The sequence below is a fragment of the Acinetobacter sp. AOR14_HL genome (genome assembly GCF_027855175.1).
In the GTDB taxonomy this organism is placed as follows: Bacteria; Pseudomonadota; Gammaproteobacteria; order Pseudomonadales; family Moraxellaceae; genus Acinetobacter; species Acinetobacter calcoaceticus.
This window is the reverse complement of the sequence record NZ_JAKTII010000003.1, coordinates 1-57,671: the sequence shown is the minus strand read 5'-3', so window position 1 is coordinate 57,671 and position 57,671 is coordinate 1. Positions and strand designations below refer to the sequence as shown.

Sequence of the window (57,671 nt, the reverse complement as noted above, 5' to 3'; positions counted from 1 at the left end):
GGTGAAATTTTTTGAATAATTCGCTGTGCTTGTTCAGTTTTACCAGTTTTAACCAAAAAGGTTAAAGACTCAGGTAAAAACTTCCATATAACAGGCAACAAAAATAAAGGAATGCCTGCAATCAGGAACATAATTTGCCATCCCTGACTTTCAACCAAATAACTGCCAATTAATGCTGAAAGAATCCCCCCAATCGCATAGCCACTAAACATGGTACCTACTAAGGTGCTGCGTATACGTTTAGGTGCATATTCTGATGTAAGTGCAACTAAATTTGGCATTACCCCACCAATACCTAGTCCCGCTAAGAATCGAAGCACCCCAAACTCAAGTGGACTTGATGCAAAAGCACCTAAAAAAGTAAAACCACTAAAAAGAGCGACACAAATTAAAATCACATTTTTACGGCCTATTTTGTCTGCCAAAGTTCCAAAGAACATTGCCCCAAACATCATTCCGCATAGTGCTGTACTTGCTAACATCCCCGCCTGTACAGCCGTCAACGACCACTCTTGCATCAGCAAAGGTAGCACTACACCATAAATAACCAGATCATACCCATCAAAGATAATAATTAATAAACACCAAAGTAAAATACTCCAGTGATAAGGTCTAAATTTGGCCTGATCAATAATTTCATTTACATTTAATTTAGATGTTGTCATTTACCCACCTCCTCTGTGAGATAAATTCATATTCAATTTTTTAAAACGATATACTGCACCCTAAAGAAAAAACAGATTATTCAAGGTTTTATTGAATTAATTAAAAATCGTAACTCGCCATCATGTTGAAGCGGTTATCGGTCCCGTTACGCCCATCAAAAGTTTCTCGTTCGCCATAAACATATTCGACGCCCAAAGTAATTGGTTTATATGGGTTATAAAGTGCATTCACCCAGCCCTGCCAAAGCTCTTTATTTTGAGTTGTGCTATTACGTTGTAATTCAGCAAAACGATTGTCATCTTTGGCTTTCATATAGCCATAAGCTAAGGTTGAACGAATTTGTGGTGTAAATTGATGGGTTATGCCCAATGAAACAGTGTCAAATTCATTGCTATGCATATTGTTTTGATCATCTATTGCATAGCCGCTGTTACTCCATAGTAGGAAACGTCCATCTCCCTTAACATGGTAATAATCAGCTTTGAGTAATGTATCTGGCGTAATCTGATATTTCCCCCCTAGGCCTACACCCCAAGCCACTTCTTCATCATTGTTGGTTCTCTTTTCAGCCACAAAACTACGACCTGATAGCAGCGAGCCATTTGTAAATTTATGATTTAGGCGCCCTACCAAAGCTGGTAAACGCATTTTGTTATCAGGGTCTGAGGTCGCTGTATATTTCGGATCTTCAACCGATATTGCAAAGCTTGTATTTGCAGTTAAGTTATCGCTATAGCGAACTAACGGCGATCTTAATAATGCTCCACCTACAAATGTGCCTGCATCAATCGTTTCCGGATAATATTCTGGTGCAATAAATGTTGACCACGTTTGACCTACAAGCCATTTATCAAAAGTTAAATAGGCATGGCGTATACGGAACTGATCACGAGTGGCTGCCCCAAAGAAGTCCATTTCTAACTTCCCCCCCACATCACCCACGGCTGTTGGGGTTTTAAAATTCAACCCAAAGCGTGTCACATTAACGGTACTGTGCAACTGATCTTTTTGTGCGCCCTCTTCAGGAGTATTTTCGAGTGGAACCCCACTAATGTTGTTATACATGGTAGATGCGCCCTTCATTTGATAAGAAGCATCTGCCCGTATATATCCATAAAGGTTAAATTCTGCACCAGACTTAGTTAACCCTTGCTGTATTGGCTGTGCAGCTTGAGGAGTTGCAGAAGTTACTAGTTCCACTCTTCCCTGCGATAAAGATTTTTGAGCTTGTATATTTGCTTGTAGCATAGCTCGTAGTTCTTTTACTTCTTGGCGAAGTTGTTCTATTTCAGGATCTGTTTTGCCTGCAAAAGCAGAAGACACAAACAGGGCCACAGAAACCGCCAATAGGCTTTTTTGAACCGTTGTATTTAAAGCATTTATCATAAAACTTTCCTTTTTTGATCTTTAAATAGACTTAAAGATCTCGACATCCTTTTTGTTATGTACCTATTTAGATAGGTCCTTGAAAATTTGACTTTCTTTCTTAAGAAAGACCTTCCATCATATTTTTTAGACAAAACCTCCCTAAAGCGGCATTAGGGCCACTTTTTAATTTGTTTTAAGTAAAGCTAAATCTTTTAATTTTTTTCAGTTTTCATATTCTCTTCCTCATTGAGAATATTTAAGTGTTAAGACAACATTCCTATGTCTCTACCGGCATTATTTTTTTGCAATAAAACCCTGATAAGTCAGAACCTGTGCATAGGACTGCACGCTTTCAAAGCCAGTCTTTTGCAAAAGTTTTATATAACCTTCTGTGGTTAGGCTAAAAAAGTCTTGAGCCATACGCTCTAACATTTTCTGGCATTGCTCCTCAGTTAAGCCTTGTGCCAAGCATAAGTAACGTAAAGCTTGAAGCTGCTGAGGGTTTATACACGTCATTAAATCGTAGGTGAGCAAGACAGCATTTTCTTTTAAGCGATTATAAATATCTTTAAAGAACGCAGGTTTCATATCATCAGCAATAAAATGCGCCACAAGAATAGACAGTGCAGCATCAAAGCAATTTTCAAGAGGCAAAGCTGAAGTTTCACCGTGAATAAAGGTTACTTGTGAGGATTTCCCTAAAAGTTCAACCTGTTCTTGGGCTTTTTGAAGCATCGTTAAAGATGGATCAACGGCTGTAAATTTCCAGTTCGGATGTCTTTTAAGTAAATATTCGAGTTCATAACCCGTGCCACATCCCACAATTAAGATATGAGCATTAGGTTTCAACACTGATTGCAAAATGGCATCCACCTGTTGATGGATCACTTCATAACCCGGAATTAATTTACGGATATGTTCATCATAACCATCGACTACTTTTGGGCTATTAAAGTCTTTTGCCATTTTGTTTTATCCTCTATTTGAACTGCCTTTCAATTTATAGTTTGCTGCACTTTGACCACGCTTTTGGCTTTATTTAATCAAAGACATTTCCTGTTAAATTAAGCTCAGCACGCATAATTTCTTGTAACTTAAACTTTTGTGCTTTGCCTGAAGCAGTCATTGGAAATTCGTTAAAGAATCGAACATAGCGCGGCACTTTATTATGGGAAATATGCTCTTTACAGAATTGGCGAATACTATTTTCATCAATTTGGTGGTGTTCATGCAAAATAATACAAGCACAAAGTTCTTCGCCATATCTCGCATCTGGCAGGCCTATCACCTGTACATCGCTCACATCGGGATGGGTATATAAAAAGTCTTCAATTTCTTTAGGAAAGAGATTTTCCCCACCACGAATCACGACATCTTTAATACGGCCTTTAATTTTAATAAAACCGTCTTGATCCATTTCTGCAATATCACCCGTATGCATCCAGCCAGCCGCATCAATCACTTCACGGGTCTTTTCTTCTTCGCCCCAATAACCAGCCATGACTGAATAACCACGAACACATAGCTCGCCTAAAGTCCCTTGCGGAACAATCTGACCTTCTAAATCGACAATTTTAATTTCAACATGCGGATGAACATGCCCAACTGTGCTTACTCGCTTATCAATCGAATCATTTACCGAACTTTGTACACTTACTGGTGAGGTTTCAGTCATGCCATAACAAATCGTGATTTCAGACATATGCATGCGGTCTATAACACGCTGCATAATTTCACGTGGACAAGGACTGCCTGCCATGATGCCCGTTCTTAAGCTCGATAGATCAAACTCATTAAATTGTTCATGTTCTAAAGTTGCAATAAACATGGTTGGTACGCCATATGCTGCCGTACAACGTTCTTGATGAATCGCTTTTAACGTTTCTAAAGGATTAAATACAGCCGATGGATAGACCATCGTTGCCCCATGTGTAACACACGCTAAATTCCCCATCACCATGCCAAAACAATGAAACAACGGCACAGAAATACAGACTTTATCTTGAGGCGTTAAACGAATGCCTTCGCCAACAAAATAGCCATTATTTAAAATATTATGGTGGGTCAACATGGTCCCTTTTGGGTTACCTGTTGTACCTGAAGTAAATTGGATATTAATGGTTTCATCAAATTGATGTTGCTTAGTTAACTGTTTTAATTGTTCAAGCTGCTCAGAGTTTGGTGTTGTAACTAAATCACTAAAACGATGAATACCGATATGTTGCTGGTCATCAATTTTAATCACGAATTTTAAATGTGGCAGTCGTTCTGAACTGAGTACTTTATCAGGACTGTTTGTTAACTCAGGGGCAATTTTTGTGAGTAATTCTTGGTAATCGGTGGTTTTGAATTGAGAAGCAATAATCAATCCTTTGCATGAGACTTTATTCAACACATATTCAAGTTCATGGCTTTTATAAGCTGTATTTAGATTGACTAAAATAATGCCTGCTTTAAAAGCTGCAAATTGGGTAACTGTCCATTCCACACAGTTTGGTGACCAAATCGCTAACCGGTCGCCTTTTTTTAAACCCAATTTCAACAAGCTACAAGCAAAAGCATTTACTTCATCCTGTAAAGCTTTATAGGTTAACCGTCTGTTTTGATGAAAACTGACAATTGCTTCCTTTTCTGCATATTGCCGACAGGCCTGATCAAATTGTTCACCAATGGTCATACCCAATAAGGGCTGTGTGCTTGGTCCCGAGGCGTAGCTTAACCGTTCTTGTTGCATTGAATCATTCTCCTTGATTCTTTGTAATTCTCTTCATACCTGATCTAATTGTTGTTACTGCAACTACTTTTCCAAATCGCCTACTTTGTAATGTTTATCCTTTATATGCCCTATTTCTTCTGCACAGCATCTACACAAAAGTCAGCAATCTGTTTTGAAAAATAGTCTCTGTGTGCTTGATCAAACTTTGTATTTTGAGCTGGATCTAGGGGTTCAACGACCACATAGGTCATGGCACCAACAACACAAAGTGCTGCTGTATTTAAATCATCCAAGACAAACTCACCACTTGCATTTCCATCCGCAAGTATTTTTTTCATACTTTGTTTAATCAATTGCTTCACACGAAAACGCTCATGTTCAACCGTTGAATCGACGGGTTCAAACATGAGTGAATATGCAAGCTGAGGACTATTCAGTGCCCGTTTTACAAAAGTTGCCACAGCCTTATGTAATTTCTGTTTTGCCGATAAATCACTTTCGGTAATCGAATCAATCACCAATAGTTCTGTGTTAATGGCCTCAGACAAAACTTCAATGAGCACTTGGCTTTTATTATCGAAGTAGCGATAAACCAGACCACTTGATACACCCGCTTGCTCTGCAATTGTTTGTATTTGTGCGTCTTTAAACCCTCCCTCTGAAATTAACTTTCTGGCTGAACTCAAAATCGACTTACGATTTTGCTCCATCCGCTCTTGCATTAAAGATGATCGTTTATAGCTCATAATTTATTCTCTAACAAATAAAATGAATTGTAAATCATTTTATGAATCTGTATTCACTTTTTTAAAAAATCATTGTATGGTACATCTCAAATACCCACAAAATATTTTATGGACAACAAATATAACCAATAGGATGAAAATATCATGAACCTACGCAGCTTGAATTTCGGTCTAGATGAAACTTTAATTGCGCTTCAAGATTCGGTAGCCGCTTTTTGTGCAAAGGAAATTGCACCAATTGCTCAACAAGTTGATCAAGACAACAAATTCCCTGCACATCTCTGGAAAAAATTCGGAGATATGGGTCTTTTAGGCATGACCGTTTCTGAAGAATATGGCGGTGCCAATATGGGTTATTTAGCTCATATTATTGCCATGCAAGAAATTTCTCGCGCTTCGGCAGCCATTGGCCTCTCTTACGGTGCTCATTCTAATTTATGTGTAAACCAAATTAACCGAAACGGTAACGAGCAGCAAAAGCAGAAATATTTACCCAAACTGATTTCTGGCGAATATGTAGGTGCCCTTGCGATGTCTGAACCAAATGCTGGTTCTGATGTGGTTAGCATGAAATTACGTGCTGAGCAAAAAGGTGATCATTTCGTTTTAAATGGTTCAAAAATGTGGATCACCAACGGCGGTGATGCAGATGTACTTGTGGTTTATGCAAAAACTGACCCTAAAGCTGGTGCGAAAGGCATGACTGCTTTTTTAGTTGAAAAAGGCATGAAAGGCTTCAGTCACGGCAACCATTTAGACAAACTTGGTATGCGTGGCTCTAACACTTACCCACTGTTTTTTGACAATGTGGAAGTGCCTGCTGAAAACGTACTTGGTGGCGTGGGTAATGGTACAAAAGTACTCATGAGCGGCCTAGACTATGAACGTGCAGTTTTAAGTGCTGGACCTTTAGGAATTATGGATGCCTGTTTAGATGTGGTAATTCCTTATTTACATCAACGCGAACAGTTTGGTCAGGCTTTAGGTGAATTCCAGCTCATGCAGGGCAAACTTGCTGATATGTATTCAACGTGGTTGGCATGTAAAGCACTCGTTTATGCGGTTGGTGCTGCTTGTGACAAAGCCGACCATGACCGCAGCCTACGTAAAGATGCTGCAAGTGCCATTTTATATTCTGCTGAAAAAGCCACATGGATGGCAGGCGAAGCAATCCAAACTCTGGGCGGTAATGGTTACATCAATGAATTCCCTGCTGGTCGTTTATGGCGCGATGCAAAACTTTATGAAATTGGTGCCGGAACTTCTGAAATTCGCCGCATGCTGATTGGCCGCGAACTCTTCAATGAAACCAAATAATAATTATAAATAAGGACGCATCTTATGAACCAATTACAAAGCAAGATTAATGTTCGAAGTGAAGACTTCAAAACAAACCAGCAAGCCATGCAAACATTGGTCACAGATCTAAAACAAGTTGCCCAACTTATCGCTTTAGGTGGTGGTGAAAATGCCCGTCAAAAACATTTGGCTAGAGGGAAACTTTTACCTCGCGAACGTATTGATCAACTGATTGATGTCGGAACCGCATTTTTAGAAATTGGTCAATTGGCAGCGTACAACGTTTATGAAGATGATGTTCCTGCTGCGGGTGTGATTGCAGGTATTGGTCAAATAAACGGCATAACTTGCATGATCGTTGCCAACGATGCAACGGTTAAAGGTGGAACGTATTATCCCCTTACGGTTAAAAAACATTTACGTGCCCAAGAAATTGCCGAACAAAATCACTTGCCTTGTATTTATTTGGTAGACTCAGGCGGTGCTTATTTACCAATGCAAGATGAGGTTTTCCCTGACCGCGATCACTTCGGGCGCATTTTCTATAATCAGGCACGCATGTCGAGTCTGGGTATTGCCCAAATTGCTGTCGTAATGGGTAGCTGTACAGCAGGTGGCGCTTATGTACCTGCCATGTCTGATGAAACGATTATTGTACGTAACCAAGGTACGATTTTCTTAGGCGGTCCTCCTTTGGTAAAAGCTGCAACTGGCGAAGTGGTGAGCAGTGAAGATTTAGGTGGTGGTGATGTACACACACGTCTTTCGGGTGTGGCTGACCATTTAGCTGAAAATGATGAACATGCAATTGCCATTGCACGGAACATTGTTGCTAACTTAAATAAAAAGCCAAACGACTTAAATAAACAAGTTGATGAACCATTGTTTGATGCATCTGAACTCTACGGCGTGGTGCCAAGTGATGCACGTAAGCCTTTTGATATTCGTGAAGTGATTGCACGCATTGTAGATGGTTCTCGTTTTGATGAGTTTAAAGCACGTTTTGGCTCAACCCTCATTACTGGTTTTGCTTCGCTTTATGGTATGCCAGTCGGAATTATTGCCAATAACGGGATTTTATTTTCAGAGTCTGCACAAAAAGGTGCACACTTTATTGAACTGTGTACTCAGCGCAATATTCCTTTGTTATTCCTACAAAACATTACGGGCTTTATGGTCGGTCGCCAGTATGAAAACGAAGGGATTGCAAAAAATGGCGCTAAACTGGTCATGGCAGTTGCAACCGCCAATGTGCCCAAACTCACCCTGATTATTGGTGGTTCGTTTGGTGCGGGGAACTACGGTATGTGCGGACGCGCTTATTCACCACGCTTTTTATGGACATGGCCAAACTCTCGTATTTCAGTGATGGGCGGCGAACAAGCAGCCAGCGTACTTTCAACCTTAAAACGCGATCAAATTGAGCAAAAAGGTGCCGAGTGGTCAGCTCAACAAGAAGATGAGTTTAAACAACCCATTCGTGAACAATACGAACGCCAAGGCCATCCATATTATGCTTCTGCCCGCCTTTGGGATGACGGTGTAATTGACCCAGCTCAAACCCGTCAAGTACTTGGTTTAAGCCTTGCTACTGCAATGAATGCCCCTATCCAGCCAACCAAATTTGGCGTGTTCCGCATGTAAGAGGTGTATATGAGCTATCAATTTTTACAACTCGAACAACAAGGTCAAGTTGCCTATGTTTGGCTGAATCGCCCTGAACTACACAATGCCTTCAATACAACAGTGATTGAAGAATTGCATGCTTGCTTTAAGCAAATTAATACACGTGATGATATTCGTGTTGTGGTTTTAGCTGGTCGTGGCAAAAGCTTTTCGGCAGGCGCTGACCTGAATTGGATGAAACAGGCAGGTCAGGCATCTTCAGCAGAAAATGAAGCAGATGCTCTAAAACTCGCGCAAATGTTAGATGCACTTGCAACGCTGAGACAACCGACTATTGCCCGCGTTCATGGCATTGCCTTTGGTGGAGGTATGGGCTTGGCATCGGCATGTGACATTTGTATTGCCAGTACAGATGCCAAGTTTGCAACCTCTGAAGTACGTTTAGGACTTGCCCCATCTACGATTAGTCCCTATGTGATTCGTGCGATTGGTGCAAGACAAGCCTCTCGTTACTTCTTAACTGCTGAGCGTATTTCGGCACGTGACGCCAAACAAATTGGCTTGGCACATGAAGTCGCAGATGCGGAAGACTTAGACAGAAAAGTTCAAGAAATTATTGATGCTCTATTACTCGGTGGCCCGCACGCTCAAGCTGCATCAAAACAACTCATTCAAATGGTGAGTAATCAAACCATGAGCAATGACTTGCTACAACAGACGGCGCATCATATTGCTCAAGTTCGCCAAGGTAGTGAGGCAAAAGAAGGTCTGAGTGCCTTTTTAAATAAACAACAGCCTGCTTGGGTTTCTAACTCGAATAACAACAATTAAGGACGATCATCATGTTTGAAAAGATTTTAATTGCGAACCGTGGTGAAATTGCCTGCCGTGTGATTCGTACAGCTAAAAAATTAGGTATTGCAACGGTTGCTGTTTACTCTGATGCAGACGCAAATGCACAACATGTCAAACTTGCAGATGAAGCCATCTATATTGGCCAGTCGCCTGCGACTCAAAGTTATTTACAAGCTGACCGCATTATTCAAGCTGCCATTGATACAGGTAGCCAAGCGATCCATCCGGGCTATGGTTTTTTATCCGAAAATGACCAGTTTGCACTTGCTTGCCAACAACACAATATTTGCTTTATTGGCCCGCCAGTCGATGCCATTTTAGCTATGGGTTTAAAAGCCACGTCTAAAGCTTTAATGGAAAAAGCAGGCGTCCCTTTAACACCGGGTTATCACGGAACCAACCAAGACGCTGAATTTTTAAAACAACAGGCAGACAAAATTGGCTATCCAGTTTTAATCAAAGCTAGTGCTGGCGGTGGCGGTAAAGGCATGAGCTTGGTTGAGCGCAGTGAAGATTTTCTGCATGCATTAGCTTCTTGTAAGCGCGAAGCTAAATCGAGCTTTGGTAATGATGATGTCTTGATTGAACGCTATGTGATTCAACCACGTCACATCGAAGTACAAGTGTTTGGCGACACACATGGTAATTATGTTCATTTATTTGAACGCGACTGTTCCGTACAACGTCGCCACCAAAAAGTATTAGAAGAAGCTCCAGCTCCACAAATGCCAAGCGAAAAGCTTGATGCGATGCGTCAGGCTGCTATTGATGCTGCACGTGCAGTAGACTATGTCGGTGCCGGTACGGTCGAGTTTATTGTGGAACAAGACGGCACGGCGTATTTCATGGAAATGAATACCCGCTTACAAGTCGAACACCCAGTGACTGAAATGATTACCGGTGAAGACTTGGTTGAATGGCAACTTCGTGTAGCTTATGGTGAATCTTTACCTAAACTACAAAACGAATTGCAAATTCACGGGCATGCGCTCGAAGCACGTATTTACGCCGAAGAACCTGAAAAAGGCTTTTTACCTGCGATTGGTAAAATTGACTATTTGCACTACCCAACTCAAAACCAATATGTGCGTGTAGACAGCGGTATTGTTGAAGGCGATGAAATCACGACGTATTACGACCCAATGATTGCCAAACTGATCGTATGGGGTAAAAACCGTGAAGCTGCACTCATTCAAATGCAACATGCCTTAAGTCAATTCCATGTAGATGGCTTAGGCAATAACATTGCCTTTCTTGAAAAGATTGTTCGCAGCGACTCGTTCAAACAAGCCAAACTTGATACCAACCTGATTCAACGCGAACAAAACTTCTTGTTTAGCCCTGAAGACATCAAGCCAGAACTTGTAGTCGCAGCAGCATTTATTGAGTTTTTAAGTAAACTCGAAAACAATCGCTCAAGCCAAAAACAGCTTTGGCAGGCTCAGCCACTTTGGCGCCTAAATATTGCCTATCAGCACAGCATTAAACTGAATTATTTAAACCAAAATATTCAGATCAAATTTGCTTCAAATGAACAAGGCTTCACCGCAGAATATAACGGACAAAGCTATCCTATTTCTGGTCAATTAATTGATGCGCATACTGCCTCTGTTCAAATTGGTGGATCTAAGCAAAAGCTATCTTTTAACCAAAGTCAGCAAGGCATTACGCTATTCCAAAATGGGCAAAGCTATAAATTTGCTTATATTCGTCAAGACTTTAATCAAGCAGATAGCCAAGCCGATGAAGGTCACCTGAAAGCCCCAATGCCGGGTGTCGTCACGCAAGTGCTGGTGAGTGCAAATCATAGCGTTAAGAAAGACGATATTTTAATGACGCTTGAAGCAATGAAAATGGAATACACCATCCGTGCCCCTAAAGACGGCTTGATTGTAGACTCCTATTTCCAAGTCGGTGATCAAGTCAAAGCTGGCGATGAACTTGTGGAATTTCAGCCTGCTCAGGAGGAAGTTGCATGAGTGAGTTTGTCAAAATTGTGGAGGTCGGTCCGAGAGATGGCCTCCAAAATGAAAAGCAGGCTTTAACGGTTGAACAACGCTTAAACTTTATTAATGACCTGATAAATGCAGGCCTAAAATCTATTGAAGTGGGTTCATGCGTTTCGGCAAAATGGGTACCTCAAATGGCTCAAAGTGACGAGCTATTTAAACTGTTACCGCAGACCACAGATATGCAATTTAGCCTGCTCACTCCAAATATCAAAGGTTTTGAGACGGCTCAAGCGGTAGGATGCAAAGAGGTTGCGGTGTTTACCGCAGCTTCTGAAAGCTTTACCCGTAAAAATATTAACTGCTCTATCGATGAAAGCTTTGAAAAATTTAGCGATGTCATGAGCGCAGCGAAAGCACATAACATACGTGTACGTGGCTATGTCTCTTGTATTGTCGATTGCCCTTATGAAGGCGCGATTGCACCTGAGCAAGTAGTGAAAGTCGTTAAACGGCTCTATGACATGGGATGCTATGAAGTGTCTTTAGGTGAAACCATTGGCACCGCAACACCAGATCGAGTTCAAAAGGTTTGGCAAGCATGCCTTTCTGAACTAGACAGCAAGGTTTTAGCTGGGCATTTCCACAATACCTATGGCATGGCGATTGCCAATATTTATCAGTCCCTACAACAAGGCATTCGTGTTTTTGATTCGTCTCTTGCAGGACTTGGTGGTTGCCCTTATGCCAAAGGAGCTTCGGGTAATGTATCAACTGAAGATTTGTTCTATTTGCTTTCCCACATGGGATTTGAGACTGGCATTGACTTAGAAAAACTGATGCAAGCCAGCCAAAATATTAGCAATGTATTAAACCGAAAAAGCTTGTCGAATTATGCAAATGCTTATTGGCAAACCAAGTGTGCCTAATAATAAATTAAAATAACTCAACTTCTGGTATAAGGCTTAATCTATTAGGCTAAGTACCAGATCATGGCGTTTAATCTTTATCTCATTCTGATCAGGAATTGGGACTAAATCCCTCATGCAATTTATTTAAAATCTATCATTCATCTCTGTATTAAATGCCCCTCTCAACAGAAGCATTCTCTACCCTATTTTTATTCTAATCCGTATTATTGTTCATCCTTTTCTATCTTAGTCCTTAAAAAATTTATCTCATTATTTATAAAAATAAGATGCATCCATTTCAATTCTTGGCGAAATATATTCTTCCACCCAATCCAACCATGCACGCGTTTTGGCGTCAATAAAATGACGTGAAGGCAATAACGTATAAACCCCAATATCGGGCGAACGCCACTCAGGCAAGATATGGCATAATCTTCCATTCTGAACCGCGTCTAAAGCCGAAAACATCGGCAATAACGCCACGCCCATATCTTGTTGCACCACATCTAATAATAATTCTGGGTTATCTGCAATGAGTTGCCCACCAATATCAATTTGGTAAGACTCACCATTTGCATTTAACAAATGCCAATCTGCTGTAATCGATGGATTAACTAATCTTAAACAAGCATGATTTTTTAAGTCTTCTGGTGACTTAGGAACACCATGTTTTTCTAGGTACGCAGGTGAAGCACATAAAACAGAAAAAATAGTGCCAATTCTGCGAGCGACAAAGCGGGAGTCTGTTAAAGACTCAGTGAGATAGAGACTCACATCTACCCCTTTTGCCAACAGGTCCGGAACGTACTGCGATGTCGTATATTCCACCGTTAACTCGGGGTAATTTTTGCAAAACTCGGCCATGACTGGAAAAACATAGTGATGCCCAAAGCTTCCCATGCTTAATACACGTAAACGTCCTTTCGGTTTAGATGCCGTTCCTGTTACTTCTGATTCTGCTTCATCCACTATTGAAATGACTTGGCGACAGCGCTCTGCATAAGTTGCACCAATATCGGTCAGTGCCTGCTGGCGCGTTGAGCGTTGTATTAATTTTGTACCTAAGCGTGTTTCTAGCTCGCTGATAAGACGTGAAACCTGTGCTGTGGTCAGATCCATCTGCTCAGCTGCTGCTGTGAAACTCCCGCTATCAATCACTTTCAGGAATGCATGCATCGCATGCAATAGTCCACCATCGAGATTTTTGCGCATAACGTAAATATGTTTTCCTAAATTACGGATTGTTGCACCAGTTTAGATCAACCACAATGACTAAATGTACATACATTGGCACTAATTCTTTTTAAGAAGAGGAACCGATCTTTTTTTATTTCGTATGTCACTTGCTCCAAATATTCAACTGGATGTTGAAAAAAGAAAGTAGTCCGAGCTACTAAAAATTCTAAGGAGATATAAATGAACATAGCTACAAAAGTCACTCCAAATATTATTGCAACAAAGGATGTGTCACTTGAAGATAAATATATAAGTGATAACGGTACAGCATATATGACCGGCATTCAGGCACTTGTTCGATTGCCTCTTGCCCAAACTCGCCGTGACGCGATTAATGGTTATCATACTGCTGGTTTTATTTCTGGTTATCGCGGTTCTCCTGTTGGTAACTATGATAGTTTCCTTTGGCAAGTTCAAGGATTACTTAAATCCCATAATGTTGTATTTCAACCTGGTGTAAATGAAGACTTGGCTGCTACCGCAATTTGGGGTACGCAACAAGTTAATCTTTCAGGCCAAGGCAAATATGATGGAGTGTCTTCTTGGTGGTATGGTAAAGGCCCTGGTGTTGACCGTTCAGGCGATGTACTCCGCCATGCTAACTTAGCTGGTACCTCTGAACGTGGTGGTGTGGTTGCTTTATTTGGTGATGACCACTCTTGTAAATCTTCTACAATCCCTCACCAGTCTGAACATGTCATGATTGGTTGTGGTATTCCAATTTTCTACCCAACATCCGTTCAACAAATTTTAGACTTTGGTGTACACGCTATTGCCGTTTCACGTTTTTCTGGCCTATGGTCTTCAATGAAGCTGGTCAGTGAAATTGTAGAAACTTCTGCTTCAGTTCATGTTGATCTAGACCGTGTTACTCCAGTTATACCAGAAGATGTCAATTTCCCAGAGGGCGGCGTTAATATTCGTTGGCCAGATCACGGCATTCAGCAAGAAGAACGTCTTTATAAATATCGCTTACCTGCTGTTTTGGCTTATGCCCGCGCGAATAAAATCAATACCGTAACATGGCCTTGTGAAAATGCTCGTATTGGTATTGCCGCAAGTGGTAAAGGTTATTTAGATACGATTGAAGCCTTACGCATTTTAGGTATTGAAGATGAAACTGCCCAACAGCTTGGGCTACGTGTTTATCAAGTTGGTCTAATTTGGCCTTTAGAACCTCAAGGCGTTCGTGAATTTGCTGAAGGTTTACAAGAACTGATCGTTATTGAAGAAAAACGTCCAATTATTGAAACACAAATTAAAGATGAGCTGTATTCACTTCCTGATGGCAAACGCCCACATGTGATTGGTAAAGCCACCGATGGTAAAGGTGAATGGAGTACCTCTATTGAGGAAGCACCGCTCATTGGTCATTATGAGTATCAGCCTGAACCTATTGCAAAAATGCTGGCTGCTCGCTTCTTAAAACTAGATATTCCAGAAAGCCTAAAAGTACTAATCCAAAGCAGAATCGACTTACTGCTAAAAGCAGAGCAAGAATCAAAACGTGTTATTGATCTTGCTGAGCGTAAACCATATTTCTGTAGTGGTTGCCCACATAACTCTTCAACAGTAGTTCCTGAAGGTAGCCGTGCGCTAGGTGGTATTGGTTGCCACTATATTGCTGTTTCACTTGACCGTGGTACCGAAACGTTCTCTCAAATGGGTGGTGAAGGTGTAAGCTGGGTCGGTGCATCGCCATTTACCAATGAAAAACACATTTTTGCTAACCTTGGTGACGGAACTTACTTCCACTCAGGTTACTTAGCAATTCGTCAGTCCATCGCTGCAAAAACTAATATTACCTACAAAATCCTCTACAACGATGCGGTCGCTATGACAGGTGGTCAGCATGTAGATGGACATTTGAGCGTTGCGCAGTTAACTCGTCAGCTTGCTGCTGAAGGTATTAAAAAACAAGTCATTGTGACTGATGAAGTTAAACTATTAAACGAAGAAGACGGCATTGCACCAGGTGTCGAAATTCGCCACCGCAATGAACTCGACACAGTTCAACGTGAATTGCGTGAAGTTTCAGGTGTGACCGCTTTAATTTATGTACAAACCTGTGCAAGTGAAAAACGCCGTCGCCGTAAACGTGATGCCTACCCTGACCCAGCTGAGCGTTTATACATTAACAGTGATATTTGCGAAGGCTGTGGCGACTGTTCGAAAAAATCAAACTGCTTATCTATTGAGCCAGTAGAGACTGCTTTAGGGACTAAACGTCAAATTAACCAAAGTAGCTGTAATAAAGACTTCACTTGTGCCGAAGGGTTCTGCCCTAGCTTTGTGACTGTACATACACGTGATATGAAACGTCCAGCTAAATTTGAAGGTATTGGCGCAGGCTGGCCAACATCACCAATTATTCCTCAGTTATATGATGTTCCAAGTCGTATTATGGTCGGTGGTATTGGCGGTACAGGTGTTGTGACTATTGGTGCACTCCTTGGTATGGCTGCGCACCTAGAAGGTAAAGCAACACGTGTTATGGACATGGCAGGTCTTGCGCAAAAAGGTGGTACGGTTTACTCATACGTACAACTTGCAGCAAGTGATGAACAAATTTCTTCTACCAAAATTCCAGCAGGACAATGTGAGTTATTGATTGGTGCAGATGCCGTAGTCGCTGGCGGTAGTGCCGCACTTTCTCGCTTAAGAGATGATGCTTTAGTCATTGTTAATGAAGACAGCACGCCGACTTCTGACTTTATTAAATCTCGTGACTGGTATGCCCCTATTACCGATTTAGTTGATCGTCTTCGTGGTCGTGTTCGTCAAGGTCAATTGGTTTCATTACCAGCAGCTCGCATTGCAACACAACTATTGGGCGATGCAATCTATACCAATCAGTTATTACTCGGTATGGCATGGCAATCTGGCCGCATTCCGCTCTTACGTGAAAGCATTGAAAAAGCAATTCGCTTAAATGGTACTGCTGTTGAAAAGAACATCGAAGCTTTCCGTGTGGGTTGTCACCTTGCAAGTGACCCAACTTTAGCTGCGCGTTTACTTGCAGCAATGCCAAAAACCAAAACGCCGCAAACGTTGGCTGAACTTGTTGAAGACCGCTCTGCTCGTCTTACAGACTATTGGAATGACGCTTATGCAACTAAATACCGTACACTGGTAGAACTGGCTGCTAAAAAGTTACCAGAAGAATTAACTGGTACGATTGCAACCCAGCTTTATAGAGTCATGGCGTACAAAGATGAATATGAAGTTGCACGTCTGTTAACAGGCAAAAGCTTCAAAGAATCGATTGAAACACAGTTCGGTCAAGGCTTACGTTTAACTTACCATCTTGCTCCGCCAGCGTTACTTGGTGGTCTTCAAAATGTTCGTAAACGTGCATTTGGTTACTGGATGCGCTTCCCAATGATGATGCTTGCTCGCCTACAATGGCTACGTGAGACTTTCCTCGACCCATTTGCTCGCCAAGAAGAACGTCAACACGAACAAGCATGGCGTGACCGTTACATCGCATTTGTTGAAGCACTTGTTGAAGCTCCAGAAAATCATAACTTGGCTGTTGCTGAACAAATTGCAAAATTACCAGCAGAAGTTCGTGGTTATGGACATATCAAAATGAAAGCAATGGATGCTGCAAAACAGCGTTGGGATGAACTTACACCAACACTGCTAAAAGTCCGTAACTAAAAATTAAATCTCAAAATAAAAAAGTCATCCTCAGGGATGACTTTTTTATGGGTTCAAATATTTATTTGACCATCTTACGTAAAGTTAAAATCTGCTCGCTTCTTCCAAATGGGCCATAGAGGTCATGTAAAACCGCACTGGTTAAGCCAATGCCATCCGATCCATATTGCTGAACAGTTTCCAAACCTAACCATTTACCTTGCGGATAACGATGCATGTGAATTTGCAAATCAAGATTTGGAAAGCCCCACGTAAACTCACCCTCTTGTCTTGGCACAATTCCGTTTGCGGTATCCACCATGCCAATCAAATGTGCAAAATCTGTGGTCGGTTGCCCTTCAACAATTTCTTTATGATTATTTAGCCAAACAATGCCTTTACCTGCGCGATGCTGATCATCAATTTTTGTCACTAGTGTTTGAATAAAACCACCCGGCCATCTTTTCATACCCTTCCATTCTGTAAACGTATCAGGATGATGAACTGGCTGATCTTCAAGCCCAGCAATATCGGAACTGTCTTGAGTACACATTCGCCATGCTCTGGCAACAATACAGGTTTTACCTTGTGCTTGCATTTCAGCTTCTATTAGCTCAATTGTTTTTCCGGCACGAATCACATGCGTCTTAATCGTAAATTCACCAAAAGCAATAAGACCAAAAATATCAAAACTAATTCGACCAATTCGCATATCTTGTCGTGGCGAAAATTGCTCTAACTCAGCTGCTATTAAGCCACTTGCTGGTGCCATATGCTGTTCATGAGGGTTCCATGCCCCTTGTGCATGAACAGTTGAGCAATAATGAGCAATAACTTCGCCTTTAGGACCAATTGATCTATTCAGTAATTGATAATAAGCATTCATGATTTTCTTTCCGTAGTCCTTATCGAACATCAATATTTAATGAAAGTTCAAGTTTTAATGCTTATATTAGTGATCTATTCCTTTGGCTAAATTGGTTTTTCCTACCAAAAACTCATGAGTCTAAAGTTATAAAGTTATAAAGTTATAAAGTTAATCAATGGGTAAAATTCCACATGAAAGTTTCACCCATTGATTCTAAAAATTACGATTAACTAAAATGCAAAAGCCTCTTGATCAAGCTCCATGACAGATTCAGCTCCTGACTCAATTGCGGCTGCATGGCTTTGTGTACGATGCAAAAGTTTTTGATAGAAAAACTTAGCTGTTGTTAACTTCGCTTTATAAAAAGCTTCCTCTTGTGTACCTACTGCCAATTTTTCATGGGCAACTTGAGCCATTCGAGCCCAAAGATAGGCAAACACGACGTAACTAGAAAAATAAAGATAATCTACAGAGGCCGCGCCAATTTCTTCTGGATTGTGCTTCGCTTTTTCGGCAATTGTTGTGGTGAGCGATAACCATTGTTGCTTGAGTTCACCTAATTTTTCTAAATAAGGTTTCAGTGCTACATTTGCTTGATGTTGAAGAATGAATTGATCAATTAAATCCGTCATATTCTTTAAGAGCTTGCCTTCTGAATTTAAGACTTTACGTGCAAGCAAATCTAAGGACTGGATTTCGGTTGTTCCTTCATACAATGTTGAAATGCGTGCATCGCGTACAATTTGCTCCATTCCATGCTCAACAATAAACCCATGCCCACCAAACACCTGAACACCATGTTTTGCAGACTCATTACCAGACTCAGTTAAAAAGGCTTTAGCAATAGGCGTTAAAAAAGCCAGTAAATTATCGGACTGTTTTTGCTGTTCTTGATCGGCTGAACTTTCAACAATGTCTACATGTTGAGCTAGAAAATAAGCCAGCGCACGTCCACCTTCAGCAAATGCTTTTTGTGTCATTAACATTGAACGCACGGCAGGATGCACAATAATCGGATCGGCATTCTTTTCTGGATATTTTGGACCAGATAATGAACGCATGGCGAGGCGTTCTTTGGCATAACTCAATGCGCCTTGAAATGAAATTTCTGAGGCAGCAAGCCCTTGTACTGCCGTGCCAATACGTGCCGTATTCATAAAGGTAAACATACAATTAAGCCCACGATTTTCCGGACCAATCAAATAACCTTGAGCACCATCAAAATTAAGAACACAGGTGGCATTTCCATGAATACCCATTTTATGTTCAATCGCACTACAGACAACCTGATTGCGATCTTGCAAATTACCTTCATCATCTACATTAAATTTAGGCACGATAAACAAAGAAATACCTTTTGTACCTGCGGGCGCCTGAGGTAATCGAGCTAAAACAATATGAATAATATTTTCAGAAAGATCGTGTTCACCTGCCGATATAAAAATCTTTTCCCCAGTAATTGAGTAACTACCATCCAGATTTGGTTCAGCCTTGGTTCTAATTAACCCAAGGTCCGAGCCCGCATGTGATTCGGTTAAACACATGGTTCCAGTCCAGATTCCACTAATTAACTTGGCTAAAAACTGCTGCTTTTGCTGTTCTGTTCCGTGGTGTTCAATTGTTCTCATCGCACCATGAGATAACCCTTGATACATTGCCCAAGCCCAGTTAGAACCACACAACATTTCAGAAATCGCGATGCGTAATAGTGTTGGTAAGCCCTGCCCACCATATTCAGGGTCTGCGGTTAGTGAGGTAAACCCAAGTTCGGCATATTTTTGGTAGGCTTCTTTAAAACCTTTCGGTGTAGTCACTACGCCTTGATTTAAATGACACCCTTCTTGATCGCCATTTTGATTAATAGGTGCCAATTCATTTTCACAGAAATCTGCTGCTGCCTCTAAATATTGATCAATTAATTCTCGATTTACGCTTTCTTGATATTTGCTTAAACGTTGGTAGTTCTCTTCTGTTTGAAGCATTTCATGCAGAACAAATTGCATATCACGTAATGGAGCTTTGTATAAAGGCATAATTTTTTCCCTTTCACTTCACTGCCTGGGTCATACAGGCAGATATGTTTTTTCCTTGAATAGACTTTTATTTTTCAACTCAACCAAAATATCAAAAAATTTCTTATAGCAAAACTAATTTTCACTATTTTTATAAAATCCAACCAGTAAAACATTCATCAAATATTTAAGATATTGTAGTTAAATAAAATTATTAAATATATAGATATAAAAATAAAAAATTAATTACTATTTTAATTTTGTACTGCAAAATATTATTCCGTAAAAAATCATTTTATAGTATTGTGATTACATTGCTTAATCATCCAAGGACGATTTATGGATAGCCCGAAATACACAGGTCTTGAATTTTTAACAGCTTTAAAAAATGGTGAAGTTTCTCCATCACCTATGGCTCACACCATCCCCATGCAATTAGTAGAAGTTTCCGAAGGTAAAGCCACTTATAAAGTTACACCTAAGCAAGAACATCGAAATATACAAGGCGGTGTACACGGCGGCTTTTGTGCCACAGCTTTAGATACAGCTACCGGAAGTGCTGCGCATACCTTACTCGAACATGGAGTTGGTTATGGGACTATTGATTTAAATGTAAAAATGATTCGTCCCATGCAAGTTGATACGTCTTACTATGCGACAGCCGAGTTGATTAACGCAGGCCGTAACATTATTAGTACTGAAGGTAAAATCGTGGATGAAAACGGAAAAGTATATGCTTTTGCCACAGCCACATTAATGATTATTCGAAAATAAAAGCCCTGTTAAGCTCCTCCTTATGGAGCTTTTTCTTGTTTTGCGATTTTGTCCATCTCATAGAAATCTAAGCGATCAATCATAAAACTCACAATAGCCAGACTTATACCTAAGGCTACACAGGCTTCCCATCCCCAGTGTTTCCATGCATAAACTGCAATAAAAGAACCCAACGCCGCCCCCCCAAAATAGAGCGTCATATAAATTGAGTTAATACGGGAACGCGCCTGCGCGGAAATTCGATAAACCAGATTTTGATTGAGTACATGAAATGCAGACAGCCCGAAGTAAGCCATAATCACACCAACTGCATAGGCTACTAAAGATTGCTGTGCAAAAAATAGTGGTATCCATGCTGTAATTAATAAAACCATGCTAACCAGTGCAACTTTATTCTCAAGTCCCGCTGCAATTTTCTTACCCGCCCACGGTGTGGCAAATACCCCAGCTAACCCGACAATTCCAAATAGACCAATTTGGAAATCGTTAAAATGATAAGGAGCATTGGCTAAAAGGAATGTCATGGTTGTAAAAATAAGAGCCAAAATACCAAAGCCAATTCCTCCAGCAAAACCACGGCGAAGCAGATGAGGTTGATTTACCGCTAATGAAAATAATGAACTGTAAATTTGTAGAATATTGAGTTGATGGGATTTATGCGCAATCGGCAATTTTGACCACATGATCCAAGCAAAAAACAGAATGACGATGCCACTAATTAAATAAACGGCATGCCAAGACCAAACCGTAGAAAGTAAACCCGCAATAGAGCGCGCCAATAAAATTCCCAAGAACAAACCACTCATGAGAGTCCCAACAACTTGCGGGCTTTTTTTCGGACCTGCCAAACCTGCGGCGAAAGGAACCAAAACTTGAGTTGCAATAGAAAAGAATGTCGCTAAAAAGGTAAAGCCATACAAGACTGGCAAGGTTTGGCTAAAAGAAAGCCCCACTTGTGCAAGCCCCGTACAACACATGAGCAAACAAATATAACTACGCTTTTCAAAGAAATCACCGAGTGGTACCAATAGAAACAGACCTACCGCATAAGATAGTTGTCCAATCACAATGGTTAAAGCCACTTGCTCGGCATTAGCCTGCAAGGCTTTGGCAATTGAATAAATTAAAGGCTGGTTATAATAGTTCGAGCCCGCACAAATCCCGCATGTCATCGCCATGATAAAAATAAAGCTTTTTGACAAAATATTGTCTGCATCGGGTCGAACTATTTTTTCCATTTTTTAATTACGCCCTATTTTAAAATTTATACATCGACACAAAGTTTACACGTGACACATCGGCTGTTCTGCCATCAAAGACTTCTCGCTTACCTTGATGGTATTCCATACCGATATCCATTTGTTCAATAGGCGAATAAAAGACGTTAGCAGCATAGTCGGTTAAACGCTTATTGGCATCAGGGTTGAGTTTTGCATAAGCCGTATCGTCATCATAATCAAACATTGAAGCCGATAAGTTTGCACGCCATTGCTCATTGAATTTATATGAATAACCAATATTTACGCTATTGAGTTTATTCATAACTAAATCTGTTTTTTCTTCATTTAAAGAAAAATCACCCGCTGCATTTAAACTTGTTGAATTAGTCAAGCCGCTTTGCGTGGTGTACGGCATAAATTTTTGATCACCAACAATATATTGATAATTAGCCTGCACCGATTGCTGTGGCGTTAATTGGTATTTTAACCCGCCCCCTGCGCCCCAACTTACCTTCTTAACTGTTGCGGTGGCTACATCTGCTGACTTCTCGTTAATAAAACCTTGAGCAAGTGCAGTTAAAGGACCTTGTTTAAAGGTATAGCGTCCCGTTAATGATGGAAAAGCTGAGACTCGGGAACCTGTATATTCTAGAGCCACTTTTAAATCATTATTGGCATCAATTTTCCAGTCATAGCGAATTTGAGGAGTCCGTGTATAGGAAGTTCCTACAAATTGCGTGTAGTCCACAGATTCTGTACGTGTTTCCATGTTGGACATGAGTGACCATGTTTGACCGAATGTCCAATCCTTATAAGTGAAAAATGCATGGCGAATACGGAATTTACCATCACCCGTTCCCATGTTAGAGCTATCAAAAAAATCGGCTTCAATATTTCCCGTAACCGCTTTATTGGGACTATTAAAATAGACCCCTAAGCGGCTTGCATTTACGCTTACATCTGAGCGCGCATGATTAGAACGTTTATCGCTCTCAAAAGGTGTGCGGTTTAAGCTACTTGTCGTTCTCCCCCCCGAATCAGGTGAGGATTTAAAATCGACCGCCGCATCTATACGGGCAATACCGTAAACCTTAACATTATCGGTCCAAGTCACCCATGACGGAGCAATCGGCTTAGCTGCTTCAATGCTCTTATTCTTTTCGACATTTTCTTCAATTTGGGCCTGTTTGACCTGTAAATTACTTTGACTTTGTTTTTGAGCTACAAGTTCTGCTTTTAACTTTTGTAGCTCACTTTCTAGCAAATTAATTCGCTGTTCTGTTGTATCTGAAGAATTTGCAAAAACAGTCCCTGAAGCCGCAGCGCAAGCTGCAGCTAAAATTAATTTTTTCATCTTTTAATCCTTAAAGAAGCTTTTTTTCCATGTGTATAAATTAGGCTACACGTGCATCTATGAGCGGACAGTCGGTCACTGCCTGTAATTCATCAAAACTTAGACCTTCCACCATTTCCTTGACATAGGCTTTCTGATCTTTCAGTTCAATAATGCATAAATCGGTATAGATACGATTTACGCATTGCTCACCTGTGAGTGGATATGTGAGCTCTTTTACAATTTTGGACTCACCCTTTTTAGTGACATGTTCCATATAGACATAAATGGTCTTTGCTCCCACAGCCAAATCCATCGCACCGCCTACAGCAGGTACATCATCTGGTTTGCCTGTGTGCCAGTTTGCCAAATCACCATTTACCGCAACTTGGAATGCACCAATAACGCAAATGTCTAAATGTCCTCCACGCATAATGTCAAACGAGTCACCATGGTGCATAAAGCATCCACCTTCTAATAAAGTGACAAGTTCTTTTCCGGCATTGACTAAGTCTTCATCTTCTTCACCTGGTTGTGGTGGCGGGCCAAAAGCCAAAACACCATTTTCCGAATGTAAAAAGATTTCTTTGTCTTTTGGCAAAAATTTGGCAACGTTAGTAGGAAGTCCAATTCCCAAATTGACATAAGAACCTTCAGGAATGTCATTGGCAATCAGTCTAGCAATATCTTCACGAGAACGTTTTTGAACTGACATTAGATATCTCCTACTTTTACAACGTGCTGAACAAAAATTCCCGGTGTGATAATGCACTCAGGGTCAAGCGTTCCTAGCTCTACCGTGTCATTAACTTGAACAATGGTATTTTTTGCGGCTTTTGCCATAATCGGGCCAAAATTACGGGCCGCTTTGCGATAAGTTAAATTACCCCAACGATCCGCCTTATCTGCATAAATCAATGCAAAATCAGCTTCAAGTGGATATTCAAGTACATAATTTTTGCCATTAATAGTTCGGGTTTCTTTACCCTCGGCAACTTTGGTGCCATAGCCAGTTGGAGTAAAAACAGCTCCTAATCCTGCACCTGCAGCCTGAATACGACATGCCAAATTCCCTTGTGGAACCAGCTCTAGCTCGATCTTTCCAGCTCGATATAAATCTTGAAAAACTGTTGACCCAGCCGATTTAGGGAATGAACAAATCATTTTCTTAACACAACCGGCAATAATCAGATTCGTTAAACCCCGATCACCAGAAGCCGCATTGTTATTAATAATGGTAAGTTCTTTCTTGCCTAAATCAATTAAGGCCTCAATTAATTCAGCTGGTTGTCCAGTAACACCGAACCCACCTGTCATGATGGTTGCCCCATCAGGAATAGCTTTTAAAATCGGTTCAATATCACTGGTCACTTTATTAATCATTTCTTCACTCTCCTTAGTTATTCAGCTTTTTGAGGATCGTATAAACGATCTTTAATAAATAAGGTTGGGATAAGCCCACAGACAAAATATGCAATACCCATCAGTAATAAACCTGCACCAATGGAACCATGCATTGCCAAATAACCAATGGTCAGTGGTGCAAAGATCGCTCCGATACGTCCAATATTAAATGCACCACCCACTGCTGTACCTCGAATAGAGGTTGGGAAGCTTTCGGTTAAATAAGTTGCGTTAATAGCGTACGGAATACCATAAAGGAAACCAAAAACCAGCATCAGCCAACCAATGTTTTCAGGCGTATGCATATACACCACCACTGGTATAAACAGTGCAGTTCCAATCGTACCGAAGGCAAAAACAACTCGGCGTCCAATACGGTCTGCTACAAAACCAGCAAGCACTTTGGCAAACATCATGGTCAAAAATGTTCCAATCATATAGATTGCCATTTCTTTAAATTTAATCCCTAACTCGGACTCTAGATAAGCAGGCAACCAGTTACTCACGCCCAAATAACCAAACATCAGGAACCCAGAACTAAATGACCAAAGCATGAGCATCTTGCCGTGTTTTTTATCTTTAAATAGGGCGATATACGGATTCTCAGCTTTTTTGGCAGTGCCAACAGCAGGGTTAGCAAGTTTTAAATCACGGGCTTTTCTCCATGACTCAGGTTCAGGCACAAAGAAGAACATGAGAACAGCCAAAACAATCGGGATAATCGTAATGAAATACAGCATCCGCCAGCCAAATTCAGGAATAATCCAACCTGATAGACCTGTAATCGTTAAAGAACCGAGGGTATAACCAGTCATCAGTGTTGCTAACACCGTTGTACGATATTTGGTCGGCACCATTTCAGACATTAAAGTATTGCAGCCGATGTAGAGACAACCCAACCCCATACAGGTAATAATTCTTAAGATCGCGAGTTGCCCATAGGATTGTGCGAACCCCGTCATACAAGAAAGTATGGCAAATGCTGCTGTTGAAATGACAATAATACGGACTCGTCCAAAACGGTCACTTGCCCAGCCACCAATCAGTCCACCAATCGCCATACCAAAAATTGACCAACTGCCTAATGCACCTGCCTGAATCGTGGTCAAACCAAATTCGGCCTTAATACTGGTCAGAGTAAAAGCTAGAATGCCAACATCAGCACCATCACAAAGTAAAGTGAGAAATGAAAATATAAAGGCTAGAACCCAGACTTTTTTAGGTGTCTGAGTGACCTCATTATCTTGGAATGTACTTACAGCTTCCATTTTCATATTTTTACCTATCCATTACATAAAAGTGAGTATTCCTAAGCTTATTTATTTGAAAGAGAATATTTTTATAAAAATCATCCATCTTTCTATTTATCATTTTTTTCATGCAATAAATTAACTGGTAACCGTGCATGATTTAGGTTCAGACCTGATCATGATCAAGTCTGAAACGCTGCTGAATTAATCAGCTTTTTGTGGGTTAAATAATCGGTCTTTAATAAATAACAGTGGAATCACACCGCAGATAAAATAAGCAGCTGCCATCACCAATAGCCCTAAACCAATAGAACCACTTTGCGATAAATAACCAATTGTAAGTGGAGAGAAAATCGACAGAACCTTACCAATATTATAGGCACCACCAACCGCAGAACCACGAATCGAAGTCGGGAAGCTTTCAGTCATATAGGTGGCATTAATGGCGTATGGAATGCCATATAAGAAACCGAAGAACAGCATCATCCATAAAATATTGGTTGGTGTATTTAGATAAACAATGACAGGAATAAACAGTGCTGTACCAATGGTTCCAAAAGCAAACACAGCACGGCGACCCAATTTATCAGCAACAATGCCGGCAATTACTTTGGCAAACATCATAATCAGGAAGGTACCGACCATATACATCGCCATTTCTTTAAATTTGATCCCCAGATCAGATTCAAGATAAGCAGGTAACCAGTTACTTACCCCGTAATAACCGAACTGTAATGCACCTGTACTGATAATCCACAATACAAACATGGTGCCGTGTTTTTTATCTTTTAAAATTTCAAGATAAGGATTCTGACGTTTCACTTTTTGGGTTGGATCGACTGTCGTTGCCGCCAACGCTTTCAATTCACGTGATTTTTTCCAAGATGCAGGTTCAGGCACACAAAAGTGCATCAAAATCGACAACACCACAGGAGTAATTGCAATCCAGTACAGAAAACGCCAACCATGCTCAGGAATAATATGACCTGCTAACAAGGTTGCAAGTAATGAACCCAAGGTATAACCCGTCATTAAGGTTGCCAATACGGTGGTACGATGTTTAGTCGGCACCATTTCTGACATTAAAATATTACAGGCAATATATAATGCACCCAGCCCCATCGAGCCAAAGACTCGTACAATGGCAAACTGCATATAAGAATCAGTAAAACCAAGCGCACAGGTTAAAACTGAAGAATAAGCAATAAAAAACACAATAATGCGCACGCGTCCAAAACGGTCACATGCCCAACCACCAATCAGACCGCCAATTGCTGAACCTAAAAGTGTTAAACTTCCTAAAGTACCTGCCTGTACACCCGTTAAATGAAATTCCGTTTTTAAACTGGTTAAGCTGAGCGCGAGAAAACCCAAATCTGCGCCATCACATAACAAGGTAAGAAAGGCAAAGATAAATGCAGTAATCCAAATCTTTTTGGGGGTTTGAATCCCTTCAGGGCTTGCTTCCTGCTTCAGTGTTTCTGTGGTCATATCCATATCCTTAGAGGAACATGAGGCATCCGATGCCTCATGGCATTTAATTTTTTATTAGGCTGTAGCTTCCCTAATCATGTTTTTAGCAATAATAATTTGTTGAACTTGCGTGGTTCCTTCATATAAACGGAACAAACGCACATCACGATAAAAACGTTCAATGGCATATTCACTGATATAACCTGCCCCACCGTGAATTTGTACGCAGCGATCTGCCACTCGACCACACATTTCGGTCGCAAACATTTTTGCGCAAGATGCTTCTGTACTAATGTTTTCGCCATTGTCACGACGACGAGCTGCATCTAAAACCATACATTTAGCAGCGTAAATCTCGGCTTTTGAGTCAGCGAGCATGGCCTGAATAAGCTGAAAGTTAGCAATAGGTTGACCAAATTGTTTGCGTTCAATGGCATAGTGAAGAGCATCATTTAACATACGCTCAGAAACACCCACACTATATGCCCCAATGTGCAAACGGCCTTTATCAAGCACTTTCATGGCCGTTTTAAAACCAACACCTTCTACACCACCAATCAGCGCAGATGCGGGTACTCGGCAATTTTCAAAAATGACATCACAGGTATGAGAACCCTTTTGTCCCATTTTTTGATCAATTTTCCCTAAAGTAATGCCTGGTGTGTTGGCTTCTACTAAAAAGGCTGAAATACCCCCCGATCCTTTAATTTCAGGATTGGTTCGTGCCATTACTGTAAAAGTTGCAGCATGTGGCGCATTGGTAATAAAACGTTTAGTGCCGTTTAATACATAGAAATCACCATCTTTTACTGCACTGGTTTTTAAAGAAGCTGCATCCGACCCTGACTCAGGTTCAGTTAAACAAAATGAACCAATAATTTCGCCACTTGCATAACGTGGTAAATATTTTTGCTTTTGCTCTTCTGTGCCATCAATCAAAATTGCACTTGAACCAATTCCGTTATTGGTACCAATTAAAGAACGGAAAGCTGGTGAGGTTTGCCCAAGTTCAAATGCGACTCTTACTTCTTCTTCCATGGTGATGCCTAAGCCACCATATTCTTCTGGAATTGTGAGTCCGAACAAACCGAGTTCACGCATTTGCTGCACAATGTCATCCGGAATTTTATCTTTCTCCACCACTTCGTTTTCACGAGGGATCAATTCATTTTTTACAAAATCTCGAATTGTTGAAAGTAATTGTTCCAACATCCCTTCATCACGGATCATCTGTGATCTCCCTTCTTATGTATTTTCATCGTACCCATCAGCCAATTCCAGCTTGTCTGGATAACATGTTTTAAATCTTGTTTACTGCGGATTTGTTTCATAGTACGAGAACGAAAACACAAATTTCAAGCTTTTTTGAAAATTAATTTCGTTAAACGAAATTTAAAAACAGACCAATACACAATATCAATCACTTACACTATTTAAGAGATCACAATTGCTCTATTTAAATAAATAAGACTTGAAATAAATTCCAAAATAAGCATCATAAAAGGAATATAGTTTTGATATGCGAAACAAGGAATGCAAAAATGAACAAAGAAATAGGGAATAATTTCGTAGATGTTGATTACACCATTCAAAAAATAGCGATTGTAAAAATTAACCGCCCAGAAGCTAAAAATGCCTTAAACGGTGAAGTTCGTAAGCAATTAGCACAAATTTTTTCCGAATTAAGTTTTAACGATGAAATCAATGCGGTTGTACTCACTGGTGGTGATGAAGTCTTTGCCGCGGGTGCAGATTTAAAAGAAATGGCAACAGCAACTTCAACGGAAATGCTATTACGTCACACTGAACGTTATTGGAACGCAATTTCCCAGTGCCCTAAACCAGTGATTGCGGCTGTAAATGGCTATGCATTAGGTGGTGGCTGTGAATTGGCAATGCATGCCGACATTATTATTGCCGGTAAAAGTGCAGTTTTTGGACAACCAGAAATTAAAGTTGGTTTAATGCCAGGTGCTGGTGGCACACAGCGTTTGTTTCGTGCAGTCGGTAAATTTCATGCTATGCGCATGATTATGACAGGTGCAATGGTGAAGGCTGAAGAAGCTTATATCATTGGGCTTGTTTCACAAGTGACAGAAGACGACCAAACTATTCCCACCGCTATTCAAATGGCGCAAAGCCTAGCAAAAATGCCACCTATCGCCTTGCAGCAAATTAAAGAAGTTGCACTCATGAGTGAAGATGTTCCATTAAATGCTGGCTTAACCCTAGAGCGTAAAGCATTCCAACTGCTGTTCTCTACCGAAGATAAAAATGAAGGTGTTCAAGCTTTTATTGAAAAACGCAAACCCTCGTATCAAGGTAAATAATTTAAATAGATAACAACAAAGGAATGAAAATGGCTAAAAAAGTATTTATTAGTGCAGGTGGTTCAGGGATTGGACGCTGCATTGCTGAGGCATTTTTAAACAACGATGATGAGGTTTTCGTTTGTGATATCAATGGTAAAAGCCTAGAACAGTTTCAGAAAGATTATCCAAAATTGCACATATATGCATGTGATTTAGCAGAGCCTGAGCAAATTAAGCTTATGTTTACCGAAGCGATCAAAAAACTTGGCCATCTTGATGTTTTAGTTAACAACACAGGCATTTCAGGCCCAACCATTGCCGCAGATGAACTGAGTTTTGATGACTGGAATACGGTTATTAATTTGAATCTAAATAGCACTTTTTTAATTACTCAATTAGCGATTCCCTTGTTAAAGCAATCAGGCGCCGGTGTCATTATTAATATGTCATCAATTGCAGGTCGCTTAGGCTATCCATATCGTTTGGCGTATTCCACTTCAAAATGGGGGCTCATTGGTTTTACTAAAACGCTTTCTATGGAACTCGGTGCAGATAATATTCGAGTTAACGCGATTCTTCCGGGTGCTGTTGATGGTGACCGTGTCCAACGCGTTCTACAGGCCCGCGCAGATGTAGCCCAAAGTTCTCTTGAGAAGGTCACACAAAATGCACTTAAAAATCAGTCGCTCAAATATTTTGTAAATCCAAAACATATCGCAGATTTATGCCTATTTTTAGCCTCAGATAGTGGTCGTTCTATTTCAGGCCAGATCTTACCAATTGATGGTGATAAACAATGCTTAAGTTAAATCACCAACCCTTATTTATCCGCTTAATTTCAAATACAGATCAATAATCAGGATGATCGACATGACTTATGATATTAAAAGCATGGCTGTGATTGGTGTAGGTATTATGGGCAGTGGTATTGCTCAAATTGCTGCACAATCAGGACATACCACTTATTTATATGATGCTAAGGCAGGTGCAGCAGAACAAGCAAAAGAACAACTTGCTGCTACATTTCAAAAGTTAGTCGACAAAAATAAAATTACGGCTGAACAAGCTGCAGCGGCAAATAGTCATTTAATTGTTGCTCACCAAATTGAAGATTTAAAAGATTGCGACTTGATTATTGAAGCTATTGTTGAACGTCTGGATATCAAACAAAGTTTGATGCAACAACTTGAAGAGGTTGTTTCCGAAAATACCATCCTAGCTTCCAACACATCTTCTCTTTCTATTACAGCCATTGCGGCAAACTGCAAAAAACCGGAACGTGTGGTGGGCTACCATTTCTTTAACCCTGTTCCACTCATGAAAGTTGTTGAGGTCATTCGAGGTTTAAAAACAGATCCACTTATTATCGACGCTTTAAATAGCTTGTCTCGTGCATTCGGCCACCGCCCTGTGGTTGCGAAGGACACACCAGGATTTATTATTAATCATGCTGGACGAGCTTACGGAACCGAAGCTTTAAAAATTTTAAATGAAAATGTCTGCGACATTAGTGAAATTGACCGAATTTTACGTGACGGTGTTGGTTTTAGAATGGGACCTTTCGAGCTAATGGATTTAACTGGGCTTGACGTTTCTCATCCTGTCATGGAGTCGATTTACCATCAATATTATGAAGAAGCACGCTACAAACCTAACCCGTTAACCAAACAAATGTTGGAGGCTAAACAACTCGGACGCAAGGTTAATCAAGGTTTTTATAATTATGAAACCGGTTCAAAAACAGGTGAACAACCCGCCAAGTTTGTAGACCGTTTAGCGCAATATCCAAAAGTTTGGGTAGCAGCAGATTTCTCTGAAGATAAAACACAGCTTGAAGATTATTTAACTCAGCAAAATATTGCCTTAGATACTGGCTCTGCACCGCAATCAGACAGTTTATGTTTACTCGCTTGTTACGGCGAAGACACAACTCAAGCAGCTACACGCCTAGGCGTTAATCCTGAGCAAGCTGTTGCTATAGACATGTTATATGGCATTGCAAAACATCGCACATTAATGCCTTCACTTGTCACAAAAGCTGACTACCGTGAGGCAGCTCACTCTATTTTCAATTTAGATGGAAATACGGTCAGCATGATTAATGAAAGTATTGGTTTTGTTGCTCAGCGTGTTTTAGCCATGGTCATTAATTTAGGCTGTGATATTGCCCAGCAAAATATTGCAACAGTAGATGATATTAATGCGGCAGTGCGTCTTGGTTTAGGCTACCCATTTGGCCCAATTGAGTGGGGCGACCAAGTAGGTCGTCAAAAAATCTTACTCATTCTAAATCGTATAACATCACTTACCCATGACCCACGTTACCGCCCTAGCCCGTGGTTACAGCGCCGCGTCGCACTTCATTTACCTCTCACTTTTACTCATGAGTCTTGAAAAGGAACTTCTCAATGTTAAATGCTTATATTTATGATGGTTTACGTAGCCCAATTGGTCGCCATGCAGGTGAACTTGCCTCAATTCGTCCAGATGATTTAGCAGCGACAGTCATTCAAAAGTTACTTGAAAAAACTGGTGTTCCGGGTGCTGATATTGAAGATGTAATTTTGGGTGATACCAACCAAGCAGGTGAAGATAGCCGTAATGTTGCGAGAAACGCGCTTTTGCTTGCAGGTTTACCAGTCACTGTACCTGGTCAAACCGTAAACCGTTTATGTGCCAGTGGTTTAGGTGCAGTAATTGACTCTGCGCGTGCCATTACTTGTGGTGAAGGTGAGTTATATATTGCAGGTGGCGTAGAAAGTATGTCACGTGCACCCTTTGTGATGGGTAAAGCCGAAAGTGCTTATAGCCGTGATGCTAAAATTTATGACACCACGATTGGCTCTCGTTTTCCGAATAAAAAAATTATTGCCCAGTACGGCGGTCATTCAATGCCTGAAACGGGCGATAATGTTGCTGCCGACTTTGGTATTACACGAGAGCAAGCCGATTTATTTGCAGCTCAGTCACAAGCCAAATATCAAAAAGCCAAAGAAGAAGGTTTCTTTGCGGGTGAAATCACCCCAATTGAGGTTTTCCAAGGCAAAAAGCTACCACCAAAACTGGTTTCTGAAGATGAACACCCTCGCCCAAGCTCGACTGTTGAAGCACTTACGAAATTAAAACCATTGTTTGAAGGTGGTGTAGTGACTGCTGGGAACGCTTCAGGCATTAATGACGGCGCTGCGGCACTCCTGATTGGTTCAGAAGCTGCAGGTCAAAAATATGACTTAAAGCCTATGGCAAAAATATTGTCAGCAGCAGCAGCGGGTATTGAACCCCGTATTATGGGGGCCGGCCCTATTGAAGCCATTAAAAAGGCAGTTGCACGTGCAGGGCTGACTTTAGATGACATGGATATTATTGAAATTAATGAAGCTTTTGCCTCACAAGTGTTGTCTTGCTTAAAAGGCTTAAATGTTGATTTTAATGACTCTCGCGTAAATCCAAATGGCGGTGCAATTGCTATTGGTCATCCACTTGGTGCTTCCGGTGCCCGTCTTGCTTTAACTGTGGCACGCGAACTCATTCGTCGTAAAAAGAAATATGCTGTCGTAAGCCTATGTATTGGTGTCGGTCAAGGCCTCGCTATGGTGATTGAAAACGTTTCATAATTACCAAACCAGATATCCATTCATCACAACAGCGCAGTGATGAATGGATTTATTTTGCAGAGCGAAATATAATAGCAAAACTTTGCTTTATTATATTTGAGGATCGAATGTCTCAGAATTCAAAAACTGAACAACCAATAAATTTTGATGAGATACGCCTAGATCCTATTTCACATATTCATCGGGAAAATAACCCTCAATTTATCGCTTCCTTAGCGCGTGGCTTAGAACTTTTACGCTGCTTTTCTGCAAATAATCAGGTACTTGGAAATCAAGAACTCGCAAAAATGACAGGTTTACCTAAACCGACTATTGCACGTATTACCAATACCCTTGTGTCATTAGGTTATTTAAAACAATTGCCTAATTCGACCAAATATACCCTAGACATTGGTGTCTTATCTTTAGGATATGCAGCATTGTCGAATATTTCTATCCGTACTATTGCTCATCAATATATGGAAGAGATGAGTCAACATGTGCAAGCCCCTGTGGCAATGGCAACACGTGACCGATTAAATATGGTTTATATCGATGTGGTACAAATTGAAACTGCATTAAATATGCGCCGTCCAATTGGCTCAACTTTGCCACTTCATAGCAGTTCAATGGGAAGAGCATGCTTAGCGGCGACTCCTGAACGTGAACGTAATTTTTTACTTGATGCACTTAAGCAAAAGAACGCTGAAAACTGGCCTGCCATCAAACGCTCTTTAGAACGAGCTTTCCGAGATTATCAAGATTACGGATATTGTTTGTCTTTAGGTGAATGGCATAAAGAAGTGAACTCGGTCGCTGTACCATTAGTCAGCTCTAAACACGGTCTTTATGTCTTTAACTGTGGTGCGCCAAGTTTTCATTTAAATCCGGAAAAACTTGAAGGTGAAATTGGACCACGTTTAATCCATATGGTGCACAATATTCAAGATGCTTTGAATGAAACGCACTGACAACCGTACTTAGAAAAGTAATGGTTGTGATGGTTAAAGTTCCTCTTTCATTATGACAATAGGCATGATGAAAAACGCACTCTATACCCCAACCATTATTTTAATGGCTATTGCAGCAGGCATCTGTACAGGCGGAAATTATTTTAGCCAACCACTTATTCATTCGATTAGTTTGAGCTTAAATTTAACCGAAACCACCACGGCATGGGTGCCTACTTTAGCCCAGATTACATATGCTTGTGGCTTACTCTTTTTAATGCCATTAGGAGACATTTTAGAAAAGCGCAAACTGCTCTTCATCTTTATGTTACTGGCTGCAAGTGGATTAATTATTAGTGGTTTTTCACATAATATTTATCTGCTCTTACTAGGTACAATCATTACCGGTCTATTTTCCAGTTCAGCTCAGCTTCTATTACCTCTCGCCGCAAGTCTGGTTCCAATTCAACAAAGTGGTCGTGTTGTTGGTTTTTTACTGAGTGGTCTCATGATGGGGGTTTTACTCGCTCGCTCCCTATCAGGTCTAATGTCTACGCTTTTTGCATGGAATGTGATTTATCTGGTCAGTGGCTTTTTATTACTAGTCATCGCCATTATTTTGCACCGTAGTATTGGATTGTTCCCACCCACCAAATCTGAAAACTATGCGAAAACCATCCGCTCACTTCCACAAATTTTTATCCAAAATCGACGTTTAAGAATTAGAACTTATATTGGTGGTTTTACATTTGCTTGCGTGAGCTTAACCTTTACCACCATGTCATTACTATTGGCCCCCGCTCCCTATTTTTTTAGTGACTTTACGATTGGTCTTTTCGGTTTTGTTGGTGTTTTAGGAACGTTCGTTGCCAATTTTTCAGGTAAATTTATTGACCAAGGATATATCCACAAAATTTCAATTTATTGCGGCGTGGGGCTTATTCTAAGTTGGATTCTTTTTTCACTTTTACCCTACCATTTCATTTTTTATATTATTGCCTTACTCATTCTATATGCTTCACTTTCCGCAGTTCATGTCACCAATCAAAGTATTGTATTTAAGCTCAATCAAGAATTGCGTTCGCGTTTTAATGCGATTTATATGACTGGTTATTTTGCAGGTGGAGCTTTAGGCACCACAGCTGGAAGCTACGCCTGGAAACATTTTGGTTGGACGGGTGTCTGTATTTTAGGTTTAATTTTTGCCGTATTGTGTCTTTATTATTGTATCGCCGATGCAAAAGATCAGCACAACTTGAAAAAAGGCTAAGCTAAAATAGGCCTTTTAATAAAAATAGAGCCTATTCAAATACAAAATTTAATGATCTAAATCAAACTTTGTATTTATTTTCTAAAGAGTAAATAATCCGCTACCTTTATTATTTATTCAATATTTCTAACCACCTAAAACATTTAAAATATTGCTCAGATGACTTATTTCACATAAAATATATTATTAAGCTTTTAATAATTAAATATATTTTCAAGAAGGAAGTAATGTTTTTCTTACCAATTAAAATAGATAATGAAAAAGTCTATGCAGGTTTTTGGAAACGTCTTAGTGCCGGTATTATTGATATGGTAGTGATGATTCCTTTTATGGTAATAACTCATTTTACTCAAAGTATATCTATAGTCAGCTCAATGATAACTCTAGTTATTATGGCTATAATGGGTATCACTTATACAATTTACTTTCACTATCGTTTTGGTGCAACGATAGGAAAAATGGTCGTTGGAATAAAAATTACACGTCCTGATGGTAGTAAAATCACTCTTATACAAGCTGTGTTAAGATCTTCAGTTGATATTGGTTTTTGTATTATTATGGTTATATCCCAATTAATCGCATTAAACTATGCTGATCCTGAAATATACCTAAATGCAGGGCCAATTGATCGAGCAAAATATATTCTAATTTTATATCCAGCTTGGTATAGTGTAGTTAGTTCAGCGAGTGAATTATGGACTTGGAGTGAGTTTATCGTTTTACTTTTTAATAAAAGGAAAAGAGCGATTCATGACTTTATTGCTGGAACTATTGTAATTAAGAAACAATATTCAAAACACTAATGTAAGAAAAAATTCTATTTAGGAGCCCAAATTTAGTCTAGTAGTACTGAACAAATATTAGATTAAATTTGGGCTAACATATTTTTTAAGTTAAAATCTTTCTCAATTATTAAGCTTAAATAGCTAATAACCCACTTTATAAAAGCCCTAATAAACGTCCACGAATAATATCTTCTGCATCTTTGACAATTCGGCTGACCAATTCATCACAGGTCGGAATATCATGAATTAAACTTGCAACTAACCCACATGACCATGCTCCGGCATTTACATCGCCATCTATCATGACTTTAGGATAAACCCCTGCAACCTCTTCAATAATATCTTCAAATTTAATGTTGTCGCCAAGCGCTTTTTCTTTGGCTACAATTTTTTCAACGGCCACATTATTCAGCACGCGCTCGGTATTGCGTAAAGCTCGCATAATTAAACGGGTATCTCTTTCAGTTGCATTCAGAATTGCCTGTTTCACATTTGCATGTACTGGGGCTTCTTGAGTTGCAATAAAACGCGTTCCCATATTAATTCCATCTGCCCCCATGGCTAAAGCTGCCGCGAGTGAACGTCCATCCGCCATCCCGCCTGAAGCAACAAATGGAATTTCTAATGCATCAGCTGCTAAAAGCAATAGAATCATATTCGGTACATCATCTTCACCAGGGTGCCCACCACACTCAAAACCATCTACAGAAACTGCATCGCATCCAATTTGTTGGGCTTTTAGGCTATGTCGAACAGAGGTACATTTATGAATAACTTTAATTCCAGCAGCCTTTAAATAAGGCATGACCTGTTCAGGATTACGACCCGCTGTTTCTACAACTTTCACTCCGCCCTTAATAATTGCTTCTACAAAACCCGGATAATCTGGTGTATTTACGGTAGGCAAGAAAGTTAAATTTACGCCAAAAGGTTTATCAGTCATTTCTCGACAGCGCGCAATTTCTTTTGCTAGATTTTCAGGCGTTCTTTGCGTCAGGCCAGTAATAATGCCTAATCCACCTGCATTTGAAACCGCAGCAGCAAGCTCCGCAAAACCGACATAATGCATACCGCCTTGAATAATCGGGTGCTCGATTTCAAATAATTCTGTAATTTTCGTCTTCATATTATTTCCACTCACTTTTTATATACCTAGCTTCTGATTTCCTTAGCATCTCTAGGTACTTTATTACCAATAAATCCTGTAAACATTTCTAAACTTACAAATCTTAAAATTTCGCATTACAAAATTTTATACCACAATATAAAACAAATTAATTGATAATGGAATTTATTTTCGATAGGATCATCCTATTAATTTAAAGTTTTAATTTCAGATCTGTCTAAGAATATTTGGTTTGAATCAACAATAAAGCAAATATTTTTCAAATAGTTAAACAAAAGGAATGAATGATGCAGCAGGATGATAAGAGTCAACATAAATTGACAGTAGGTGTGATTAAGCAACATTTAGATAAAAATATACTCACACTAACGATGAGCAATCCCAGCAAAAAGAATGCGATTAATTATGAAATGTATTCTGCACTCAGTCAGGCATTAGATGAGGCAGCAATCAATGAAGAAGTTCATGTTGTTATACTCACAGGCGAAGGATCTGCATTTACCAGTGGCAATGACGTAAATGCATTCGAAACGCGTAATACAACCAGTACCGAACCACCCTCTTCAATTGTGTTTCTAAAAAGCTTAGCAACGTTTCCAAAGCCGATTATTGCTAAAGTAAATGGTGTGGCAATTGGCATTGGCAGCACCATGCTTTTACATTGTGACCTCGTATATGCAAGTCAAAACTCTATTTTTCAGTTTCCTTTTGTGAATCTCGGACTTGTGCCTGAAGCAGGTTCTAGTTACATGTTACCGAGATTATTAGGTTTCGCTCGAGCTTCTGAAATTATTTTACTGGGCGAGAAATTTTCGGCGCAACAAGCTAAAAATTATGGTTTAGCAAATAACGTATGCGAAGAAAACGAGCTTGATCAATTTGTTGAAGATACGGCAACCAAACTCGCAAATAAACCAACTCAAGCTTTACAGCTCAGCAAAAAATTATTAAGAGATATGCCTATTGATGATCTATTAAATCGTATTGATCATGAGTCGACTATTTTTTCTCATTGTTTGCAAGGTGAAGAATTTAAAGAAGCCCTAAGCGCCTTCAAAGAAAAAAGAAAGCCGAATTTTCATAAGCACGTCATTTGAAATACAACTTATGAAAAAGGCCAGCAATCAATATCTTTGCTGGCCTTTTTTGATTTTTTAATTCAGTACAATTAACTAATCTCAGTACGAATGTTATTCACCATATGTAAGAGACGTGGTGCAATATCTTCTTCAAGTTTTTCTCGGTTCATAATAAAACTTGGACCGCCACAGTTAAACACCAGTAAACCATGTTGTTCATGAATCAGTGGAACTGCAACTGAGTTTACATCTTTATGCCATTCGCCAATTGAAAAACAATATCCAAAATCTTGGTAGTCTTTAAAAGCTTTGTCTAAATCACGATTAATTTTGATCCAGTCTTCTTTGTGCTTGGTACGAATCGCATCAAGCAAAAACTCTCTTTCATCTTCAGGCATTGCAGCTAAACATGCACGTCCCATCGAACTTAAATGAATGGGTAAATAAGTTCCGACCTGACGGCGCATAGTCATATTTCCTTTACCTTGTACCACGTCAAGATAAATCATATTGAGTCGATCACGTGTTGCCATTGCAACCGCAGCGCCAGCATAGTCTGCCAGATTTTTCATATATGGATGAGCAATAGAACGAATCGACACGTTAGAAAGCATCGAGTAACCAAAAGCAAGAACCCCAACTGAAAGTTGAAATTTGCTCGAATTTGGGACTTGTTTGATATAACCCAAACGAGACAAAGTGTGCGTTAGACGAGTAATGGTTGGCTTAGGTAAACCCGTCATTTGTGCGAGCTCTTGGTTTCCTAAATGCTGATGTTTTGGGGTAAAACAACGCAATAGCTCTAAACCACGGGCTAATGCAGTAATAAATTGGCGATCATTTTCATCCTGCATGTCTTGAATCGGATGTAATAATTCATGTCTTAAAGGCGCTAATAATTTTTCTGTTTGCTCTGCATCTACTGCATCATTCATATCTATACCAATCCACATTTTGTTTCGCACTGCGAAAATTATAATCTATTTTTTCTATAAATAGCAAAAAAGCAAACGTCCTAGTCTGCATCTAAAATATAACTTGATTTAAACCATTCAAGCGAAAGACTAAATATTTTATTTTCTAATTTTAAAAATAATTTTAACCCTTCGCTTTCAGGCCAGCTTATGCAATCACGCCTTTTTTCTTAAGCTCATCTAATTTTTCCACAGAAACGATTCGACCTAAAACCACTTGTGTATGTTCACCTAATAAAGGAGGAGCTGTTTTGTACTCAACAGGGGTTCTTGAAAGTTTGATTGGCGAACCAATTACCTTCAATTTTTCACGTTGCGGGTGATTCATCTCGACCAACATTTCTCGGGCAATCACTTGTGGCTCTTGAAAAGCTTGTTCCAAGTTATTGATTACACCTACCGGAACTTTAGCTGCATAAATCGCATCTACCCATTCATCTGCAGTTTTAGTTAAGAAATGGTTTGATAAAATTTCGATAATTTCATCACGATGTTTAATTCGGTCTGCATTTCGGGCAAAACGCGCATCATTGGGTAAATCGGGTAAGCCAATACTTCTACAGAGCTGAATAAACTGAGTATCATTTCCACATGCAATAATAAAATCACGGTCAGAAGCTTTAAATACTTGGTAAGGCACAATATTGGCGTGTGCATTGCCATAACGCTTAGGGATATTACCCGATGAAAGATAATTCATTCCCTGATTTGCCATAGTCGCAATTTGGACATCAAGCAAAGCCATGTCAATGTATTGTCCTAAACCCGTCACATGACGGTTAAGTAAAGCAGCTTGAATGGCTATCGTAGAATAAAGTCCTGTAGCTAAATCAGAAAAGGCCACCCCTACTTTTTGTGGACCGCCACCCGGTAAATCATCACGCTCACCTGTGACTGACATCAGTCCGCCCATTCCCTGAATAATAAAGTCGTAACCGGGTTCTTCAGCTCTTGGGCCATTTTGACCAAAACCTGTAATTGAGCAATACACCAATTTTGGGTTAATTGCAGATAAAGACTCGTAATCCAAACCGTATTTTTTCAAAGAACCCGCTTTATAGTTCTCAATCACCACATCTGTATCTTGAATTAAAGCTTTAATCAATTCTTGACCATCGGGACTGGCAATATCGATGGCAACCGATAATTTATTGCGGTTTGTAGACTGATAATAAGCAGCCTCTTGAGTATCAAACCCAGAGTCATCCTTCATCCAAGGTGGTCCCCACGAACGAGTATCGTCACCGACTTTGGGTCTTTCAATCTTGATGACCTCTGCACCTAAATCGGCCAGCGTCTGTCCACACCAAGGCCCAGCCAATACCCGACTTAAGTCAAGCACCCGAATTCCATTTAAAGCACCCATCTTCATCCCACTCTATCTGGTGATTCATTTCCTATAGGGAAATTTATCCATTTAAAATTTCGCATAGCGATATATATTTTTAATATACACACCTCATTTTAAAAATCAAACTTTAATTTTCCACTAAAAATGATGAATTTTTATAAGAAAATATAGCTTAAATAAATCAATAAATTAGACAATCAAATACTAATAACAACATATCGCATTGCGAAATTAATTTTCAAAATATATTGTTTTGCACTCATCCTTTGATTACTATCGCTTCAAATATTGATGATTTTACGAACATCACATTGATGTTCTTAGCATGTAGTAAAAGGATGAGACTATGATTCGAGATCAGGAAACCTTAGATCAACTTGTTGATATGATTCGACAATTTGTTGAAGGTGTATTAATTCCTCATGAGAATGAAGTCGCTGAAACGGATGAAATTCCTCAAGATATTATTGAGCAAATGAAAACGCTGGGCTTATTTGGTTTAACCATTCCAGAAGAGTACGAAGGCCTTGGACTTACAATGGAAGAAGAAGTCTATGTTGCTTTTGAATTAGGACGGACCTCTCCTGCTTTTCGTTCGCTTATTGGTACCAATAATGGCATTGGTTCAAGTGGTCTCATTATTGACGGTACTGAAACTCAAAAATCATTTTTCTTGCCACGTTTAGCTCGCGGTGAAGTAATCAGTTCTTTTTGCTTAACTGAACCCGATGCTGGTTCTGATGCTGCATCTATAAAGACTAGTGCCGTAAAAGATGGCGATTTTTATATTTTAAATGGCACCAAACGCTTTATTACCAATGCCCCTCATGCTGGCGTATTTACAGTAATGGCACGCACAAGTTCTGATATTAAGGGTGCTGGTGGTATTTCTGCTTTTATTGTCGACAGCCAAACCCCAGGTATTTCTCTTGGCAAACGCGATAAAAAAATGGGGCAAAAAGGTGCCCACACTTGTGATGTGATTTTTGAAAATTGTCGTATTCCTGCTTCAGCACTCATTGGTGGAGTTGAAGGCGTTGGTTTTAAAACCGCCATGAAAGTGCTTGATAAGGGCCGTTTGCATATCGCGGCGTTAAGTGTTGGGGCCGCGACAAGAATGCTAGACGATTCTTTAAAGTACGCCATCGAACGTAAGCAATTTGGGCAACCCATTGCCGAATTCCAACTCATTCAAGCCATGCTCGCCGACTCCAAAGCCGAGATTTATGCAGCCAGATGCATGGTTTTAGACGCTGCACGTCTACGTGATGCAGGACAAAACGTAAGTACCGAGGCCTCATGCTCAAAAATGTTTGCAACCGAAATGTGTGGTCGAGTCGCTGATCGCTGCGTACAGATCCATGGCGGTGCGGGCTATATCAGTGAATATGCGATTGAACGTTTTTATCGAGATGTTCGTTTGTTCCGCCTCTATGAAGGGACCACTCAAATTCAACAAATGATTATTGCCCGAAACATGATTCGCGCTGCGTCTTAATCAATTTTGAGCACTTTCAAACGACTTGAAGTGCTTTCAATCAAATGTAGGTAATGGATTATGGCTACAAATTACAAAGAAAGTCTTTCTCGTATACAGCCTCATACGTGGAAAATTGCATTTATTTTTGCATTTCTAGCGCTATTGGTTGATGGTGCAGATTTGATGCTGCTGTCTTATAGCTTAAATAGTATTAAGGCAGATTTCGGATTAAGTTCGGTACAAGCCGGTATGCTCGGTAGTTTTACTTTAGCAGGTATGGCTGTTGGTGGAATTTTTGGCGGTTGGGCATGCGATAAATTTGGTCGCGTCCGCATTGTTGTTATTTCTATTTTAATTTTCTCACTCCTCACCTGTGGCTTAGGTTTTACTCAGAGCTTTCTTCAATTTGGTATTTTAAGATTTTTTGCATCACTTGGACTTGGCTCGCTCTACATTGCGTGTAATACATTGATGGCCGAATATGTTCCGACACGTTATCGCACAACCGTACTCGGAACTTTACAAGCGGGTTGGACGGTTGGATATATTGTTGCAACATTACTTGCGGGTTGGATTATTCCAGATCATGGCTGGCGCATGCTGTTTTACGTTGCGATTATTCCCGTCATTATTGCCGTTTTAATGCATATTTTTGTACCAGAACCACAAGCATGGCAACAGGCTCGACTACAACAACCTACCGCTATACAAAACATTGAAAAAACCTCAGCGTTTAAACTTATTTTCCAAGATAAACAGAACCGTAATATGTTTATCCTTTGGGCATTAACCGCAGGTTTCTTACAGTTTGGTTATTATGGAGTAAACAACTGGATGCCTTCTTACCTAGAAAGTGAGTTAGGTATGAAGTTTAAAGAAATGACTGCCTATATGGTCGGTACTTATACCGCTATGATTTTAGGTAAAGTCCTTGCCGGCATGATGGCAGACAAACTAGGTCGTCGTTTTACCTATGCCTTTGGTGCCATTGGTACTGCTATTTTCTTACCACTTATTGTTTTTTATAACTCTCCAAGCAATATTTTATATTTACTCGTTACCTTCGGTTTCCTATACGGTATTCCTTACGGCGTAAATGCAACCTATATGACTGAAAGTTTTGCGACAGCCATCCGCGGTACAGCAATTGGCGGTGCTTATAATGTTGGTCGTCTTGGAGCAGCCCTTGCACCTGCCACAATTGGCTTCTTAGCATCTGGTGGTTCTATTGGTTTAGGTTTTGTTGTAATGGGCGCTGCCTATCTGATTTGTGGTGTGATCCCCGCCCTATTCATTAAAGAAAAATTATATGACCCTCAAAAGTCATAAAAAAGATCTATCACATAGGTCATATGCCTATCTGGTTGATGGTTCTAACGAACTAAACACATGGTTTGGATCGTTAGCAAGAAATAAGGAATTTACTCCTCAAAGTTACTCCTTATTTCCACATATGTAGAGTTTATTGCTCTTCATTTTAATTTTTTAGGTAAGCTTAGCTCCCAAGGGAGCTAAGCTTAAAAATATATTGACTTAAACATTTATTTAAGGTCGTTCACCCTGCCCTAAACGGCGTTCAATATCATCTAGTACATTTGGCAAATCAGCGACACTATCAATTACATAATGAGCGCCCGACGCATTCATTTTTCGGTATGCCTTATCTTTTAGAATAATCTGTTCATCAGCCGATAATGCGCTCCACTCTTCATAGCTTAAACCCACTTCATTACCACTAATCGCAAGCCCGACCGTCCAGCATCCCGCATTTAAACCTTCATCAATCCCCACCACAGTATCATCTACTTTTACAACAGTTTTAATATCAGACACGTCGAGTTGAATTAAGTTCTTCCATAGCATTTCAGGATACGGACGTCCAAATTTCACATCACTGGCTGTAACAATACAGTCTGGGCGGTAGCCCTGATCGGCAGCATCTTTGACCAAACGACCAATCATCATGGATGCATAACCCGTGTTACTGCCGATTTTTGCACCACGCTTTTTAATATTCTCAAACGTTTCTAATGCACCCGGAATTAAAGCAGAACATTTAGGAATAGAATTTAACTGATAAGGAATAAAGTCTTTATATAAACGGTTAATATCTGCTTCAGTTGCCGCCTGACCATATACTTCCTGCCATGCCGCCGCTACACGCGGCATTTTTAAAACTGCTGCAATATGGTCACGTTTTTCTAAGCCCATTGGCGCACGCGCTTCTTCAACAGTAATTTCAATGTTGTTGTCTTTAAATAACGCCATAAAAGCCAAAATTGGTGCGCGTGAGCCAAAATCTACTGTTGTGCCAGCCCAGTCAAAAACAACAGCCTGAATTTGTGTATTGTTGGTCGTCATGGTGTATTCCCTTTAATTCAAATGTTTTAATAAAAGTTATGCTGTTACAGCTTGATTGAGATGGCTTTCGCAGTAGCTGGCAATCGCAGCAAGAAGTCCGTCAATGTCATGAATATAAACTTCGCCAATATTGCCAATACGGAAGCAGTTGAGATCTGTGACTTTGCCCGGATAAATCACATAGCCTGATTTTTTCAGCGTTTCATAAAATGACTGGAAGCTAAATGACTTGGCTGTTGGGTAAAGAAAAGTGGTAATGATGGGTGATTGTGGACACTCTTCACCGAGTACCAATTTAAAGCCCAGTTGTTGCATACCTTGCGATAAGGTTTGCTGGTTTTGTAAATAACGTTGATAACGTGCAGCAACACCGCCTTCTGCCTCAAGTTCAAGCAATGCTTGATAAAAAGCACGCACCACATGGGTTGGCGAGGTAAAACGCCATTTGCCGTTATGCTGTTCCATCGTGTTCCACTGATCATACAAATCGAGGCTGACCGAACGAGCTAAACCTTTACATGCTTCTAGGCAATCACGCTTTGCCAAAATAAAACCAAAGCCCGGAACACCTTGAATACATTTATTTGCACTTGAAATCAGAAAATCAATTTCAAGCTTAGCCATATCCATAGGCACACCACCAAATGAACTCATGGCATCTACAATCCAGATTTTTCCTGCCGATTTAACTAAACGGCATATCTCTTGAATCGGGTTTAAAATACCTGTGGTGGTTTCACAGTGTACACAAGCAACATGGCTAATGGCTTTATCTTCTAAAACGTGTTCAATCTCTATTAGATCTGGTGTTTGGGTTTCTAAATAGTTCAGTTCTACAACTTCAATATTTAAGCAACGTGCCATTTGCACCATACGTGCACCGTATGCACCGTTATTAATAATTAAGATTTTGCCATCACGCGGAATAGCTGAACCAAGCACAGACTCCACTGCAAAACTACCACTGCCTTGCATTAACACAGCCGTATATTTTTCAGGTTGACTGGTTGCCAAGTTGACTAGACGAGAGCGGATATCTTGTACCAGCGAATTATATTCTTGGTCCCAAGTACACCAGTCTTTTTGCATGGCACGGCGTACTGTTGCCGATGTTGATAATGGTCCTGGTGTGAGAAGCAAATACTTGTTCTCTAAATCCATATCGAGTTGGGGTTGCATGTTCATAATGGTACTCATTTCTTTCACGTTCATTTCAATATACATCAATCTGGTTTAAACCAGATGACAAACTAGTAAATATTTTGTTCTAATACTTCTTTCATAAACCCAGCCCCTGTGGTCATGCCTTTGCCAGCAATTGCACTTACCAGAAAGATGTTTTTTCCGGCTTCAGTGACACAGGCCAACTCATCTTCATGAGTCAGGTAATAACCATTCCAACGTTTTTGAATTGGAGGTAAAGTCAGCCCTAATTTTTCATGGCAGTAAGCTTGAATAAATTCATTAATCTCTTCACGCTGCTCGAACTGAGGCGCTTCATTAATCGAATGATATTCGTGGCTATCACCTACGATCAGTTCGCCAAATTCGTTTTGTTTAATCAGAATATGAATACCGAATTCTTTAATGAAACCTTGTTGTGATGCTTTAACCAACTCCGCATGACTTGGGCAAATTTCAAAAGCCGGATAACGTGAAATAGATAAGCCTGAATAAAGAGAAGCATTTAATTTTTGGTAAAACCGTTGAGTTAGGGCCATTTGTAAGCCACACCGTTTCAAGTTCAAACTTTGTAAGAGATCTGGATATAAAACATCGATGATTTGACCGTGACAGATCAAAACTTTATTTGCCCGATAAGTCTCGCCATTTGCCAAGCGAACCTGACAACTTTCATGCTGATATTGGGTTTGAACAACACAGGCATTGGTATAAATCTCCACACCGTTTTTTTCGGCATATGCCAATAGTCTCTGCCCAATCACATGCGGTTCAACCGAATAATCTTCTTCAAAAACTAAGCCGCCTTGAAAATACTGCGAAGGATTTAAATAGGAAAATTGGGTGACCAGCTCATCATGACTTCGTAAATGCACAGGTATTTGATAATTATTTGCACGCTCGGCAAACTCATTTAAAACCTGCCATTCAAGTGCAGTGTTCGCCAGATAGACACCTTGGCGTTGAGCAAACGAAATATCGGTTTCAGTCTGAATGCGTTGATAAAAAGAACGCGTTTCAAGAGCGTACTTTCGCCACTCTTGTTCAGGATGCGTTAAAGTCGATGTTCCGACCATCCCGAAATTACGGCGAGTTGCGCCCACAGGCTTGGCATTTTTCTCAAAGATACAGACTTTTAAGCCTTGTTCTTGTGCCTGTATGGCAGCGGATAAACCTAAAATACCAGCTCCGACAACAATTAAATCAAACTTTGCGTTATTCATAAGACTTCCAATTTTCGAAATTTAGGATGAATAAACCCTTGCCTTGTTAAACAAAGCGTTTCGTTTCAGTCGGTTAAATAAAAATTGTGTTTAGCTAAAACTTAATGAGCGCTTTCACGCCATTGCTGACTTTTTGCCATAATTTTTCGGGTAAATAACCAGTGAATGAGTTTTACAACACATGAGGTTGTCAAAATCAAAATGCTCATCGCAACAGCAGCAACCGTGTCTCCTGCATCATCCATATTTAAAACAGCTACCGCAGCTAAACTGGTGTCTGGTGAATAGAGGAAAATCGCAGCCGACACAGTCGTCATGGCATTCACAAAAATATAGACCGATACATCACATAGCGCTGGAAAACACATTGGCAAATACACTTTCCAAAAGGTTTTCCACTTCGATGTTCCTAAAGTTTGTGCTGCCTGATCGAGCTGTAAAGGAATTTGTTTAATGGCATTGCTTAAAGTGAGATGCGGCACAGTGTAATAATGCATGATGGTTGAAATCACCAAAATGGTCATGGTTCCATACAGCACATTTAAAGGGTTGCTTTGATGGTTAAAAAACAAAATATAAGCAATACCTAGCACTAACCCCGGTACAGCAAGGGGTAATAAAATTAAAGCCTGTACATAGTTTTTAATAAATGGATGTGCCTTAAAACGTTCGGTTAATAACGCTACTATAAAAATGAGTGCTGTTCCAAAAACCGTACTAAAGAGTGCCATACGAACCGAGTTAAAGTACGCTGCCCAACCGCCGCCATCGACATATTCAAAACTGTAATGTGCTAAGGTTAAAGACAAATCATAAGGCCAAGACTGAATGAATGAAGCCAGCACTGCCGTAAAGATAATGAGTAAAATCGCACCTGAAACCAACCCACAAAATAAGCTCAGAACGACTTCAAGTTTTTTGTTCGATGTTGAGATATAAGGTTTAGCCTGAAAAGCTTGAAAACGTGCATGGCGTTTGCTTTGAATACGATCGAAAATGAATACAAAAACTGCTGGTAACAACAATAAGATGGAAATTACCGCACCCATGCTCATATTTTGCTGACCAATAATCTGTTTATAGACATCAAGCGCCATCATATTAAATGAACCACCAATGACTTTCGGAATCCCAAAATCGGTTATCACATAAATAAAAGCCACCAGACTTGCGCTGATGAGTCCATACCGAATTGCAGGTAGCGTGACGTGGTAATGCGTCTTCCAGATATTTTTGCCGAGCGACAAAGATGCCTCAATTAAACGCTGATCGACACTGCGAAAAGACACCATCATCAACATCAAAATTGCTGGAAATAGCCAAAAGCAATAACTGATTAAAATACCGATTGGACCATAAATTTGTATATCGCCCAGTAAAGGTTTAAACACACCTTGCTTACCAAACAAATAAACCAATGCCAAAGATGGCAAAAGTGATGGCGCTAAAATGGGTAAAAAAGCGACCAGTTTAAAGAAGCCTTTGCCTTTTATATTTACATTGGTGAGTGCAAAAGCATAAATACTGGCAAGAAATACTGTAATGACAGTAGCAGCACAAGCAACCCACATCGAGTTAAATATAGAGCTGAGTAAAGCTGGACTTGCAAAATAATTATAAAAATTTTCAAGGCCAACAAAATTTTGATTTTCATCAAAAAAAGCTGTTTCAAACAACATCATTAAAGGAGCAATAATCGCTAAAGTCAAAGCGATTGCGACGGCAGCTAAAGCAATATTTGATCTTAATGAATATTCAGTTTTTCGACGCGGCTGTGTTTTTAAAACCGCTGAAGCAGCTTCATTTAACATAGTGCGTACCCTTGTTCGTCAAAGACATGAATGAGCTGATTAGGCACTTTTATAAACATGAGTTCTTGCAAAGATTTGAACTTGGTATTTTCAATTTCAATTTGCAAAAGGTGTTTGGACTGCTCAATTCCATCAATATGAATAGTGCAAAACAAACGGCGTTTTGCGCCTAAAAACTCAGTGCTTAATACTTTAACTGGTAAATACAACGATTCTTTATCACTACCAAAATCATCAACCAACTCGACAGCTTCCGGTCTAAAACCAATGTTGTAGTTTTGCCCTGCTTTAAGTTTTTGCTGTTCCAAATTTAGAAGAATAAAACCTAAAACCTCGAGCTGATTGGCGACTGAACAAGTGGCAGTTAAAAAGTTCATGGTGCCAATAAACTTTGCAACGAATTGGGTTTGTGGCTTGTAGTAAATATTATGCGGTGTATCAATTTGCTCAATGACACCATGATTCATGACTACAACACGGTCAGAAATGCTTAATGCTTCTTCTTGATCGTGTGTGACCATAATGGTTGGCAGATTAAGCTGCGATTGAATCGAACGGATCTTTTGTCTTAGGTTTAGACGTACCTGAGCATCGAGTGCAGACAATGGTTCATCTAACAGTAAAATATCAGGCTTCGGTGCAATTGCTCGAGCAAGCGCAACACGTTGCTGCTGCCCACCCGACAATTGATTTGGATATTTTTTAGCAATATCGGGTAATTCAATCAGTTCTAATAATTGCTGAACTCGTTGACTACGTTGTGCCTTATCCCATTTCTTTTTGTCTAAGCCAAAAGCAATATTTTCTTCAACGTTTAAGTTTGGAAATAACGCATAGTTCTGAAACACAATGCCACAGTGACGCTTTTCAGCACTCAACAACGTAATGTCTGCGCCCTTTTTTATAACCTTTCCATAATCAGGTTTTTCTAGACCCGCAATTATGCGTAGCAATGTGGTTTTACCGCATCCAGAAGGTCCCAAAAAGCTCACGAACTCGCCAGCTTTCAGGTCTAAATTAATATGCGTTAGGGCCTGAAAGTGTTGGAACTTTTTTTGTATATCTATCACTTCTAAAACTGAGGGGCCATGTTCAGGATATTTATAGGTCGTTAATGTCGACAATAAATGCCCTGCTAACTCGGCCTTTTGGTTTTGACCTAGCAGCGATGACTGCAATGACGAAGGTATTTGCATAATAAGGCCCTTATCCAAAAGATCACTTTTCAAAATGCTTTGACCATTCAGCCAAAATACGTTCACGCTGCTCGGCCACCCAATAAAAATCATTTTTTACGAGCATTTGGGGAAGGTTTTTCGGGAAGTCCATAGTGGTATTTTCAATGCCTTTGTAGGCCACCATTGAAAAGTTATGGGCATAGGCTTCATTTGCCGCTTTGCTTACCGACCAATTTATAAATTTCTGTGCGCTACTTAATTTCTTAGTTCCTTTCACAATTGCTGAGGCTTCCATTTCCCAGCCTAAACCTTCAGTTGGATAAACCACTTCTAAAGGTGCACCCTCTGCTTTTAATTTAAAGGCTGGATAACCGAAAGAAATTCCAATTGGGATTTCGCCTTGTGCAGCCATCTTGCAAGGTTTTGAGCCCGAATGAGGATATTGTGAAATGTTTTTATCTAAAGCCTGCATATAGTCCCATGCCTGCTTTTCGCCCCAAATTTGCATCCAAGCCGTGACATCTAAATAGCCTGTGCCACTCGAAGCTGGATTTGGCATCACAATCAGGTTTTTATAAATCGGGTTGGTTAAATCTTTCCAAGTTTTTGGAATTGGTAACTTACGTTTTTCTAATTCGACTTTATTTACACAAATTGCAGATTCCCATGCATCCATACCCGTCCAAGTCGGTACAGGTTTTTGACTTACAAATTCTGGTTTTAAATTTTGAACACCTTCAGGTTTGAAAGGCTCAAGCATGTCTTTCTTTTCCATGACCAGCAAACTGGTTAAAGCCACACCAAAAACCACATCCGCTTGAGGATTCTTCTGCTCTGCCAAAAGTTTAGCGGTGATCACACCTGTTGAATCACGTACCCATTTTACTTTTAGCTCTGGATAGGCTTTGTGTAATTCTTTTTGGTATTGCTTAAGCTGATCGGCTTCCACTGCCGTATAGACTGTAATTTCTTCTGAGTTTTTTGATGTTGCTGATGAACATCCCATTTGAATAGCGACCACTACACCTAAAACTGATGCAGTGCCGAGTTTAATTGTCTGTTGAACATACTGTTTCATCTGCAAACCATCGAATGCAATTATTTGATGATCGTATTTCAACAGCTTTATATGACAGTTTAATTAATCTGGTTTAAACCAGATTGTATTTTTATGCTCGCGCTTCGAAATGTAAATCTAAAACATCATGTAGCCAATATTCTTGGTCGACATCAGTAATCACGCCTTCTTCATTTCTGTTACTACGACGAATATATAAACCGAGCGCGCCCACATTGACATGAAGTGCTTTGGCCTGCTGTTCCGATAAAGCGGTTGGATAGAGGTTAATGTCAGCTCTGGTGATATGGCAGTTATATTGATTTGCCATCAGTAAAGTAATCGATTGCTTAAGATCATGAGTTAAAAACTCAGGGAAAAACTCGGCGTTGACACGTAAATGCTCCACCAAAACAGGTCGACCATTAATACAACGACGTCGCCAAACTGAATAAATCGGATGCCCTTTTTCAACTTTTAAATGCTTGGCATCCCAAGAAGTAGCCTGAGTCAGTTCACTCGAAATCACTTCTGTCGAAGGTTCATAGCCTTGTTCAATCACAAACTGATTAAAGTTTTTTGTAGATTGCGGGTGGTAAATAATACGAGGCGAACGAACATACCAACCACGGCGATCTAAGCGATAAATCAGACCATCAGTTTCCAAAGCCAGTAAAGCTTCACGCGCAGCTACTCGAGTGGTTTGGAATTGTTCAGAAAGCACCCTTTCCGAAGGGAGTTTTGCGTGGGCTTCTAATACACCAGATTCAATGTCATGGGCAATTGCATCGCGGATAGGAATATATTTAGGTATGCGTGCTTGGTCCTGTTCCATACAAACTTAGAATTTATAAATAAAGAAATTAATAGCAATATACTGAAAAAATGTGACAAAAGCTTTTATTAATGCTGATCTTTTAAGCAAAATAATCTCTTAAGCTATTACGTCCCACTTAAGTTTTTATATAAAAAAGAGCATTTGCATGCCCTTTTTATTTCTTATCTAGCCCTTAACTTGCGTGCTTAAAACTATCAATTTGCTTGATCTCATAAGGCAAACCGACATAGTTTTCAGCCAATGTTGTTCTACCTGCAATCGACCCAAGTACATAACTTAGTTCGGCTTGTTTAATTTTATGGTCAAACTCACTTTCAGTTTCAAAGCGATGCAATAAATGAGTCATCCACCAAGAAAAACGCTCCGCTTTCCATACACGTTGTAGGCATTTCTCTGAGTATTCATCAATACCCTGTTCTGAACCTTCAACATAATATTGAACAAGTGCACTTGATAAATAAGCAATATCGGAAGCCGCGAGATTGAGGCCTTTTGCTCCTGTCGGTGGAACAATATGCGCAGCATCACCTGCTAAGAATAGTTTTCCGAAGCGCATTGGCTCAGTCACAAAACTACGTAACGGCGCAATACTTTTTTCAATAGAGGCCCCAGTTACTAGCTTTTCACGGCTTTCAGGGTCTAGGCGGTTTTTTAACTCATCCCAGAACTTTTCATCCGACCAGTCTTCTACGTGATCGGTTAAAGGGACTTGTAAATAATAACGGCTACGCGTTTCAGAACGCATACTGCATAAAGCAAATCCACGTTCAGACTGTACGTAAATTAGTTCATCGGCTACAGGTGGAACATCTGCCAACACACCTAACCAGCCAAACGGATAAACCTTTTCAAAGGTTTTAATTTTATCTTCAGGTACGCTGGCACGGCAGACACCATGGTAGCCATCACAACCTGCAATGAAGTCACACTCAATTTGAAAGGCTTTACCTTGGTACTCAAACTCAACTTTGGGCGCAGTGTAGAAATCTTTAACCTGCACATTTTGAGCTTCATAAAATGAAGTCAGCTTCTCTGCTTCGCGCGCAGTCATCAAGTCTTTAGTGACTTCGGTCTGACCATATACGGTCACTTGTTTTCCACCTGTTAGTGCCGCCAAATCAACCCGATGTTTTACACCATTAGTTAAGATTTCAATGCCTGAATGCGGTAATCCTTTGTCTTTTAAATTTTGGTCAACGCCTGCTTGTTTAAGTAAGTCGACCGAAACTTGCTCTAAAATTCCTGCACGAATCCGTGAAGCCACATATTCAGCACTGCGTTGCTCAACAATAATATGATCGATTCCAGCTTTATATAGAAGTTGCCCAAGCAATAACCCTGCTGGTCCAGAACCAATAATTGCAACCTGTGTCTTTAAAATATCCATAACTTCATCCTTGTTTCATCCTGACTTTTAAATTACTGGCTTTAAGTTTTGTGCACTATGTATCCAAGACGAAAATAACCGTTTATCATTTAGTTTGTCCGAATAGCGGACAGAAACAACCAAAATAACAGGAATGAAAGGATGCCTTCTCTCGATGCTTTTTTAGAGCACCCAAACTCGCATGAGAAAATTCGTCAAGAAGACTACATTGCAGGATTAGCAAAAGGCTTAGCTTTACTGGAAGCTTTTGGAACAGATCGGCAACGGCTCAATGTCACTCAAGTGGCTGAGCGAACCGGTATTAGCCGAACAGCGGCAAGGCGTTATCTAAAAACTTTAAAATACTTAGGCTATCTAGAAACAGATGAACATTACTTTTGGCTCACCCATCGCGTGCTGCGCTTTTCGAGTTCTTATTTAAGCTCTGCGCATTTACCTAAAGTTGCTCAATCATTTTTAAATCTTTTGTGTGCACAGACGTCTCTTACTTTTTCGATTGTAGTTCTGGACGATAATGAAGTGGTGCCGATTGCCCGTAGTTATTTACCGCAGCAAGATAATTTACGCGTAAGCCCTTACGGCATGCATTTAGGAAATCGACTCCCTGCCCATGCAACTTCCACAGGTAAAGTATTGCTTGCAGCATTGTCTGAAGAGGCTCAACACACATGGGTAAAAACTTACGGTTTAAAACGCTTAACCCCTTTTACCGTTGTAGATGAGTCAAAGTTTTTTGAGGTGCTTAAGGGCATTTCATTATCGGATTATTGTCTTTCTAAAGAAGAACATGAGCTTGGTGTGATTGCGATTGCCGTACCCGTTTTTAATGCACAAGGTCAAGCCGTGGCAGCACTTAACTGCATGTCTCAAACTAACCGTGTACAAGAAGATTATTTGGTTCAGCAAATTTTGCCATTGCTACGTAACACGGCAAATGAACTTAGAAATGTTATTTAAATAGACATAGAAACTCTTGTTATCTCATTCGAGGTACAAGAGTTTCAGCTCATGATTTTAAATGGCGAAGTCTTTAACTCGCTGGTTTGCCAGAACTCATGAAAGAACGAATACGAGCCAATTGAGCAGCTAAACAATATTGAAAAAATTACTTACAGCAATTTTAGGCATTGATTCGGTGATGAAGATTTTGTTCTATAGACATGGCTTTTTGCCAGCTTTCTAAGCTTTCTAGACTTCTTACATAATTTTCAATATTAAGATATTTTGATCGAATATTTAAAGAATTAATTAGACCATAGACTACGAAACCAATCATAAAATCTGCACCCGTTAAGCAATTGCCTACTAAGAATTTTTTGCCTACTAATTGTTGATCTAAATATGAAAATACTTTATCCAACTCAGCATGCGCATATTGATCCAAGAACTTTAATTGAGTGCCATTTTTTAACTCAACCGAATTAAAAATATTTAATAAATATGGAACCATAGCCGAACTTTCTGAAAAATGAATCCATTGTAAATAATCAAGATAACTGTCTGAATTTTTCGCGGGCATAAGTTGAGGAGCAAACTTTTCAATCAAAATTTCTACAATGGCACCTGATTCAGCAATTACTTTTCCATCGAGCTCAATCACAGGTGATTTTCCTAAAGGATGAATATTTTTTAATTCTTGAGGTGCAAGATTTGTAGTTTTATCTCGGAAATAACTTTTTAACTCATAAGGTTGATTAATTTCTTCAAGTAACCACAGAATGCGAAATGAGCGTGAAGCATTTAAATGATGAAGAATAATAGACATTAATTTTCTCTTTTAAACTAGAAGGTCAACAAAGTGAGGCCTAACTATATAGATCTATAGACGACCGGTCTAATACTTTTTGTTATCAGCTCAGCATTTGTCTAATTAAGTAATAAAGTAAATGTGTTAAAAACATAAAAAACCACATCCGTAGATATGGTGACAAATTGGCTTTTAATTTTATCGATTTTCTAGCGCATTCTGAGGCCTCAAATTACATTAACTACCTAAACTGCGTAAAAAACAATCCAGTGCCTTTTCCCGATCATCCGCCCCATCTGAGCTTAGATGCTGAATAATTGCGCCTTCAATCATATATAAAAATAGTTTTGCATCCTGAAAAGTCGCATCGGTTTTAAGTCCTCTAAGCTGGCTATAGATTTCATTCATTAGCCAAGTTCTATATTTAATTGCGACTTGATAGGCTTTTGCATAGCTCAGTTTTATCTCAAAAATGGCTTTAAATAATAGAAAGTAAAGTCCCTCTAAGTCGGTATGTAAAAGATAAAGTGCCTTGAGTTTATCCCTAGCGCTTGGGTGGCTAGTGTACTCAGCAATTGAAACCACTTTTTCTTTTAAACGCTCTTTTTGTACGATCAAACAGATTTCAACAAACCGCTCTTTCGAGTGAAAGTAGTTATAAAAAGTCGCTTTTGGAATTCCACACTCTTTCACAATTCTGTCGATTCCAACGGTATGAAAGCCGTGATGGTGAAATAAATAAATCGACGTATTAATAACTTGTATAGCACGTGTTGGAAGAACTAACTTTGGCATAATTTTACCGTTATAAATTCTTGTTGTTTCTAAATGAGATACTTTTTTGGGAGAAAAAAGGCATAGCAAAGCCTATAAAGACTGTGCTTGGCACATCTCAAGTTTTATTGTTGATTAAGTTTTTTTGAGCCGTAATGACTTAAAGCCTGAAAACCTTAAGGCAATCAAGCTGCTTTAATTTTTAAGCTGTGTCGTTATAACTTTTGGCATCGAGAGCCAAGAAATAATGGATGTGCAAAGCCAACTCCTTTTTATTGGGAGTTCTGCCAGACATTAATAGGAATTATGGTGGCAGAACGAGAAAGGGTTCGCGGACTGGTACAACAACCAGCACACCCGAAGGTGTCCCTCTCCCGTTCTGAACTGCACCCCATAAGTTAGACTTTTTAAACTTATAAGGTGTGACCTATGCCAGTTCCAAAGCATTCAAAAGAGTTAAAACTCAAAGTAATTCAGGCTTATTTAGATGGTAGTAAAGGCTATAAAATTCTTTCCAAAGAGTTTAATGTAGATCTCCAAACCATTCGGTTATGGATTGAAAACTATAAGGCACATGGTACTGATGGGCTTAATATTAAAATTCAAAAAACTTATTATTCTTCAGAATTTAAAATCAATGCAATACAAATGCTTCTTGATAAGATACCCGTAAGAGAAGTAAGAAGACGGTTAAATCTGAGCGGGACGTCAATTTTAAGAAGATGGCTAGCTCTGTATCATAAAGAAGGGATTGCTGGGTTTAATACTAAACGGACTTATACCAATATGACTAAGCAAGATAAAACTAAAACAGTGAAACCAACAAGAGATGATAAAGACAAGTCTCAGCAAGAGCTCATTGATGAGCTTACAGCTTTACGCGCAGAGGTCGCTTTTTTAAAAAAGCTAAAAGCCTTAAAACTGAAGCAACGTACTTAAATTCAATTTGTACTGCAGACAGTGTTCAAATTATTTCAGAATTAAGGCAAATTTATCCATTAAAGCTCTTACTCAGTATTGCCAAGATAGCCCGTAGTACTTATTTCTACCACATGAAAGCTATACGCTCTAATGATAAATATACTGAGTTAAAACAGCAGATTAAGTCCATATACCATAAGCATAAGGGATGCTATGGCTATCGTAGAATTACTCTTGCTCTGAAAAGTACAGGAATAATGATTAACCATAAATGTGTATATCGACTCATGAAAACTATGGGACTTAAATCACGTATCAGAGCACTAAAATATCGCTCATATAAAAGTGGTTGTGTCGGGATAGTGGCTGATAACGTTTTACAACGGCAATTTAAAGCAAATCGACCAAATCAGAAATGGGCAACTGATGTAACGGAATTTAATGTGAACGGTGAAAAACTTTACCTATCCCCGATTATAGATTTATTTAATGGGGAAATTATTACATTCCGAATCCAACGCAAACTCAATTATGAGTTAGTAAAAGATATGCTCATTCATGCTTTGGCTAAACTTAAACGACATGAAAAACCAATTCTCCATTCCGATCAAGGATGGCAATATCAAATGGCTCATTACCAACAGCAATTAAAACAACAGGGTTTAATTCAAAGTATGTCTCGTAAGGGAAATTGTTTGGATAATGCTGTAATAGAAAGCTTCTTCGGAATATTAAAATCGGAGTGCTTTCATGGTGAAAAATTTCAATCAATTGATGAATTAGAGAAAACCATACAAGAGTACATTCATTATTATAATCATGAGAGAATCAAGGTGAAGTTACAAGGTTTATCCCCTGTACAATATAGAAATCAGTTTTTAAAAACTGCTTAATTAGCTGTCCAACTTTATGGGGTCAGATTAT

Annotated in this window: 48 protein-coding genes (1 of these 48 running past the window's edge); 20 read left to right on the top strand and 28 right to left on the bottom strand. The window is 39.7% G+C overall.

The window, feature by feature from the left end:
- The 5 genes from MKL38_RS01210 to MKL38_RS01190 all read right to left on the bottom strand — a co-directional run.
- Window positions 1-665, bottom strand: partial view of an MFS transporter gene (locus tag MKL38_RS01210; RefSeq protein ID WP_270902268.1) — the start only. The gene continues 691 nt to the left of window position 1, outside the view; only the first 665 of its 1,356 coding nucleotides appear in the window; it begins with the start codon at window positions 663-665; the stop codon falls past the left edge of the window.
- A gap of 100 nt (window positions 666-765) precedes the next feature.
- Window positions 766-2,049 (bottom strand): DcaP family trimeric outer membrane transporter, encoded by a 1,284-nt coding sequence (locus MKL38_RS01205; protein ID WP_270902575.1) that lies wholly within the window; start codon window positions 2,047-2,049, stop codon window positions 766-768.
- Window positions 2,050-2,328: 279 nt separating this feature from the next.
- Window positions 2,329-3,000 carry a class I SAM-dependent methyltransferase gene (locus MKL38_RS01200; protein ID WP_270902267.1) on the bottom strand — a complete coding sequence of 224 codons (672 nt, stop codon included), beginning with the start codon at window positions 2,998-3,000 and terminating at the stop codon, window positions 2,329-2,331.
- Between the two features lie 73 nt (window positions 3,001-3,073).
- On the bottom strand, window positions 3,074-4,768 hold the full coding sequence (locus MKL38_RS01195; protein WP_270902266.1) for an AMP-binding protein: 1,695 nt from the start codon (window positions 4,766-4,768) through the stop codon (window positions 3,074-3,076).
- A 110-nt stretch (window positions 4,769-4,878) separates the two neighbouring features.
- Window positions 4,879-5,496 (bottom strand): TetR/AcrR family transcriptional regulator, encoded by a 618-nt coding sequence (locus MKL38_RS01190; RefSeq protein ID WP_003651165.1) that lies wholly within the window; start codon window positions 5,494-5,496, stop codon window positions 4,879-4,881.
- A gap of 144 nt (window positions 5,497-5,640) precedes the next feature.
- On the opposite strand from MKL38_RS01190, the gene MKL38_RS01185 reads away from it, so the two are divergent.
- Genes MKL38_RS01185 through MKL38_RS01165 form a run of 5 tightly spaced genes read left to right on the top strand, consistent with a single transcriptional unit; the run spans window position 5,641 to window position 12,154 of the window.
- A complete protein-coding gene (locus MKL38_RS01185; protein ID WP_003651160.1) occupies window positions 5,641-6,813 on the top strand; it encodes an isovaleryl-CoA dehydrogenase in 1,173 nt (390 codons plus the stop codon).
- Between the two features lie 24 nt (window positions 6,814-6,837).
- The gene (locus tag MKL38_RS01180; protein ID WP_270902265.1) at window positions 6,838-8,439 is read left to right on the top strand and encodes a carboxyl transferase domain-containing protein; all 1,602 of its coding nucleotides are present in this window, start codon (window positions 6,838-6,840) and stop codon (window positions 8,437-8,439) included.
- Window positions 8,440-8,448: 9 nt separating this feature from the next.
- Window positions 8,449-9,252 (top strand): enoyl-CoA hydratase/isomerase family protein, encoded by an 804-nt coding sequence (locus tag MKL38_RS01175; protein ID WP_005041477.1) that lies wholly within the window; start codon window positions 8,449-8,451, stop codon window positions 9,250-9,252.
- Between the two features lie 11 nt (window positions 9,253-9,263).
- A complete protein-coding gene (locus tag MKL38_RS01170) occupies window positions 9,264-11,255 on the top strand; it encodes an acetyl/propionyl/methylcrotonyl-CoA carboxylase subunit alpha (RefSeq protein WP_270902264.1) in 1,992 nt (663 codons plus the stop codon).
- A complete protein-coding gene (locus tag MKL38_RS01165; RefSeq protein WP_270902263.1) occupies window positions 11,252-12,154 on the top strand; it encodes a hydroxymethylglutaryl-CoA lyase in 903 nt (300 codons plus the stop codon). Before MKL38_RS01170 ends, MKL38_RS01165 begins: the two co-directional genes overlap by 4 nt.
- 252 nt (window positions 12,155-12,406) lie before the next feature.
- On the opposite strand, the gene MKL38_RS01160 is transcribed toward MKL38_RS01165, so the two are convergent.
- Window positions 12,407-13,348 (bottom strand): LysR family transcriptional regulator, encoded by a 942-nt coding sequence (locus tag MKL38_RS01160; protein WP_092705465.1) that lies wholly within the window; start codon window positions 13,346-13,348, stop codon window positions 12,407-12,409.
- 204 nt (window positions 13,349-13,552) lie between these two features.
- Between MKL38_RS01160 and MKL38_RS01155 the strand changes: the two genes are divergently transcribed.
- Window positions 13,553-17,035, top strand: coding sequence for an indolepyruvate ferredoxin oxidoreductase family protein (locus tag MKL38_RS01155; protein ID WP_270902262.1), 3,483 nt, complete (start codon window positions 13,553-13,555; stop codon window positions 17,033-17,035).
- Between the two features lie 61 nt (window positions 17,036-17,096).
- Here MKL38_RS01155 and MKL38_RS01150 read toward each other — a convergent pair whose 3' ends face one another.
- Window positions 17,097-17,900: a thioesterase family protein gene (locus MKL38_RS01150; RefSeq protein ID WP_270902261.1), complete on the bottom strand. Its 804-nt coding sequence runs from the start codon at window positions 17,898-17,900 to the stop codon at window positions 17,097-17,099.
- A gap of 212 nt (window positions 17,901-18,112) precedes the next feature.
- Window positions 18,113-19,915 (bottom strand): acyl-CoA dehydrogenase C-terminal domain-containing protein, encoded by a 1,803-nt coding sequence (locus MKL38_RS01145; RefSeq protein WP_270902260.1) that lies wholly within the window; start codon window positions 19,913-19,915, stop codon window positions 18,113-18,115.
- Window positions 19,916-20,218: 303 nt separating this feature from the next.
- Between MKL38_RS01145 and MKL38_RS01140 the strand changes: the two genes are divergently transcribed.
- Entirely contained in the window at window positions 20,219-20,668 is a 450-nt protein-coding gene (locus MKL38_RS01140) for a PaaI family thioesterase (RefSeq protein WP_270902574.1), read from the top strand.
- Between the two features lie 20 nt (window positions 20,669-20,688).
- On the opposite strand, the gene MKL38_RS01135 is transcribed toward MKL38_RS01140, so the two are convergent.
- The 7 genes from MKL38_RS01135 to MKL38_RS01105 all read right to left on the bottom strand — a co-directional run bounded on the left by MKL38_RS01135 (window position 20,689) and on the right by MKL38_RS01105 (window position 28,578).
- The gene (locus MKL38_RS01135) at window positions 20,689-21,906 is read right to left on the bottom strand and encodes an MFS transporter (protein WP_270902259.1); all 1,218 of its coding nucleotides are present in this window, start codon (window positions 21,904-21,906) and stop codon (window positions 20,689-20,691) included.
- A gap of 19 nt (window positions 21,907-21,925) precedes the next feature.
- Window positions 21,926-23,242, bottom strand: coding sequence for an outer membrane trimeric porin-like protein DcaP (gene dcaP / locus MKL38_RS01130; protein ID WP_270902258.1), 1,317 nt, complete (start codon window positions 23,240-23,242; stop codon window positions 21,926-21,928).
- A gap of 40 nt (window positions 23,243-23,282) precedes the next feature.
- Window positions 23,283-23,936, bottom strand: coding sequence for a 3-oxoacid CoA-transferase subunit B (locus tag MKL38_RS01125; protein WP_004642400.1), 654 nt, complete (start codon window positions 23,934-23,936; stop codon window positions 23,283-23,285).
- Window positions 23,936-24,604, bottom strand: a complete 669-nt coding sequence (locus MKL38_RS01120) for a 3-oxoacid CoA-transferase subunit A (protein WP_003651139.1) — start codon at window positions 24,602-24,604, stop codon at window positions 23,936-23,938. Before MKL38_RS01120 ends, MKL38_RS01125 begins: the two co-directional genes overlap by 1 nt.
- Before the next feature lie 17 nt (window positions 24,605-24,621).
- Complete coding sequence (locus tag MKL38_RS01115) at window positions 24,622-25,899, bottom strand: MFS transporter (RefSeq protein ID WP_270902257.1); 1,278 nt, start codon at window positions 25,897-25,899, stop codon at window positions 24,622-24,624.
- A 180-nt stretch (window positions 25,900-26,079) separates the two neighbouring features.
- Complete coding sequence (locus MKL38_RS01110) at window positions 26,080-27,366, bottom strand: MFS transporter (RefSeq protein WP_004642397.1); 1,287 nt, start codon at window positions 27,364-27,366, stop codon at window positions 26,080-26,082.
- 57 nt (window positions 27,367-27,423) lie between these two features.
- Window positions 27,424-28,578, bottom strand: a complete 1,155-nt coding sequence (locus MKL38_RS01105; protein WP_133746304.1) for an acyl-CoA dehydrogenase family protein — start codon at window positions 28,576-28,578, stop codon at window positions 27,424-27,426.
- 311 nt (window positions 28,579-28,889) lie between these two features.
- Between MKL38_RS01105 and MKL38_RS01100 the strand changes: the two genes are divergently transcribed.
- From MKL38_RS01100 to MKL38_RS01070, 7 genes are all read left to right on the top strand, one after another.
- Complete coding sequence (locus MKL38_RS01100) at window positions 28,890-29,678, top strand: enoyl-CoA hydratase (RefSeq protein WP_004642396.1); 789 nt, start codon at window positions 28,890-28,892, stop codon at window positions 29,676-29,678.
- 29 nt (window positions 29,679-29,707) lie between these two features.
- Entirely contained in the window at window positions 29,708-30,469 is a 762-nt protein-coding gene (locus tag MKL38_RS01095) for an SDR family oxidoreductase (protein ID WP_151744385.1), read from the top strand.
- A gap of 61 nt (window positions 30,470-30,530) precedes the next feature.
- Window positions 30,531-32,054 (top strand): 3-hydroxyacyl-CoA dehydrogenase, encoded by a 1,524-nt coding sequence (locus tag MKL38_RS01090; RefSeq protein WP_270902256.1) that lies wholly within the window; start codon window positions 30,531-30,533, stop codon window positions 32,052-32,054.
- A 14-nt stretch (window positions 32,055-32,068) separates the two neighbouring features.
- Complete coding sequence (locus MKL38_RS01085) at window positions 32,069-33,274, top strand: 3-oxoadipyl-CoA thiolase (RefSeq protein WP_270902255.1); 1,206 nt, start codon at window positions 32,069-32,071, stop codon at window positions 33,272-33,274.
- 107 nt (window positions 33,275-33,381) lie between these two features.
- Window positions 33,382-34,224 (top strand): IclR family transcriptional regulator, encoded by an 843-nt coding sequence (locus tag MKL38_RS01080; RefSeq protein ID WP_004642385.1) that lies wholly within the window; start codon window positions 33,382-33,384, stop codon window positions 34,222-34,224.
- 64 nt (window positions 34,225-34,288) lie between these two features.
- Window positions 34,289-35,473, top strand: a complete 1,185-nt coding sequence (locus tag MKL38_RS01075) for an MFS transporter (RefSeq protein WP_270902254.1) — start codon at window positions 34,289-34,291, stop codon at window positions 35,471-35,473.
- A 227-nt stretch (window positions 35,474-35,700) separates the two neighbouring features.
- Window positions 35,701-36,276, top strand: a complete 576-nt coding sequence (locus MKL38_RS01070) for an RDD family protein (protein WP_442866682.1) — start codon at window positions 35,701-35,703, stop codon at window positions 36,274-36,276.
- Between the two features lie 136 nt (window positions 36,277-36,412).
- Here the strand turns inward: MKL38_RS01070 and MKL38_RS01065 are convergent, their stop codons facing one another.
- Window positions 36,413-37,384, bottom strand: coding sequence for an NAD(P)H-dependent flavin oxidoreductase (locus tag MKL38_RS01065; protein ID WP_270902253.1), 972 nt, complete (start codon window positions 37,382-37,384; stop codon window positions 36,413-36,415).
- 287 nt (window positions 37,385-37,671) lie between these two features.
- Here MKL38_RS01065 and MKL38_RS01060 point away from each other — a divergent pair, with 287 nt between their 5' ends.
- Window positions 37,672-38,481, top strand: a complete 810-nt coding sequence (locus MKL38_RS01060; protein WP_270902572.1) for an enoyl-CoA hydratase — start codon at window positions 37,672-37,674, stop codon at window positions 38,479-38,481.
- Window positions 38,482-38,552: 71 nt separating this feature from the next.
- Here MKL38_RS01060 and MKL38_RS01055 read toward each other — a convergent pair whose 3' ends face one another.
- Window positions 38,553-39,398 carry an IclR family transcriptional regulator gene (locus MKL38_RS01055; RefSeq protein WP_017389939.1) on the bottom strand — a complete coding sequence of 282 codons (846 nt, stop codon included), beginning with the start codon at window positions 39,396-39,398 and terminating at the stop codon, window positions 38,553-38,555.
- A gap of 187 nt (window positions 39,399-39,585) precedes the next feature.
- A complete protein-coding gene (locus tag MKL38_RS01050; RefSeq protein WP_017389352.1) occupies window positions 39,586-40,803 on the bottom strand; it encodes a CaiB/BaiF CoA transferase family protein in 1,218 nt (405 codons plus the stop codon).
- Between the two features lie 331 nt (window positions 40,804-41,134).
- On the opposite strand from MKL38_RS01050, the gene MKL38_RS01045 reads away from it, so the two are divergent.
- Complete coding sequence (locus MKL38_RS01045; RefSeq protein WP_270902252.1) at window positions 41,135-42,286, top strand: acyl-CoA dehydrogenase family protein; 1,152 nt, start codon at window positions 41,135-41,137, stop codon at window positions 42,284-42,286.
- Between the two features lie 60 nt (window positions 42,287-42,346).
- Window positions 42,347-43,597, top strand: coding sequence for an MFS transporter (locus MKL38_RS01040; RefSeq protein ID WP_270902251.1), 1,251 nt, complete (start codon window positions 42,347-42,349; stop codon window positions 43,595-43,597).
- Window positions 43,598-43,813: 216 nt separating this feature from the next.
- Here the strand turns inward: MKL38_RS01040 and phnX are convergent, their stop codons facing one another.
- From phnX to pobA, 8 genes are all read right to left on the bottom strand, one after another.
- Window positions 43,814-44,629 carry a phosphonoacetaldehyde hydrolase gene (phnX, locus tag MKL38_RS01035; RefSeq protein ID WP_270902250.1) on the bottom strand — a complete coding sequence of 272 codons (816 nt, stop codon included), beginning with the start codon at window positions 44,627-44,629 and terminating at the stop codon, window positions 43,814-43,816.
- 36 nt (window positions 44,630-44,665) lie between these two features.
- Window positions 44,666-45,853, bottom strand: coding sequence for a 2-aminoethylphosphonate--pyruvate transaminase (gene phnW, locus MKL38_RS01030; protein ID WP_270902249.1), 1,188 nt, complete (start codon window positions 45,851-45,853; stop codon window positions 44,666-44,668).
- A 26-nt stretch (window positions 45,854-45,879) separates the two neighbouring features.
- Window positions 45,880-47,034: a TIGR03364 family FAD-dependent oxidoreductase gene (locus MKL38_RS01025; protein WP_270902248.1), complete on the bottom strand. Its 1,155-nt coding sequence runs from the start codon at window positions 47,032-47,034 to the stop codon at window positions 45,880-45,882.
- Between the two features lie 101 nt (window positions 47,035-47,135).
- Entirely contained in the window at window positions 47,136-48,845 is a 1,710-nt protein-coding gene (locus MKL38_RS01020; RefSeq protein WP_270902247.1) for a putative 2-aminoethylphosphonate ABC transporter permease subunit, read from the bottom strand.
- Window positions 48,839-50,041, bottom strand: coding sequence for an ABC transporter ATP-binding protein (locus tag MKL38_RS01015; protein WP_270902246.1), 1,203 nt, complete (start codon window positions 50,039-50,041; stop codon window positions 48,839-48,841). The genes MKL38_RS01020 and MKL38_RS01015 overlap by 7 nt, the downstream gene beginning before the upstream one ends.
- A gap of 22 nt (window positions 50,042-50,063) precedes the next feature.
- A complete protein-coding gene (locus MKL38_RS01010) occupies window positions 50,064-51,101 on the bottom strand; it encodes a putative 2-aminoethylphosphonate ABC transporter substrate-binding protein (protein WP_270902245.1) in 1,038 nt (345 codons plus the stop codon).
- A gap of 91 nt (window positions 51,102-51,192) precedes the next feature.
- Entirely contained in the window at window positions 51,193-51,915 is a 723-nt protein-coding gene (locus MKL38_RS01005) for a UTRA domain-containing protein (RefSeq protein ID WP_017385548.1), read from the bottom strand.
- A gap of 175 nt (window positions 51,916-52,090) precedes the next feature.
- On the bottom strand, window positions 52,091-53,305 hold the full coding sequence (gene pobA, locus MKL38_RS01000; protein WP_270902244.1) for a 4-hydroxybenzoate 3-monooxygenase: 1,215 nt from the start codon (window positions 53,303-53,305) through the stop codon (window positions 52,091-52,093).
- 141 nt (window positions 53,306-53,446) lie between these two features.
- On the opposite strand from pobA, the gene pobR reads away from it, so the two are divergent.
- Window positions 53,447-54,262 carry an IclR family transcriptional regulator PobR gene (gene pobR / locus MKL38_RS00995; protein WP_042896744.1) on the top strand — a complete coding sequence of 272 codons (816 nt, stop codon included), beginning with the start codon at window positions 53,447-53,449 and terminating at the stop codon, window positions 54,260-54,262.
- Between the two features lie 163 nt (window positions 54,263-54,425).
- On the opposite strand, the gene MKL38_RS00990 is transcribed toward pobR, so the two are convergent.
- Both MKL38_RS00990 and MKL38_RS00985 read right to left on the bottom strand, forming a co-directional pair.
- Window positions 54,426-55,070, bottom strand: a complete 645-nt coding sequence (locus tag MKL38_RS00990) for a glutathione S-transferase family protein (protein WP_270902243.1) — start codon at window positions 55,068-55,070, stop codon at window positions 54,426-54,428.
- A gap of 219 nt (window positions 55,071-55,289) precedes the next feature.
- The gene (locus MKL38_RS00985) at window positions 55,290-55,847 is read right to left on the bottom strand and encodes a TetR/AcrR family transcriptional regulator (RefSeq protein WP_270902242.1); all 558 of its coding nucleotides are present in this window, start codon (window positions 55,845-55,847) and stop codon (window positions 55,290-55,292) included.
- Window positions 55,848-56,255: 408 nt separating this feature from the next.
- On the opposite strand from MKL38_RS00985, the gene MKL38_RS00980 reads away from it, so the two are divergent.
- Window positions 56,256-56,765 (top strand): helix-turn-helix domain-containing protein, encoded by a 510-nt coding sequence (locus MKL38_RS00980; protein WP_270902241.1) that lies wholly within the window; start codon window positions 56,256-56,258, stop codon window positions 56,763-56,765.
- Between the two features lie 5 nt (window positions 56,766-56,770).
- Window positions 56,771-57,640 (top strand): IS3 family transposase, encoded by an 870-nt coding sequence (locus tag MKL38_RS00975; RefSeq protein ID WP_270902571.1) that lies wholly within the window; start codon window positions 56,771-56,773, stop codon window positions 57,638-57,640.
- Window positions 57,641-57,671: the final 31 nt, after the last annotated feature.

Coding starts and splice junctions, on each gene's coding strand:
- MKL38_RS01175 (WP_005041477.1), top strand. CDS start 8,449: ATGAGCTATCAATTTTTACAACTCGAACAACAAGGTCAAGTTGCCTAT.
- MKL38_RS01125 (WP_004642400.1), bottom strand. CDS start 23,936: ATGTCAGTTCAAAAACGTTCTCGTGAAGATATTGCTAGACTGATTGCC.
- MKL38_RS01085 (WP_270902255.1), top strand. CDS start 32,069: ATGTTAAATGCTTATATTTATGATGGTTTACGTAGCCCAATTGGTCGC.
- MKL38_RS01055 (WP_017389939.1), bottom strand. CDS start 39,398: ATGAATGATGCAGTAGATGCAGAGCAAACAGAAAAATTATTAGCGCCT.
- MKL38_RS01195 (WP_270902266.1), bottom strand. CDS start 4,768: ATGCAACAAGAACGGTTAAGCTACGCCTCGGGACCAAGCACACAGCCC.
- MKL38_RS01110 (WP_004642397.1), bottom strand. CDS start 27,366: ATGACCACAGAAACACTGAAGCAGGAAGCAAGCCCTGAAGGGATTCAA.
- phnW (WP_270902249.1), bottom strand. CDS start 45,853: ATGTATATTGAAATGAACGTGAAAGAAATGAGTACCATTATGAACATG.
- MKL38_RS01065 (WP_270902253.1), bottom strand. CDS start 37,384: ATGAAGACGAAAATTACAGAATTATTTGAAATCGAGCACCCGATTATT.
- MKL38_RS01185 (WP_003651160.1), top strand. CDS start 5,641: ATGAACCTACGCAGCTTGAATTTCGGTCTAGATGAAACTTTAATTGCG.
- MKL38_RS01075 (WP_270902254.1), top strand. CDS start 34,289: ATGATGAAAAACGCACTCTATACCCCAACCATTATTTTAATGGCTATT.
- MKL38_RS01200 (WP_270902267.1), bottom strand. CDS start 3,000: ATGGCAAAAGACTTTAATAGCCCAAAAGTAGTCGATGGTTATGATGAA.
- MKL38_RS01090 (WP_270902256.1), top strand. CDS start 30,531: ATGACTTATGATATTAAAAGCATGGCTGTGATTGGTGTAGGTATTATG.
- pobR (WP_042896744.1), top strand. CDS start 53,447: ATGCCTTCTCTCGATGCTTTTTTAGAGCACCCAAACTCGCATGAGAAA.
- MKL38_RS00990 (WP_270902243.1), bottom strand. CDS start 55,070: ATGTCTATTATTCTTCATCATTTAAATGCTTCACGCTCATTTCGCATT.
- MKL38_RS01155 (WP_270902262.1), top strand. CDS start 13,553: ATGAACATAGCTACAAAAGTCACTCCAAATATTATTGCAACAAAGGAT.
- MKL38_RS01170 (WP_270902264.1), top strand. CDS start 9,264: ATGTTTGAAAAGATTTTAATTGCGAACCGTGGTGAAATTGCCTGCCGT.
- dcaP (WP_270902258.1), bottom strand. CDS start 23,242: ATGAAAAAATTAATTTTAGCTGCAGCTTGCGCTGCGGCTTCAGGGACT.
- MKL38_RS01150 (WP_270902261.1), bottom strand. CDS start 17,900: ATGAATGCTTATTATCAATTACTGAATAGATCAATTGGTCCTAAAGGC.
- MKL38_RS01025 (WP_270902248.1), bottom strand. CDS start 47,034: ATGAATAACGCAAAGTTTGATTTAATTGTTGTCGGAGCTGGTATTTTA.
- MKL38_RS01105 (WP_133746304.1), bottom strand. CDS start 28,578: ATGATCCGTGATGAAGGGATGTTGGAACAATTACTTTCAACAATTCGA.
- MKL38_RS01080 (WP_004642385.1), top strand. CDS start 33,382: ATGTCTCAGAATTCAAAAACTGAACAACCAATAAATTTTGATGAGATA.
- MKL38_RS01165 (WP_270902263.1), top strand. CDS start 11,252: ATGAGTGAGTTTGTCAAAATTGTGGAGGTCGGTCCGAGAGATGGCCTC.
- MKL38_RS01005 (WP_017385548.1), bottom strand. CDS start 51,915: ATGGAACAGGACCAAGCACGCATACCTAAATATATTCCTATCCGCGAT.
- MKL38_RS00985 (WP_270902242.1), bottom strand. CDS start 55,847: ATGCCAAAGTTAGTTCTTCCAACACGTGCTATACAAGTTATTAATACG.
- MKL38_RS01040 (WP_270902251.1), top strand. CDS start 42,347: ATGGCTACAAATTACAAAGAAAGTCTTTCTCGTATACAGCCTCATACG.
- MKL38_RS01020 (WP_270902247.1), bottom strand. CDS start 48,845: ATGTTAAATGAAGCTGCTTCAGCGGTTTTAAAAACACAGCCGCGTCGA.
- phnX (WP_270902250.1), bottom strand. CDS start 44,629: ATGACGACCAACAATACACAAATTCAGGCTGTTGTTTTTGACTGGGCT.
- MKL38_RS01160 (WP_092705465.1), bottom strand. CDS start 13,348: ATGCGCAAAAATCTCGATGGTGGACTATTGCATGCGATGCATGCATTC.
- MKL38_RS01115 (WP_270902257.1), bottom strand. CDS start 25,899: ATGAAAATGGAAGCTGTAAGTACATTCCAAGATAATGAGGTCACTCAG.
- MKL38_RS01095 (WP_151744385.1), top strand. CDS start 29,708: ATGGCTAAAAAAGTATTTATTAGTGCAGGTGGTTCAGGGATTGGACGC.
- MKL38_RS01015 (WP_270902246.1), bottom strand. CDS start 50,041: ATGCAAATACCTTCGTCATTGCAGTCATCGCTGCTAGGTCAAAACCAA.
- MKL38_RS01010 (WP_270902245.1), bottom strand. CDS start 51,101: ATGAAACAGTATGTTCAACAGACAATTAAACTCGGCACTGCATCAGTT.
- MKL38_RS01060 (WP_270902572.1), top strand. CDS start 37,672: ATGCAGCAGGATGATAAGAGTCAACATAAATTGACAGTAGGTGTGATT.
- MKL38_RS01120 (WP_003651139.1), bottom strand. CDS start 24,604: ATGATTAATAAAGTGACCAGTGATATTGAACCGATTTTAAAAGCTATT.
- MKL38_RS01190 (WP_003651165.1), bottom strand. CDS start 5,496: ATGAGCTATAAACGATCATCTTTAATGCAAGAGCGGATGGAGCAAAAT.
- MKL38_RS01135 (WP_270902259.1), bottom strand. CDS start 21,906: ATGGAAAAAATAGTTCGACCCGATGCAGACAATATTTTGTCAAAAAGC.
- pobA (WP_270902244.1), bottom strand. CDS start 53,305: ATGGATATTTTAAAGACACAGGTTGCAATTATTGGTTCTGGACCAGCA.
- MKL38_RS01100 (WP_004642396.1), top strand. CDS start 28,890: ATGAACAAAGAAATAGGGAATAATTTCGTAGATGTTGATTACACCATT.
- MKL38_RS01145 (WP_270902260.1), bottom strand. CDS start 19,915: ATGCCTTTATACAAAGCTCCATTACGTGATATGCAATTTGTTCTGCAT.
- MKL38_RS01180 (WP_270902265.1), top strand. CDS start 6,838: ATGAACCAATTACAAAGCAAGATTAATGTTCGAAGTGAAGACTTCAAA.
- MKL38_RS01045 (WP_270902252.1), top strand. CDS start 41,135: ATGATTCGAGATCAGGAAACCTTAGATCAACTTGTTGATATGATTCGA.
- MKL38_RS01070 (WP_442866682.1), top strand. CDS start 35,701: ATGTTTTTCTTACCAATTAAAATAGATAATGAAAAAGTCTATGCAGGT.
- MKL38_RS01050 (WP_017389352.1), bottom strand. CDS start 40,803: ATGGGTGCTTTAAATGGAATTCGGGTGCTTGACTTAAGTCGGGTATTG.
- MKL38_RS00980 (WP_270902241.1), top strand. CDS start 56,256: ATGCCAGTTCCAAAGCATTCAAAAGAGTTAAAACTCAAAGTAATTCAG.